Source organism: Acinetobacter sp. YZS-X1-1 (assembly GCF_000804305.1).
GTDB classification, from domain to species: Bacteria; Pseudomonadota; Gammaproteobacteria; order Pseudomonadales; family Moraxellaceae; genus Acinetobacter; species Acinetobacter variabilis.
Window position 1 is genome coordinate 1 of record NZ_JWHB01000013.1, and the last position, 57671, is coordinate 57671.

The 57671-nt window shown below is 36.8% G+C and carries 55 protein-coding genes (1 of these 55 running past the window's edge); 37 read left to right on the forward strand and 18 right to left on the reverse strand.

What is annotated here, in order from left to right; genetic code table 11:
• Window positions 1-339: 339 nt before the first annotated feature.
• Window positions 340-537, forward strand: coding sequence for a hypothetical protein (locus RJ01_RS08540; protein ID WP_034170746.1), 198 nt, complete (start codon window positions 340-342; stop codon window positions 535-537).
• A 3-nt stretch (window positions 538-540) separates the two neighbouring features.
• On the opposite strand, the gene RJ01_RS16120 is transcribed toward RJ01_RS08540, so the two are convergent.
• On the reverse strand, window positions 541-723 hold the full coding sequence (locus RJ01_RS16120) for a hypothetical protein (protein ID WP_152606028.1): 183 nt from the start codon (window positions 721-723) through the stop codon (window positions 541-543).
• A 366-nt stretch (window positions 724-1089) separates the two neighbouring features.
• Here RJ01_RS16120 and dapB point away from each other — a divergent pair, with 366 nt between their 5' ends.
• A complete protein-coding gene (dapB, locus tag RJ01_RS08545; protein ID WP_034170747.1) occupies window positions 1090-1911 on the forward strand; it encodes a 4-hydroxy-tetrahydrodipicolinate reductase in 822 nt (273 codons plus the stop codon).
• A gap of 57 nt (window positions 1912-1968) precedes the next feature.
• Window positions 1969-2613, forward strand: a complete 645-nt coding sequence (locus RJ01_RS08550; RefSeq protein ID WP_034170748.1) for an START domain-containing protein — start codon at window positions 1969-1971, stop codon at window positions 2611-2613.
• Between the two features lie 51 nt (window positions 2614-2664).
• Here the strand turns inward: RJ01_RS08550 and RJ01_RS08555 are convergent, their stop codons facing one another.
• Window positions 2665-3840, reverse strand: a complete 1176-nt coding sequence (locus RJ01_RS08555; RefSeq protein ID WP_034170749.1) for an MFS transporter — start codon at window positions 3838-3840, stop codon at window positions 2665-2667.
• Between the two features lie 9 nt (window positions 3841-3849).
• Window positions 3850-4656: a 2,5-didehydrogluconate reductase DkgB gene (gene dkgB / locus RJ01_RS08560; RefSeq protein WP_004780434.1), complete on the reverse strand. Its 807-nt coding sequence runs from the start codon at window positions 4654-4656 to the stop codon at window positions 3850-3852.
• Between the two features lie 113 nt (window positions 4657-4769).
• Between dkgB and RJ01_RS08565 the strand changes: the two genes are divergently transcribed.
• Window positions 4770-5660, forward strand: a complete 891-nt coding sequence (locus tag RJ01_RS08565; RefSeq protein ID WP_034170750.1) for a LysR family transcriptional regulator — start codon at window positions 4770-4772, stop codon at window positions 5658-5660.
• An 86-nt stretch (window positions 5661-5746) separates the two neighbouring features.
• On the opposite strand, the gene RJ01_RS08570 is transcribed toward RJ01_RS08565, so the two are convergent.
• The 11 genes from RJ01_RS08570 to RJ01_RS08620 all read right to left on the reverse strand — a co-directional run bounded on the left by RJ01_RS08570 (window position 5747) and on the right by RJ01_RS08620 (window position 16061).
• Window positions 5747-6769: an NAD(P)-dependent alcohol dehydrogenase gene (locus RJ01_RS08570; RefSeq protein ID WP_034170751.1), complete on the reverse strand. Its 1023-nt coding sequence runs from the start codon at window positions 6767-6769 to the stop codon at window positions 5747-5749.
• Between the two features lie 4 nt (window positions 6770-6773).
• Entirely contained in the window at window positions 6774-7355 is a 582-nt protein-coding gene (locus RJ01_RS08575; RefSeq protein WP_034170752.1) for a DNA-3-methyladenine glycosylase I, read from the reverse strand.
• A gap of 21 nt (window positions 7356-7376) precedes the next feature.
• A complete protein-coding gene (locus RJ01_RS08580) occupies window positions 7377-7622 on the reverse strand; it encodes a hypothetical protein (protein WP_034170753.1) in 246 nt (81 codons plus the stop codon).
• Between the two features lie 15 nt (window positions 7623-7637).
• Window positions 7638-8141, reverse strand: a complete 504-nt coding sequence (locus RJ01_RS08585) for a M23 family metallopeptidase (protein ID WP_171064776.1) — start codon at window positions 8139-8141, stop codon at window positions 7638-7640.
• 89 nt (window positions 8142-8230) lie between these two features.
• Entirely contained in the window at window positions 8231-9259 is a 1029-nt protein-coding gene (gene mutY, locus RJ01_RS08590) for an A/G-specific adenine glycosylase (protein WP_034170754.1), read from the reverse strand.
• A 165-nt stretch (window positions 9260-9424) separates the two neighbouring features.
• Window positions 9425-9784 carry an HIT family protein gene (locus tag RJ01_RS08595; protein ID WP_004780445.1) on the reverse strand — a complete coding sequence of 120 codons (360 nt, stop codon included), beginning with the start codon at window positions 9782-9784 and terminating at the stop codon, window positions 9425-9427.
• Window positions 9785-9863: 79 nt separating this feature from the next.
• Window positions 9864-10598 carry a dienelactone hydrolase family protein gene (locus RJ01_RS08600; RefSeq protein WP_034170755.1) on the reverse strand — a complete coding sequence of 245 codons (735 nt, stop codon included), beginning with the start codon at window positions 10596-10598 and terminating at the stop codon, window positions 9864-9866.
• Window positions 10599-10761: 163 nt separating this feature from the next.
• Complete coding sequence (locus RJ01_RS08605; protein ID WP_004780449.1) at window positions 10762-11451, reverse strand: FKBP-type peptidyl-prolyl cis-trans isomerase; 690 nt, start codon at window positions 11449-11451, stop codon at window positions 10762-10764.
• A gap of 48 nt (window positions 11452-11499) precedes the next feature.
• Window positions 11500-12204 (reverse strand): FKBP-type peptidyl-prolyl cis-trans isomerase, encoded by a 705-nt coding sequence (locus RJ01_RS08610; RefSeq protein ID WP_034170756.1) that lies wholly within the window; start codon window positions 12202-12204, stop codon window positions 11500-11502.
• A gap of 167 nt (window positions 12205-12371) precedes the next feature.
• Window positions 12372-14555 carry a polysaccharide biosynthesis tyrosine autokinase gene (locus RJ01_RS08615; protein WP_034170757.1) on the reverse strand — a complete coding sequence of 728 codons (2184 nt, stop codon included), beginning with the start codon at window positions 14553-14555 and terminating at the stop codon, window positions 12372-12374.
• Between the two features lie 429 nt (window positions 14556-14984).
• Window positions 14985-16061, reverse strand: a complete 1077-nt coding sequence (locus RJ01_RS08620) for a polysaccharide biosynthesis/export family protein (RefSeq protein ID WP_034170758.1) — start codon at window positions 16059-16061, stop codon at window positions 14985-14987.
• Window positions 16062-16807: 746 nt separating this feature from the next.
• On the opposite strand from RJ01_RS08620, the gene rfbB reads away from it, so the two are divergent.
• From rfbB to RJ01_RS08680, 12 genes are all read left to right on the forward strand, one after another.
• Entirely contained in the window at window positions 16808-17866 is a 1059-nt protein-coding gene (rfbB, locus tag RJ01_RS08625; protein WP_034170804.1) for a dTDP-glucose 4,6-dehydratase, read from the forward strand.
• The gene (gene rfbA, locus RJ01_RS08630; protein WP_004780457.1) at window positions 17866-18741 is read left to right on the forward strand and encodes a glucose-1-phosphate thymidylyltransferase RfbA; all 876 of its coding nucleotides are present in this window, start codon (window positions 17866-17868) and stop codon (window positions 18739-18741) included. The genes rfbB and rfbA overlap by 1 nt, the downstream gene beginning before the upstream one ends.
• Window positions 18742-18746: 5 nt before the next feature.
• On the forward strand, window positions 18747-19172 hold the full coding sequence (locus RJ01_RS08635; protein WP_034170805.1) for an FdtA/QdtA family cupin domain-containing protein: 426 nt from the start codon (window positions 18747-18749) through the stop codon (window positions 19170-19172).
• Between the two features lie 102 nt (window positions 19173-19274).
• Complete coding sequence (locus RJ01_RS08640) at window positions 19275-20363, forward strand: acyltransferase (protein WP_034170806.1); 1089 nt, start codon at window positions 19275-19277, stop codon at window positions 20361-20363.
• 87 nt (window positions 20364-20450) lie between these two features.
• Entirely contained in the window at window positions 20451-21566 is a 1116-nt protein-coding gene (locus RJ01_RS08645) for a DegT/DnrJ/EryC1/StrS aminotransferase family protein (RefSeq protein WP_034170759.1), read from the forward strand.
• Window positions 21567-22811, forward strand: a complete 1245-nt coding sequence (locus tag RJ01_RS08650; protein WP_034170760.1) for an O-antigen translocase — start codon at window positions 21567-21569, stop codon at window positions 22809-22811.
• A gap of 15 nt (window positions 22812-22826) precedes the next feature.
• Window positions 22827-23714 (forward strand): glycosyltransferase, encoded by an 888-nt coding sequence (locus RJ01_RS08655; RefSeq protein ID WP_034170807.1) that lies wholly within the window; start codon window positions 22827-22829, stop codon window positions 23712-23714.
• A 130-nt stretch (window positions 23715-23844) separates the two neighbouring features.
• A complete protein-coding gene (locus RJ01_RS08660; protein WP_034170761.1) occupies window positions 23845-24987 on the forward strand; it encodes an O-antigen ligase in 1143 nt (380 codons plus the stop codon).
• A 2-nt stretch (window positions 24988-24989) separates the two neighbouring features.
• Complete coding sequence (locus RJ01_RS08665) at window positions 24990-25859, forward strand: glycosyltransferase family 2 protein (protein ID WP_034170762.1); 870 nt, start codon at window positions 24990-24992, stop codon at window positions 25857-25859.
• A complete protein-coding gene (locus tag RJ01_RS08670) occupies window positions 25856-27010 on the forward strand; it encodes a glycosyltransferase family 4 protein (protein ID WP_034170763.1) in 1155 nt (384 codons plus the stop codon). Before RJ01_RS08665 ends, RJ01_RS08670 begins: the two co-directional genes overlap by 4 nt.
• Before the next feature lie 72 nt (window positions 27011-27082).
• A complete protein-coding gene (locus RJ01_RS08675) occupies window positions 27083-28048 on the forward strand; it encodes a GNAT family N-acetyltransferase (RefSeq protein ID WP_264673486.1) in 966 nt (321 codons plus the stop codon).
• 982 nt (window positions 28049-29030) lie between these two features.
• Entirely contained in the window at window positions 29031-29669 is a 639-nt protein-coding gene (locus tag RJ01_RS08680; RefSeq protein WP_034170809.1) for a sugar transferase, read from the forward strand.
• 589 nt (window positions 29670-30258) lie between these two features.
• Here RJ01_RS08680 and RJ01_RS08685 read toward each other — a convergent pair.
• From RJ01_RS08685 to RJ01_RS08695, 3 genes are read right to left on the reverse strand one after another with little or no spacing between them, the layout of a single operon-like run.
• A complete protein-coding gene (locus tag RJ01_RS08685; protein ID WP_034170764.1) occupies window positions 30259-32448 on the reverse strand; it encodes a polysaccharide biosynthesis tyrosine autokinase in 2190 nt (729 codons plus the stop codon).
• Between the two features lie 35 nt (window positions 32449-32483).
• Complete coding sequence (locus RJ01_RS08690; protein WP_034170765.1) at window positions 32484-32912, reverse strand: low molecular weight protein-tyrosine-phosphatase; 429 nt, start codon at window positions 32910-32912, stop codon at window positions 32484-32486.
• Window positions 32912-34012 (reverse strand): polysaccharide biosynthesis/export family protein, encoded by a 1101-nt coding sequence (locus tag RJ01_RS08695; protein ID WP_034170766.1) that lies wholly within the window; start codon window positions 34010-34012, stop codon window positions 32912-32914. Before RJ01_RS08695 ends, RJ01_RS08690 begins: the two co-directional genes overlap by 1 nt.
• 298 nt (window positions 34013-34310) lie before the next feature.
• On the opposite strand from RJ01_RS08695, the gene tviB reads away from it, so the two are divergent.
• From tviB to RJ01_RS16550, 20 genes are all read left to right on the forward strand, one after another.
• Window positions 34311-35588: a Vi polysaccharide biosynthesis UDP-N-acetylglucosamine C-6 dehydrogenase TviB gene (gene tviB, locus RJ01_RS08700; RefSeq protein ID WP_034170767.1), complete on the forward strand. Its 1278-nt coding sequence runs from the start codon at window positions 34311-34313 to the stop codon at window positions 35586-35588.
• A gap of 99 nt (window positions 35589-35687) precedes the next feature.
• Complete coding sequence (locus RJ01_RS08705) at window positions 35688-36914, forward strand: oligosaccharide flippase family protein (protein ID WP_034170768.1); 1227 nt, start codon at window positions 35688-35690, stop codon at window positions 36912-36914.
• Window positions 36911-38038: a hypothetical protein gene (locus RJ01_RS08710; RefSeq protein WP_034170769.1), complete on the forward strand. Its 1128-nt coding sequence runs from the start codon at window positions 36911-36913 to the stop codon at window positions 38036-38038. Before RJ01_RS08705 ends, RJ01_RS08710 begins: the two co-directional genes overlap by 4 nt.
• Entirely contained in the window at window positions 38038-38634 is a 597-nt protein-coding gene (locus RJ01_RS15625) for a DapH/DapD/GlmU-related protein (RefSeq protein ID WP_161792063.1), read from the forward strand. The genes RJ01_RS08710 and RJ01_RS15625 overlap by 1 nt, the downstream gene beginning before the upstream one ends.
• Window position 38635: 1 nt before the next feature.
• The gene (locus RJ01_RS08720) at window positions 38636-39919 is read left to right on the forward strand and encodes an O-antigen polymerase (RefSeq protein WP_034170770.1); all 1284 of its coding nucleotides are present in this window, start codon (window positions 38636-38638) and stop codon (window positions 39917-39919) included.
• The gene (locus tag RJ01_RS08725; protein WP_052209082.1) at window positions 39916-41031 is read left to right on the forward strand and encodes a glycosyltransferase; all 1116 of its coding nucleotides are present in this window, start codon (window positions 39916-39918) and stop codon (window positions 41029-41031) included. Before RJ01_RS08720 ends, RJ01_RS08725 begins: the two co-directional genes overlap by 4 nt.
• Window positions 41032-41043: 12 nt before the next feature.
• Complete coding sequence (locus RJ01_RS08730; protein WP_034170771.1) at window positions 41044-42078, forward strand: polysaccharide biosynthesis protein; 1035 nt, start codon at window positions 41044-41046, stop codon at window positions 42076-42078.
• A gap of 2 nt (window positions 42079-42080) precedes the next feature.
• The gene (locus RJ01_RS08735) at window positions 42081-43193 is read left to right on the forward strand and encodes an NAD-dependent epimerase/dehydratase family protein (RefSeq protein ID WP_034170772.1); all 1113 of its coding nucleotides are present in this window, start codon (window positions 42081-42083) and stop codon (window positions 43191-43193) included.
• 12 nt (window positions 43194-43205) lie between these two features.
• The gene (gene wecB, locus RJ01_RS08740; protein WP_034170773.1) at window positions 43206-44336 is read left to right on the forward strand and encodes a non-hydrolyzing UDP-N-acetylglucosamine 2-epimerase; all 1131 of its coding nucleotides are present in this window, start codon (window positions 43206-43208) and stop codon (window positions 44334-44336) included.
• 3 nt (window positions 44337-44339) lie between these two features.
• Window positions 44340-45557, forward strand: a complete 1218-nt coding sequence (locus RJ01_RS08745) for a glycosyltransferase family 4 protein (protein ID WP_034170774.1) — start codon at window positions 44340-44342, stop codon at window positions 45555-45557.
• On the forward strand, window positions 45550-46161 hold the full coding sequence (locus RJ01_RS08750; protein ID WP_034170775.1) for a sugar transferase: 612 nt from the start codon (window positions 45550-45552) through the stop codon (window positions 46159-46161). Before RJ01_RS08745 ends, RJ01_RS08750 begins: the two co-directional genes overlap by 8 nt.
• Window positions 46154-46810, forward strand: coding sequence for a NeuD/PglB/VioB family sugar acetyltransferase (locus tag RJ01_RS08755; protein WP_034170776.1), 657 nt, complete (start codon window positions 46154-46156; stop codon window positions 46808-46810). Before RJ01_RS08750 ends, RJ01_RS08755 begins: the two co-directional genes overlap by 8 nt.
• 31 nt (window positions 46811-46841) lie before the next feature.
• Complete coding sequence (locus RJ01_RS08760) at window positions 46842-48011, forward strand: DegT/DnrJ/EryC1/StrS aminotransferase family protein (RefSeq protein ID WP_034170777.1); 1170 nt, start codon at window positions 46842-46844, stop codon at window positions 48009-48011.
• Between the two features lie 135 nt (window positions 48012-48146).
• Window positions 48147-50021: a nucleoside-diphosphate sugar epimerase/dehydratase gene (locus RJ01_RS08765; RefSeq protein ID WP_034170778.1), complete on the forward strand. Its 1875-nt coding sequence runs from the start codon at window positions 48147-48149 to the stop codon at window positions 50019-50021.
• A gap of 26 nt (window positions 50022-50047) precedes the next feature.
• Window positions 50048-50923 (forward strand): UTP--glucose-1-phosphate uridylyltransferase GalU, encoded by an 876-nt coding sequence (gene galU / locus RJ01_RS08770; protein ID WP_034170779.1) that lies wholly within the window; start codon window positions 50048-50050, stop codon window positions 50921-50923.
• A gap of 15 nt (window positions 50924-50938) precedes the next feature.
• Window positions 50939-52195 carry a nucleotide sugar dehydrogenase gene (locus tag RJ01_RS08775; protein ID WP_034170780.1) on the forward strand — a complete coding sequence of 419 codons (1257 nt, stop codon included), beginning with the start codon at window positions 50939-50941 and terminating at the stop codon, window positions 52193-52195.
• Window positions 52195-53850 (forward strand): glucose-6-phosphate isomerase, encoded by a 1656-nt coding sequence (gene pgi, locus RJ01_RS08780; protein WP_034170781.1) that lies wholly within the window; start codon window positions 52195-52197, stop codon window positions 53848-53850. The genes RJ01_RS08775 and pgi overlap by 1 nt, the downstream gene beginning before the upstream one ends.
• A 22-nt stretch (window positions 53851-53872) precedes the next feature.
• Window positions 53873-54889 (forward strand): UDP-glucose 4-epimerase GalE, encoded by a 1017-nt coding sequence (gene galE, locus RJ01_RS08785; RefSeq protein WP_034170782.1) that lies wholly within the window; start codon window positions 53873-53875, stop codon window positions 54887-54889.
• A 187-nt stretch (window positions 54890-55076) separates the two neighbouring features.
• Complete coding sequence (locus RJ01_RS16545; RefSeq protein ID WP_227504415.1) at window positions 55077-55313, forward strand: beta-1,6-N-acetylglucosaminyltransferase; 237 nt, start codon at window positions 55077-55079, stop codon at window positions 55311-55313.
• On the forward strand, window positions 55252-55770 hold the full coding sequence (locus RJ01_RS16550; RefSeq protein ID WP_227504416.1) for a beta-1,6-N-acetylglucosaminyltransferase: 519 nt from the start codon (window positions 55252-55254) through the stop codon (window positions 55768-55770). Before RJ01_RS16545 ends, RJ01_RS16550 begins: the two co-directional genes overlap by 62 nt.
• Before the next feature lie 77 nt (window positions 55771-55847).
• Here the strand turns inward: RJ01_RS16550 and RJ01_RS08795 are convergent, their stop codons facing one another.
• Window positions 55848-57218 (reverse strand): phosphomannomutase/phosphoglucomutase, encoded by a 1371-nt coding sequence (locus RJ01_RS08795; RefSeq protein ID WP_034170783.1) that lies wholly within the window; start codon window positions 57216-57218, stop codon window positions 55848-55850.
• 143 nt (window positions 57219-57361) lie between these two features.
• Here RJ01_RS08795 and RJ01_RS15630 point away from each other — a divergent pair, with 143 nt between their 5' ends.
• Window positions 57362-57671: the start of an acyltransferase gene (locus RJ01_RS15630; RefSeq protein ID WP_052209083.1), read on the forward strand. 755 nt of this gene lie beyond the right edge of the window; 310 of the gene's 1065 nt are visible here — the first part of the coding sequence; it begins with the start codon at window positions 57362-57364; its stop codon lies beyond the right edge, outside the window.

The window sequence follows — 57671 nt, forward strand, 5'->3', positions numbered from 1 at the left end:
TTATGAACAGTAAATGTCAACAGACCCTAATGATCTCTCCATTCATATAACTAATAAAATATTGTGAATAATCGGGAATATTAAAAGAATAGTTACAAAAACTGATTTCTATTAAATTTTTAGCAATCATGAGATTATTAAGAATTTGATATATAAAATTAATTTTTAGGATGACAATCTTACTAAATAGGAAGGATTTAGAAGGTTATTTAATCTGTCGATTCCTCAAAACTTGCAGAACTTTTTCTAATTTGTAATCCTTGCGACCAAGGGTGTCTAGCTGAGCTAAGGCAGGTATTTGTTGTAGTCGGGCCGCTACAACTGATAACAGGTGCCTGTATGTTTAATTTAAAGATTTTTAATAAGATCTCTACCGAAGTTTTGACCTTAAAAAATGACCTTGAGCTGAATTCCGAGATTCAACTCATCACTAAATATAAAACATCTATTTGTGAAGATTATAAAAAAGCGATTATTTTGATCTTTAAAGAACGTGGATATACCAGCTTGGAAGTCGGTCAACTACTTGATGTTTGATCCTTAAACATTCCTAAATTTAAAAAAGTATGGATTTATACTTTCATTTACCCAAGCAATCCATCGCGCTTCATCGAAAATAATGCCATGCACTAAAGGCATATGCTTCAGTACGCGATAATGGATATTTAATTCAATAATATCAGTAATACTTATATTGCTGAGGCGGTCAAGTTGGAGTTTCAATATATTTCCCTTAAATTCAAATGATCTGAATATGAAAAATCAAGATAATACGTAGTATGGGAAAATATTTTTTATTTTATTAAATTCAATTATTTAAAATTAAAATTAAAATTAAAATTTAATTTTTATTAACTAGAATTCTTCTTTAAATAAGTTTATCTCTGACTAACCATTTAATCATTATTCCTCTAATGGAATTATTTTTCTTTTTACTCGTCCATAAACTATTGTTTATATGGACTGCATATCAAAATCCCTCATGACCTTCTTTAATTCTTTTCATTGATTTTTATGCGATCAATCTTAGTGTTATGAGCGAGTTTTGCTATAGTAAGAGCAATTTCGAATCAACATCAGGACTATATTATGTCAGCGACACCACGCATTGGGATTTTAGGTGCAGGCGGCCGTATGGGACGCATCCTTATTCAGGCGGTGAAAGAAGCCGGTTACCAATTGGCAGCAGCTGTTGAGCGCCCTGAAAGCTCATTGATTGGCGCAGATGCCGGTGAACTGGCTGGTGTAGGGAGCCTGGGTGTAAAGGTTGTCGGCCACCTTGAAGAAGTAGTTAAAGACTGTGACGTAGTGATCGACTTTACTGCGCCTGCTGCGACGGTGAATCATCTTAAAATCTGCCGTAAAAATGGCGTTGCGATCGTGATTGGTACGACTGGTATGAATGACGAACAAAAAGCTTATCTGGATGAATCTGCAAAAGAAACTCCAGTGGTCTATGCAGCGAACTATTCGGTTGGTGTGAACGTTTCGATCAAACTGCTAGAACTTGCCTCTAAAGTCTTTGGTGATACGGTCGATATTGAAGTGATCGAAGCACATCACCGCCATAAAGTGGATGCGCCATCAGGTACAGCTCTCATGATGGGTGAAGCGATTGCTGGAGCACTGGGTCGTGATCTGAAAAAAGATGCGGTATATCACCGTGAAGGACATACGGGTCCACGTGAACGTAAAAGCATTGGTTTTCAGACCATTCGTGGCGGTGATATCGTTGGTGAACATACTGCAATGTTTATTGGCGAAGGCGAGCGTGTTGAAATTACGCATAAAGCCACCAACCGTATGAACTTTGCAGCCGGTGCCGTACGTGCAGCAGCTTGGCTCGTTGGTCGTGATGCACGTAAATATGACATGAAGGACGTACTTGGTTTTAACGATATTCAAGTATAAATTTTCGTCAAAATCCTATATAAAAATAACTTAAAACTAAAATAAGATGACAATGGAATGAAAAAATTAATATTAATGGCGTGTGCTGTAGCCTTTGCCGCTACAGCACAGTCGACCTCTGTGCAGAATGCCAAACTCAGCATTAATAAAAATAATATTAAAGTCTGGACCTATCAGGATGAGCGTAATCCCGTTTTTCTCTATAAAGCCGAAACCACCTACAATGTTCCGATTGAGAATGCCGTTTCTCTGATTCTGGATGTTGATCATGCAGTGAAATGGGTGCCTTATATGGGCAGTATCAAGGTGCTGTCGCGTGATGATAAAAAAGGTGACTTTACCCTGTATATGGTGCTGGATTTTCCATTCCCTTTAAAAGATCGTGATCTGATTGTGCAGGGTAAAATGATCAAGGATGCCAATGGACAGATTACGATAAAAAATAAAGCGATTCAGACTGGGTATGCCCTAAACCCGAATTATGTACGTTTGACTGATTATCAGGGAGACTGGACTTTCCAGAAACTGGCCAATAACAAGGTCAAGGTATCGACTTATGGCTATGCCAATCCTGAAGGTTCGATTCCTTTAACCTTTGTGAATATGTTTGTGCAGCAGCAGCCTTATCAGATGCTGCAAAAGATGAAAACCGAACTGGCTAAACCTGTGGCAACGCCTGTGTTACCCGAAGCTTTACGTTAAATAACCAATAAAAAAAGTCCGCATTAGGCGGACTTTTTTATGAAAGAAGTTTTAAGGGCATTGCTGCGTAGTCATATCTTGCTGTGGAACCAGTTTCATTTGAACTAAAACCAGAAGCAATGCAACAGCACTGAGCCCAGCACCAGCAAATGAAACCGCACTATAGCTAAGTCCCAGATTCAGCACACTGGCACCCGCAATCGCACCCAAAGCATTCCCAAGGTTAAAGGCACCAATATTTACCGAAGAAGCCAGTCCAGGCGCATCATAAGCCACGGACATGACTCGCATCTGTAAAGGTGGAACTACAGCAAAGGCAGCGGCGCCCCAGATGATTAATCCCAGACCTGCGCCAAGAGCTGTGCTTGCCAGAATCGGGAAGAGCAGCATCATCAGCATGAGCAAGATTAAAAAGCCAATCAGGGTTTTATCTAAGGATAGATCTGCAAACTTGCCACCCAAATGATTACCAATCGAGAAACCTACCCCGATCAACACCAGCATTAAAGTAATCAATGTCGGTGAGGCTTTAGTAAAGCTTTGCAGACTTGGCGCAATATAAGTATAAAGAGCAAACATGGCCCCCGCACTCATTACGGTGGTCAATAAAGCTAAAACAACAGGCAGGCGGGTCAGGACTTGCAGCTCCTGCCTTACATCCGGTTTCTGGCCGCTTTGGCCTTCAGGCAAGGCTTTCCATAGGGAGAACATGGTCAACAAACCAAGCAGGGAAATACCCAGAAAAGCCATACGCCAACCGATGTGTTGTCCTATCCATGTTGCCAGTGGCACCCCGCCAATATTGGCAATGGTCAGGCCCATAAACATCATGGCTACGGCGCTGGCCTGTTTATCTTTCGCAACAACACTGGCCGCGACAACCGAACCAATTCCGAAGAAAGCACCATGATTCAGGCTGGTGATGATGCGCGCCCCCATCAGCCCCAGATAATTAGGCGCTAATGTCGCCAGAATATTACCAATCGTAAAAATCGCCATCAGTAAAATGAGTGACTTGCGTTTGGAATAACGGCTTAACCAGAGGGTCATTAGCGGTGCACCCAACATCACCCCTAAGGCATAGGCACTGATCAGCATCCCGGCACGAGGAATCGAAATCTCCAGATCACGGGCGATTTCTGGCAGAAAACCCATTGGAGAAAATTCAGTGGTACCAATTGCAAAAGCGCCAACCGCCAGTGCAAGCAAAGGAAAATTAATTTTCATGGTTTCTGCTTAGTCCCAGATAGGTGCAAGCTGGTCCGGATCGACTTCGCGACCATTACGCTCCAAGGTGCTGATCAAGGCCATTTCTTCCTGGGTCAGCTGTATCTCCTGCGCTGCCAGATTGGCAAGCAGATGTTCACGTTTGGTTGAAGATGGAATCACCGCAAAGCCTTTTTGTAAGGCCCAGGCCAATGCAATTTGTGCTGTCGAAGCCTGATGCTGGGCAGCAATCCCTTGCAGGACAGGATCATTCAGTACTTTGCCATAAGCCAGTGTCATATAAGAGGTGACATCAATATTCTTTGCTTGTAGGAAATTGACCAGACGCTGATTTTGTAAATAAGGACTGAGTTCAATCTGGTTGGTGGCGATATGCTCCAGACCAATACTATCAATGGCTTGTTGGGTTAGCTCAATATTGAAATTAGACACACCGATATGCTCGGTCAGACCTTGCTGTTTGGCTTCTAATAAAGTCTGCATCAGCTCAGGAACTTGAACGCCTAAGCGAGGTGCAGGCCAGTGAATGAGCGTCAGATTGACTGCATCGGTACGCAATTTATGCAGACTCTCTTTGAGGCTTGGAATTAATTTGTCTGGTGCGTAATGATCTGTCCAGATTTTGGTAGTAATAAACAGCTCGTTACGATTAACTTGGCTTTCTGCAATAGCCTGACCCACTTCCGCTTCATTGGCATAAATCTGTGCCGTATCTACGGCGCGATAACCGACTTCCAATGCTGTTTTGACTGAATCAATGACGGTCTGTCCAGACAGGCGAAAGGTACCAATACCAAATTGAGGAACAATATTCATAGCTTTAATCTTTAAGTATTTTCGATGTTGAGTATTTTGTGCTTTTTATTGTTGCGAAAAAATAGCTGAATTTGCAAAATATTATTGACCGAAAATCAATAAAAGAGTGACAAATGAAATCGACGATTGAAGAATTACAGGCTTTTGTCACTATTGTTGATAGTGGTTCTATTGTTATGGCGGCAGAACGTTTGGGGCAAACTACTTCGGGTGTCAGTCGGGCGCTGCAACGTCTGGAAAATAAATTAAATGTCACTCTTTTAGAAAGAACCACACGTAAACTCAAACTGACTCAAGAAGGCCAGCTATTTCTAGAAAAGGCACGCAAAATTCTCAATGATCTGGCAGAAGCTGAAGATGCTTTACTGAAATCAGATAGTGATACGTCAGGATTGATTCGGGTGGATTCAGCGACGCCTTTTGTGCTGCATGTAATCGTACCGCTAATTCAGGAATTTATGCAGCGCTATCCCCAGATTGAAATTGAACTGAATAATCATGATCAGGTGATTGATCTGCTGGAACATAAAACCGATGTCGCGATCCGCTTTGGAGAACTGCATGATTCCAGCCTGCATGCCAGATTATTATGCCGCAGCCGTTTGTATATTGTGGCCAGCCCTGAATATTTACAGCAAAAAGGTAGACCGCAATCAGTGGCGGATTTATTGGAGCATACTTTGCTGGGATTTAGCCAGCCTACGCATTTGAACACCTGGCCGGTACGGCTGAATAGCGAACCTATCACTGTAAAGCCAAAGATTCGAGCACCCAATGGGGAAACTGTCCGTCAATTAGCTTTATACGGGGTGGGTATTACCTGTCTGTCACGCTTTCTGGTCGAGGACGACTTACAGGCGGGTCGTTTAGAGGCGCTATTTGAAGATCAGATTGAGCTGCATTATCAAAAAATTCATGCAGTCTATTACCGTCAGGAGCATTTGCCTAAACGGGTACATCTATTTATTGAATTTCTGGCTCAGAAGCTGGCTAAATATTTATAAACCAATTATTTGCAAATACAGCCATAAAAAAATCTGCCCTAACATGAGGCTAGGGCAGATCTAGATTTACTAATGATTAGGACAAATTAGAAATCGGCTTTCAGTACGATCCGGTAACGGGCTTTGCCTGAGTGCAGACGTTCAATCGCAGTATTAATTTCCGACATTGGGAATAACTCAATTTGTGGCGCAATATTTTTACGTGCCGCAAATTTCAATAACTGACGTAAAGCTGCTGGTGAACCTGTTGGCGAGCCAGTCACTGATTTAGCACCACCAATCAGCGAACCTGCAGAAATTTGCATGGGTTCCAGTGGTAAGCCCAGCATATGTGCCGTGCCATTTGGTGCCAGTGTTGATAAATAAGCCTGCCAGTCCAATGTGACATTCACAGTACTCATTAATAGATCAAATTTACCACGAAGCAGTTTAAGCGCTGCTGGGTCACGACTATTCACTACATGGTCTGCCCCCATGGCTTTCAGCTCATCGGTTTTATCCAGATTTGAAGTAAAGGCGGTAATTTCACAACCCCAAGCTTTCAGCAGCTTGATCGCCATATGTCCCAAACCACCAATACCAATGACACCAACGTGGTGAATAGCCTGAATCTGATGTTTCAGAATCGGATCGAATACGGTAATCCCGCCACAGAGCAGGGGACCGGCACTTTCCGGGTCCAGATCTTCAGGTAAGGGAATTGCCCATTGCCAGCCAGCACGGACTTTATCCGCAAAACCGCCTGCATGACCGACGATGGTTGCAACCTGACCACCGGTACACAGCACTTGCTGACCTGAAATACAGGAATCACAATGTTGGCAGCTTTCCGCAGTCCAGCCAATACCGACACGTTGACCTACTTTTAGACCTTTAGCTTCAGAACCCAGTTGCGTAATGGTACCAATCACTTCATGACCGGCCACCACAGGATATACTGAAGATCCCCAGTCATTATTGAGTACTGAAATATCAGAATGACATAGGCCGCAGTATTCAACTTTCACTTCGACCTGATGCGGCTGAAGTTCACCCGCATCAAATTGATAAGGTTCCAGGGCGGCACCCGCAGACATTGCGGCGTAAGCGTGAATAGTATTATTGGACATAGGTTCAGCTCTTATTTGAATGGGAGGATATTGTTTTAAAGTGACAGTGATTTTCATGGTCATCGACCATGCCGACTGCCTGCATAAAGGCATAACAGATCGTAGGACCGACAAACTTAAAGCCTGCTTTTTTTAAGGCTTTGGACATGTTCTGGCTTTCAATGGTTTGTGCCGGAGCCTGGCGATAATCTGCCACATCATTATTCAATCGGGGCTGCTGGGCAAAGGACCATAACCATGTGACCACATCAATCTCTTGAGATTTAAGCTGTTGCCAGGCCCGGGCATTATCGCGAATTGCAGTCAGTTTACCAATATGCCGGATTAGACTAGCATCTTGCAGTTTTGCGGTGAGTTGCTCATCTGTAAAAGAAGCAATCGTTTCAATAGAATATTGAAAGAAATGTTTGCGATAAGATTCACGCTTTCTGAGTACGGTAATCCAGGCTAAACCGGCCTGCTGACCTTCCAGACACAGCATTTCAAACAGGCGTTTTTCATCATGCAGCGCCTGTCCCCATTCCTGATCATGGTAGGCAGTATAGAGGGGATCATCAGAGCACCAGCCACAGCGTTGGATCGTCAAGGGATGCTCCTTTTGATTATCTTATAATTTAAATGTCATCCACTGATCTTGCTGATTATCCCAGTAGGACAGTTCTGCCTGCTGCAGATCACTGAACTGGATCCACATATCCTTACCACTTTTGTCGGCATAACCGGTACTGATCAGAAGCGCCTCTTCAGTAATTTCCATGATCCAGCCCTGATAGGTCTGGCCATTGAGCACGATTTTCTGTTGATTGCCTGATTCTGCAAATTCGACCAGACGGTTGATCAACGCTTCTGACATGTAAACTTCCTAAAATTAACGTAAATATGGATAAGGGTTAACGACACCACGGCCCTTACCATTTAAATAGAGACCATAATGCAGATGTGGCGCGGTATGGCGGGCATTGCCAGTATTACCGACATAACCAATGACATCGCCCTTTTTGACATAGTTACCGACTTTCAGGCCACGCTTATGACCATCCAGATGTGCATAATAATGCCAAGTGCCGCCTGGACCCAGAATCCAGACTACTTTACCACCCAAATTGTTATTCCGTAAATCTGCGATCAGACCAGGCGTCGCACTACGAACCTTGGTTCCACGTGGAGCCAGAATATCAATGCCCTCATGCAAACGGCCGCTACTACGCGAAGCTCCCCAAGTATCTTTCAATTCACGAGCCTGGACCCGATCTACCGGAATCGGCAGAGAAGAGGGCATACGCATATGATTCAGTTTTTTGACCAATGCCGGATTAAGCTGAACCGCAGAAGGATGTTTCGGTGCGCTACTACACGCCACCAGAAATAACATCACCAAAGAAAGCCCGACAAACGCAAGAGAATGGCGCAAAATATTTATCCTTAAATGAGGCCAGTTGATTCTTCTTGTTCCAGACTATGTCATAAATTTACGGTAGAAATCAATTTTTTCATGGCGGTTGGAATACCTGCATTGACTGCAGTTTCCGGGTTCATCCAGAAGCCCTGTAACTCAATCGCCAGATGTTCCTGCTGATCTTCATCGACTGCAAAAATCATCGCTTCAAGCTGCCAGGTAAAATGGGTAAAACTGTGGCTGATCTGGGTCTTTTGTACGAGATTCTTCAGACCCAGTTGCTGGCACAGTTGTTCAAATGCATGAGTGTCTTCAATAATTGGCAGACACCAAAGCCCACCCCAAAGACCACTATTAGGACGTTGCTGCCATAGCCATTCATCACCTGATTGGATCAACAGCACTTGAGCTGCTTTGACCGGTACCGGCTTTTTGGCTTTTTTAAAGGGCAATTCATTTTCCAGACCCTGCTGATGTGCCTTGCAATGTTGCTGCATTGGGCAATACAGGCATAAAGGCTTTTTTGGAGTACAGACAGTCGCACCGAGATCCATAATCGCCTGGGTATAATCATGATTCCGATCAACCGGGCAGAGTTGTTCAGCAAGCTCCCACAAGGCACGTTCATGTACTGGTTTAGACAGATCATCTTCGATCCCAAAAAACCGTGCCAGCACCCGTTTGACGTTGCCATCCATGATTACGCCGTACTGACGTAAACCCAAAGACATTAAGGCTCCCGCGGTTGAGCGGCCAATGCCGGGCAGGGCGATCCATTCTTCCAGGCTCCTCGGGAAATGGCCCTGACTTGCCACAATACCGGCTGCCTTATGTAAATTACGGGCACGCGCATAATAGCCCAGCCCCGCCCAATAGGGCGCAACCTCATCCCAGGAAGCTGTACCGAGATCCTGTACCGTCGGAAAACGCTGAATAAACCGCTCAAAATATTGCAGCACGGTTTTGACCTGAGTCTGCTGTAGCATAATTTCAGAGACCCAGACCTTATAGGGATCATCGGCCACTTGCCACGGTAAATCATGGCGGCCATGCACATCAAACCATTCTAAAAGGGCATCTGAAAATACAAACATGAAGATAGAACAAACTGGAAAGCGAGGCTTAGTATAACTGAAGAGACTCAGCTAAAAGATGAAAAGTCTGCTAAAACAGCAAGACTTAAAAAGAGTAAAAATGAATAAATGGAAGGAACAAGTGAACACTTCGAAAAGCATTCACTCAGTAAAAAAATTAAATTCTTATTCTTCAATGCCCCAGCGTGCATCCAGCTTTAATACCTTGCCTTCATAACGCGGGATAATATGAATGTGTAAATGTTCTGATTTTTCCTGAAATACTTCGCCATCATTAAATCCAATATGAAAACCGGAAGGCTGATAGCGTAATTGTAATTCATTACGTGCTTGTTCAAGTAAGGACATCATGCTTTTACGTTCTTTATCTGTGATTTCAAAAAATGACGCCACATGACGTAATGGAGTAACTACATAATGTCCTTTGGACAGCGAGTTCGGTTCAGGTAACACGACAGCAAAATCATTTTTAGCCAGAATATCGTATTCGTCAAAATTACAGTACGGGCAGTTATTTTCAGTCATGATATTGGCTCCTTTCATTGAATTTATTTTTTTCACGTATGACCCAGCTCGATCATGAGCCGGATCAATTTATCTGTTATTAGGCGAGTTGTCGTGCTAGTAATTCATACATGGCAGCCAAGCTTTGTTTTTCTGCTTCAGCATTGTAGCCTAGATCTACACCATTGGCCTTGGCGCGCTCATCTGCAAGCGGGTTACTAAATCCATGCTTGGCATTTTCAAATACAATCACATTATGCTCGACCTTAGCCGCCTGCATCTCTTCTTTAAAGCTGGCAACATCATCCAGGCTCACCATACTGTCCTTTTCACCATGTAGGACCAGAATTTCTGCCTGTACCTGGCCTTCCTGTGCAGGTGCTTTAGGAGATAGGTTAGCATGGAAAGTAGCTACAGCTTTTAACGGTGCATTTGAACGAGCCAGATCCAGAGCAACTTTACCACCGTAGCAGAAACCAATCGCAGCCAGTTTTTCCGGATTGACTTCATCCTGTGCCGCCAAAGTATCTAAAGCAGCTTTTGCCCGATTCACAATGGTATCCGGATCTTCGAAAGTCTGCATCATCCATTGATAGGCCTGATCAGAGTTGGTGGTCACTTTCTTGTCACCATACATATCAATTGCCAGCGCGGCATAACCATGTTCCGCCAGTTCACGGGCACGCTGTTCAGTATAGTCATTGCGGCCCCACCATTCTGGTGCCACGGTAACACCTGCTACAGGTGCATCAGTTTCCGGTGCGGCAAAATAACCAATCAAAGTGCTGCCATCCTGAGCAGTATATTGAATTTCGCGGGTCTTGATTGCTGCCATGCTGAAGTCCTCTATTGTTGTTGAATATTTTGATTAAACTATAAAATAGCAAAACTGCTATGAATATGCATGAAAAGCTCCAACTAATTCGTTTCTCATCAGTACAAAAAAAGAGAGGCAAATAATTTGTCTCTCTTTTTAATTTTTACAATTAAAGGAATTTTTATTTAATAATTTCCAGTAATTCGATATCAAAGATCAGGGTACTATTTGGTTCAATAATATCTCCAGAACCAATCTGTCCATAGGCCAGATCAGCAGGGATAAAGAAGCGGTATTTAGCACCGACTTTCATCAGCTGTAAGCCTTCTGTCCAGCCAGTAATCACTTGGGTGGTGCGGAAATCGACTGGCTGCTGGCGGGCAATCGAACTGTCAAAAACGGTACCATCGATCAAACGGCCTTCATAATGTACGCGGACATTACTATTTGCGCTCGGCGATTTCCCTTTTCCTTCTTGAAGAATCTGATATTGTAAACCTGATTTTGTGGTTTTTATCCCCGGTTTTTTTGCATTTTCAGCTAGAAAAGCCTGACCAATTTTGGCATTTTCATCCGCCTGTTTTTTCAGGGTAATCAGCTCTTTGGCTTCAGCCTGACGCTTAAACTGGGTCAAGACCCGCGCCATGTCTTCTTCACTTAAAGTCGCCTGTTTCCCCGCGGCTGCAGCTTTTAAACCGGCGCTGAAGGCATCCAGATCAATGCCTTGTAAGGAATCTGCATTACTTTTTCCCATCAGATAACCAAAGCTGTAGCCGACCTGTTCAGCCTCAGGGCTTTTATTGGTGACTTCTTTAGCAAACAAACTGCCAGAACTCAGCAGTAAAACCATCAAACTTATTTGTATTTTCATGATTCATTCTCAAAATAAAGGAGAGCGCGTTGCTCTCCTTTTCGTGGATTATTTTACTTCGATGAGTTCCACATCAAAAATCAAAGTACTGTGTGGAGGAATCGTACCTGGCACGCCCTGTTCACCATAACCGAGTTTAGATGGGATATACAGGGTCGCTTTACCGCCTTCTTTCATCAGTTGCAGACCTTCAGTCCAGCCTGGAATGACCTGATTGAGTGGAAACTCAATCGGCTCGCCACGTTCAACCGAACTGTCAAAAACGGTACCATCAACTAATTTCCCTGTGTAATGTACTTTCACAATTGAAGTTGCTGCGGGCTGTTTGCCCGTACCTTCTTTGGTCACTAAATATTGCAAACCAGATGCTGTAGTTTTTACCCCAGCCTTTTTGGCATTTTCGGTCAGGAAAGTATCACTAGATGCCTGAGCCTGTTTGGCACTATCGACTTGCTTCTGCTGCATTTCTTTTTGGAACTGCTCATAAGCTGCTTGTAATTCTTCTTCAGTATAAGCTGGAGCGGTACGGGCATGACCTTCGCGAACGCCTGTCACAAAGCTGTTAATATCCAGCTCAGGTGGGGTTTGATGAGCGACTTCATAACCGAGTGCATAGCTAATTTTAGAAACAGCAGAGGCATCTTTAGATGCTTTTGTGGTTTGAGCAGCTGGGTTTTGAGTTGCATAGTAAACAGGTACTAGCGCGGCACCGCCTAAAAGAACAGCGACGGCAATCGGTAAGGCCTTACTCATGTATTTGTCCAATCTAATGTTATCGTTGAGGTTCAGTCCATCTTAGCAGAAAATTTTAAGAAATCTTGTAGAACGGGTGGTTTTTTAGCAAGTGAATACCTGTGTTTGATATAGCTTAAAAAAAGAAAAAACCAGCAATGATTGCTGGTTTTTTAGGAGCCATCAGATTAGCTGGTTTTGGCTTTCGGCTTATAACTATACGTATAATCATAGCTATAGCTGCCACCTGCTGAACGCTGGATATCATTCAGGATCAGACCATTGACAGTACTGCCAGCCTGTTTAAAGCGGTTTACTGTAAGTGCCAGTTCCTTCATCTGGGTTTTTGCATAGCGTGCTACAACCAGATTGAGTCCGACGTATCGGGATACAATGATCGCATCCGTAACAGCCAGTACCGGTGGAGTATCAATGATAATGTGATCATAGTGCGGGATTAGTTTTTGTAACAACTCCTGGAAGCGCTCTGAATTCAGAAGCTCGGCTGGATTAGTTGCATTTTCACCACAGCTGATGACATTTAAGTTTGGTACATTGGTGGTTTGTACCACTTTATCCAAAGACACGTGTTCATTCAGATATTCAGTTAATCCATACTGGTTATCCAGATTAAAATATTTGTGTATATGACCACGGCGCAAATCTGCATCAATGATCAGTACACGCTTATTTTTCTCTGCCATGATGACTGCCAGATTGCTGGCAACAAAAGACTTTCCAACTTTTGGTGCTGGCCCTGAAATCATCATGATATTGTTTTTAGCCTGAGTCAGGGCAAAGTGACTTGCTGTACGAATGCTTCTTAAACTTTCAACTGCCATATCATCACTGTGTTTCAGTGCCAATAAGAAAGGCATTTTTTTCTTTTTCAGTAATTTCAGACCAGGTTTCTGAACAGTCGAATGAGCGATATTGGCATAAACTGGAAGATCCAGCTGGTATTCGATCTGACTACTATCTTTCACCCCAGAACGTAGCATGTTACGGAACAAGGCCACCAAGATACCCAGGAAAATACCGAAGCAGAAGGTTAAAAATAAAATCAGAGGCTGTTTTTGTTGAATCTGGTCAACTGGCTCAAGTGCGGTATCAATAATATGAACATTACCGCTTTCACCCGCTTTAGCAACACGCAGTTGCTGATAAGAATTTACCAGATTGGTATACAGTTGCTGTTTCACTTCAACGTCACGAGACAGCTGTAAATACTGGCGTTGAATCTCTGGAATATTTTTAAGTGTTGAATTTAATTCACGAATCTTACCATTCACTACGCGAAGTTGGGCCGTAATTTCACGCATGGCTGGATGAGCAGCTGCATACTTGGCACCTATTTCCGCCTGTCGCTGTTCAAGTAGGGCTCTTTGTGATTCTAAATTGACGCTTTGATTTAAATATAATTCTGATTCTCTCGTGATATCAACAGTATTATATTTTTGGCGGAAGCGATTGAAGGCAAACTCTGCATCATCAAGCTGTTTCCTTAAATCCGGTAATTGTTCATCCAGGAAAGCCAGTGTTCGTGCAGTGTCTGTTGAACGGCGTGTAATATTATGCTGGCTGTAAACTGCTAAAATCGTATTCAGTACCTTAGTGATGTGCTGTTTATCTTGACCCTGATAGCGAAGTTGTAGAACGCCGCTCAGATCCCCTTTTTCTGTAATCGTATAATTGGCAAGAATAGAATCGATCGCTACAGGCAAGGAGAGCTTTTTCACCTGATAGCTGTTATCGAGATTATCTTGAGTAAAGATGGCAATTTTCCAGTCGCCCTGGGCAGCTTTAGCCTCAACCAGCTGGTTCAATGCGCCTTGAAAAACAATTTCTTCAGTCAGTGGATTGATCAGGCTAAAGCTCTGTTGTTGAAATTTCAGCAGCAGATTTTTATCCAGATAGTCTACAGGGACTTCAAACTGACGGATATCAAAGCTTTTTTGGCCATCTTTAAAGCGTACAGTTTCGGTTTGATATTCGGTTTGAGAAGTTCTGCCTTGAATCAAACGATTGATAAAAGAGTCTTCAGTGCTGGCAATATGTAGATCCAGATTTAAACGGTCAATTACGGATTCGAGAATCGTGCGTGATTTTAAAACCTCAATCTCGGCATTGGATGAAGACATCTGACTCACAATGCTGGACAGACTGCCAAGTAAAGCAGCTGATGAGCCTCTACTTTCTTCGACCTGGACGATTGCATCAACCTTATAGTTAATCGCTGCGGTACGTATGTAAAGCAGCACTACAATCAGGCTGAGCAAACCACATAGCAGGATGAGCTTCCATTGCGCGAGCAGGGAAAAGAACACCCCTTTTAGGTCAATCATATTATCGGTATTGTTATTTTTGTTCATAATTTTACTATCTAAAAGTTTAAAAGTGATTTTTCCAGTCGCTGATGCTGTTTCGAATTAATTCAAAAAACTGCATCAATGACTTGCTGCCCCTGCGAGAAAGGATCCTCAATATTCTGTTTTTTATCCTCTCTGAGTATGTCGAGTCCGCTAAAGACCAGACATTCTGATTATGATCAGAATAATGTTGTCTTTAATTTAATCTGTTTCATATTCGGTTTTTGAGCACCATGGAGTTGCAGGTGAAGTCCATGGAGGAATTAAAAATAGTGTTTTTATTGCTAGTCCCGGTCATTATTTCAATGACCCAACCTTATAGATTTAATCTGAAAGTACGGGTAGATCTTATAAATAAATGTTTAGCTATTGATTGATGATCAACATGTCCAAAACAGATTGCTAAAAGATTTTTAATTTTCATACTTTCACCTATCGTATAGCTGAACCAGCGACATATGAAAATGGAAGAATCTGGCTCACTACACGCTCCCAACGGGTCAGACCGGTAGCATCAACATAGACAATATCGTTACTATTCATCTTGAACTGTTTAGCCAGACCAAAATCTCCCAGATTTTTTAGACTTAAGTGATAGATTTCAGTCATCTTGTTGTCAGAATTGCCACGCAAGACATAAATCCGACTCGGATTGGCAGAATATGGATTAATCCCTTCGCTTTCGCCCAGTACATCAGCAAGTGTCATGCCTTGGTCACGGATAGGTAATGGTTTATTGGTGCCGGCTTCACCCATGACATAGATTTTCTGGTTTTCCCGAGGACTGATATACAGGGTGTCATTGGGTTGAATCAATAGCTTATGTAAGGAATAACCCGCTTTTTCCAAAGCAATCGTGTTCAAATCATAGGTCACACCTTGGCGTACGAGCTGGATTGAAGTGGAATCACCTTGCTCATTAATCCCGCCAGCTAGGCCCAGCGCCGTATACACACTTACCGGCTGATCAGTCAGATAAAATTGTCCAGCTGATTTCACGTTACCTACTACTGAATACCGCTGTCCCTGATAGGAAATTACTCTCACGACCACATCCGGATTATTCAAATAAGGAATTAACAGACGGCGTACTTCCTGATTAACTTGTGGAAGGGTCTTTCCGGCTGCTTTATAACGATTGATGAATGGAAACTGGATATAACCATTCCGGTCAATCTGATAACCATTGTTATTGTCGCTGGCTGTAGGAACGGCACTAATTTCGGGATAAGCCCATAGCTGGAAAGATAAAATATCTCCCGGATTCAAGCGGTAATCCTGCACCTCAGTCTGAAATAGAGGAGCATAATGACTGAGATTATGCGTTTGCGCAGACTGTACTACAGGTAATGTATCCTGAGTCAGTTTCACCAGATTGACTGGAGTTCCCAGTTCAGTTTGATAGATTCCTTCTGTCGGTAAATCATACGTTTGAAAGCCGGATGTTGCTGCACATCCAACCAGAGATAGGCTTAAGGTAAAAGTACCTAAAAGGTGTCTATAGTTCACTTGAAACCCCTTTATTTTTATATGTTCAGAATTGGTATTTATTAATAATTATTAATTTTTTTGAATTCGGTTTATGTGATTAACGTCTAAAAAATATAATAGATCACATACCTTGTCTATAGCTATTCTTAAGTCAATTTAATAAGTCTAAGCTGAAATTTAACTGTAAGATTGACGAAAATAGACGTGAAACCGTGATTAAATAAGCTGTAGAGATATAGTGAATTGCTTAAGATGACATAAGAATATTAATTGTTTCCAATTGTTATTTTTAAATAAGTACTGTTCTTTACGGATAGAAGGAATTAAGCCCTAAAATTAAAATAGAAAAGTATTTTCATATAATTTTTATCTAATCTAAAGGTTTTTTAGATCATTGATTTTTATTAATATTCAATTATATTTTAATGGATTTTAAAATAATTTATTTTTATAGTAATCAAAATAATCTGTTGTTAATTAAAATAATATTTAATTAGTTTAGGTGATTGTTAAATTAATATTAGTGGAAAATTATCTGAAAACTAAAAGCCTATATCAGATGGATTATGTTTAAAAAAAATTATCCGGATTTTTAAAATGTAACGACATTTGATGATTAGCTGTTCTATGGGTGGTTTGTGTAATAAAATTAATATATCTTATAGACAAATCAATAAAAACAGACGTGCCTAGACAGCATCGATATATTAAAAATAATTTGTGAAAAGTAAAATAAAAAATATTAAAGGATAATCAAAATGGTGATGAATATATTGGTAACCGGTGGGGCCGGTTTTATTGGATCTGCCGTCATTCGGCATCTCATTAACGAGACTGAACATCATGTATTAAATGTTGATAAGTTAACTTATGCAGGTAATCTGGAGTCACTTATTTTTGTATCGGATCATCCCCGTTATCAATTCGCACAAACTGACATTTGCGACCATGTATCTTTAACCCGATTATTCTCAAAGTTTCAGCCAGATATCGTCATGCATCTGGCTGCAGAGTCTCATGTGGACCGTTCGATTGATGGTCCGGCAGAGTTTATTAATACAAACATTGTGGGAACTTACACCTTATTAGAAGTAGCTCGAAAGTATTGGCAGAATCTATCTACGATTAAAAAGTCTAGATTCAAATTCCATCATATTTCAACAGATGAAGTATATGGAGACTTGGAAGGTACAACAGACTTATTTACTGAAACTACGCCTTATTTACCAAGCTCACCTTATTCAGCGAGTAAAGCCAGTTCGGATCATTTGGTTCGGGCCTGGCATAGAACCTACGGTTTGCCAGTCGTAGTCACGAACTGTTCGAATAATTATGGCCCTTATCACTTCCCTGAAAAGTTAATTCCTTTGATGATCTTAAATGCCTTGGATAGTAAGTCATTGCCGGTTTATGGCAATGGTCAACAGATCCGGGACTGGCTTTTCGTAGAAGATCATGCGCGTGCTTTATATCAGGTTGCCACTAAAGGCATCGTGGGGGAAACCTACAATATCGGGGGGCATAATGAAAAACAGAATATTGAGGTAGTTAAAACCATTTGTAAAATTCTGGATGAGCTCAAGCCTCGTCCAGAGGGAAAAACTTATGCAAGCCTCATTACTTTTGTTAACGATCGGCCAGGTCATGATTTGCGTTATGCGATTGATGCTTCAAAAATCGAGCGCGAACTGGGCTGGAAGCCACAAGAGTCCTTTGATACAGGTATCCGGAAAACGGTGCAATGGTATCTGAATAATCTGGAATGGTGTCAACATGTTCAGGATGGTTCTTATCAGCGTGAACGTTTAGGGGAGGCAGTATAATGTTAAGAACGACAAAAGGGATTATCTTGGCGGGCGGCTCAGGTACACGTTTGCATCCTATTACTAAAGGAATTTCAAAACAGTTACTTCCAATTTATGACAAACCAATGGTTTATTACCCATTGTCTGTATTGATGTTGGCGGGTATCCGTGAAGTCCTAGTGATCAGTACACCAGAAGATATTGAAGGATTTAAGCGCTTATTAGGGGATGGTTCACAATTTGGCATGGAGCTGAGCTATGCGATTCAACCTCGTCCTGATGGCCTAGCACAAGCCTTTATCCTGGGTGAAAAATTTATCGGTCAAAGCAATGTATGTCTGGTACTAGGCGATAATATTTTTTATGGCCAAGGTTTTACACCGATGTTGCGTCAGGCGGCTGCACGACAAAAAGGTGCAACAGTATTTGGCTATCAAGTGAAAGATCCTGAACGCTTTGGTGTCGTAGAGTTCGATGAACAGCAACGGGTAATCTCAATCGAAGAAAAACCCAAAAATCCAAAATCTAACTTTGCGGTGACAGGTTTATATTTTTATGACAATGATGTCATCCAGATTGCCAAACAGGTCAAACCCTCTGAACGGGGTGAGCTGGAAATTACCTCAATTAACCAAGCTTATCTGGAACGTGGTGACCTAAATGTTGAATTACTGGGACGTGGATTTGCCTGGTTAGATACAGGTACCCAGGGAAGTTTGCTTGAAGCGGCTCAATTTGTTGAAACGCTTGAAAGGCGTCAAGGTTATAAAGTTGCTTGCCTGGAAGAAATTGCCTTAAATAATGGATGGTTGAGCAAAGAACAGGTTTTAGCGATTGGCCACACCATGCATAAAAATGGCTACGGTCAATATCTGATTTCTTTGGTGGGGTAATGAGCATGAATTTAATTGAGTGGATTGAATTACCTAACCTGGGAGATCATCGCGGCAGTCTGATCGTCGCAGAAGCCAATCGGAATATACCCTTCAGTATACAGCGACTTTATTATATTGCCGGTGTTCAACCTGATGTTCCACGCGGATTCCATGCACACAAGCAACTTCAACAGATTGCTTTTGGAATTCAAGGGAGCTGCAAAATGCTGATGGATAATGGCAAAGAAAAACAGGAAGTGTTAATCGCTCAATCTAATAAGGGATTATTGATCCCACCTATGGTTTGGCATGAGATGCATGATTTTTCACAAGATTGCATCCTATTGGTGCTGGCAAGCGATCATTATGATGAAAGTGATTACATTCGTAATTACGACCAGTTTCTAAAAGAAGTAGATCAGACTTTGGTTGAGCAGATCATTAAATAATAAAATTAAAGTTAATTCATTAGAATGAAGGCCTTGCAAAAGAATAAGCTTCAGAAGATAGAATTAAAAAAAATAATAATAAATATTAAGGAGATATATGACGTGATTAAGCCGCTTACATCATTGCGTATGTTTTTCGCACTTTTTGTTTTTCTGAGTCATTTGGCTTTTCTAAAAGAAACAGATTATGCCAATATTTTTAATAGTATCTTTGACGAAGGCTTTTTAGGGGTCAGCTTTTTTTTCATTTTGAGTGGATTTATTTTAGCCTACAATTATAAAGAAAAGTTTTTAATCGGAAATATTTCAAAAAGAGAATTTTATATTTCTCGTTTAGCCAGAATATATCCCGTACATATTGCCACAACAGCACTGGTATTTTTATTAACTTTTGCTCAGTCTGGAAAGGGCTGGGAATATTTAATACAGCATGTTTTTCTGATACAAAGTTTTTTTACCTCAGAAGAGATTCATTTCTCATTGAATTCTCCTTCCTGGAGTATCTCGGATGAAATGTTCTTCTACCTGCTGTTTCCATTTGCATTTTTGATTTCTGAAAAAATCAGAAGTTATATTTTTATATTATATCTTATAGGTATTTTGATTCTAAATATTCAGCTCGATAAAAATCAGGATCACTATTGGTTATATATTTCACCATATGTACGTTTTTCTGACTTCTTACTCGGTATTATCCTGTTTGATATTTTTGAAAAAGTAAAAGTGGGCTATTCCAAAATTAAGCAACCTATAGTTATATTTGAATTAGGAGCTATTTTACTTTTCGTTTTATTCTTTGTATTCCATAATAAAATAGATATAAGTTACAGGTATTCAATTTACTATTGGGTGCCTATGGCAGCAATTATTTTAATTTTTGCCCTGTCTCATGTTGCCCAGAAAAAAAGTATAATTACCCAGTTTTTATCAAATAAATACATGGTATTAGCAGGGGAAATCAGTTTTTCTTTTTACTTGCTACATGTTTTGGAAATACAAATTTTAAATTATATAAGAAAAATATTTTCATTGAATATGGACTTAATGCTGTTTTCCTTTTTTATATTTATTGTCACTCTAATCGCTAGCTTTTTAATGTATAGGTTTATTGAAAAACCATTAAATAAGAAAGTAAAACAATTTTTATTGGAGCCAAGCTTTAAATCTAAAGGTTATGAACTAAATAAATAGGATTGTATTTAAGTACTATAGGTATATTAATTTTAATTAATATGAGATTAAAAAATAAATATAAATTTTTATATGAGATTGATAAGAATGATTCCTTTTCTTGATCTGAAAGCAATAAATACTCAATACCGTGATCAACTGATTGCAGCTTGCACTCAGGTAATCGACTCTGGTTGGTATATCTGTGGCAAAGAATTAGAAAAATTTGAGCATAATTTTGCAAATTATTGTGGAACACGATATGCCATAGGTGTTGCTAATGGCTTGGATGCTCTTATTTTAACGCTACGCGCATGGAAAGAATTAGGAAAACTCAAGGAAGGAGATGAGGTTATTGTCCCTTCAAATACCTATATTGCAAGTATCTTAGCAATTTCACAAAATAATCTGAAACCGGTACTAGTTGAACCGGATATAAAGACTTTTAATATTGATACCAAGAAAATTGAAGCAGCCATAACTCCAAAAACAAAGGTAATTTTGCCTGTGCATTTATATGGACAGCTCGCTGCAATGCCAGAAATTATGGCCATTGCCAAAAAATATAACTTGCTGGTTTTAGAAGATTCGGCCCAAGGTCATGGTGCTGAAATAAATGGTCAAAAAGCAGGAAATTGGGGAGATGCTGCAGGTTTCAGTTTTTATCCAGGTAAAAACTTAGGCGCACTCGGTGATGGGGGAGCAATTACCACCAACGATGCTGAGTTAGCGCAGATGCTTAAAGCTATACGTAATTATGGTTCACATGAAAAATATAAAAACCTGGTACCAGGTGTAAATAGTCGTCTTGATGAAATTCAGGCTGCCATCCTGAATGTGAAACTTAAATTTTTAGATCAGGAGAATCAGCATCGTCGGCATATTGCAGATCTGTATTTAAAAGAAATTCATAATCCCGCAATTGAGCTCCCGTGCAAAAATATAGATACCGAGACTTATGCTCAACATGTCTGGCATTTATTTGTGATCAGAACAAAATATCGGGAAAAATTACAACAATATTTAGCAGAAAACGGAGTACAGACACTCATTCATTATCCAATTCCGCCTCATCAGCAGCAGGCTTATCAGGAATGGAATGGCTTAAGTTTTCCAGTTTCAGAACAGATTCATGCGGAGGTTCTAAGCTTACCGATTGGACCAACTTTATCTATGGATGAAGCAAAGCAGGTTGTTCGGTTATGTAATGGTTTTCAGGCATAGATGAATCTATTTAGGACCAGTGTACTGAATGGTGTAGCCGTTTTGATTAAGACCATCACCATGTTTGTACTGAATAAAATTCTGGCTGTATATCTAGGACCTACCGGATATGCAGCGATCGGCCAATTCCAGAATTTTATTCAAATGGTGACGACTTTCGCTGGCAGTGCCATTAATACCGCTGTAGTTAAATATACGGCTGAATATCATGAAGATGAGACTAAACAACGTGCAGTCTGGAAAACAGCAGGGAGTATTGTTTTTCTATTTAGTCTCGTTTTTGCGATTCTCATACTTATTTTTCAAAAGCAGCTGGCATTATATATATTTCAATCACTTAAGTACCAAACGATTTTTATATGGTTTGCTATTTTTTTAATATTTTTCAATTTTAATACGCTATTTTTAGCCATATTGAATGGGAAAAAAGAAATTTTAAAGCTGGTGCTTGCAAATATTGCCGGTAGTTTATTTGCACTTGTGATCACTGGGGTTTTGGCAATCAAGCTGCAGTTATATGGGGCTTTAATTGCATTATCCATTTATCAGTCGATTGCATTTATAGTGACATTAATACTCTGTCATAGAGCAGACTGGTTTGAGTTTTCTTCACTATTAGGAAAAATAGACCTAGGAATTACCAAAAAATTTGCCTCATTTATTCTCATGGCATTAGTCAGTGCGATCTGTGTGCCGCTATCGCAAATGTTAATTCGGGCTTACTTAACCCAAGAATTTAGTCTGGCTTATGCGGGCTATTGGGAGGCGATGATCCGTCTAAGCACAGTATATCTTTTGCTTGTAACCACTACATTAGGCGTGTATTACTTGCCGCGCTTATCAGAACTCAATGCAATTGATGAAATTAAGAAAGAGGTCTATTTAGGCTATAAGTTTATTTTTCCACTTGCTGTTGTAGGCGGAATTTGCGTTTTCATATTACGTGATTGGATTATCAACTTATTATTTAGTCCATCTTTTGCCCCTATGCAGGATTTATTTCTTTGGCAAATGATGGGAGATGCCTTGAAGATAGGAAGCTGGATACTGGCTTATTTAATGCTCAGCAAAGCAATGACTAAACTCTATATTTGTACAGAGATTATATTTACACTGTCTCTCATTGCTTTAACTTATATATGTACTCAAGTGTTTGGTTTTGAAGGTGTTTCTATTGCTCATCTCATAAATTATGGGCTGTATTGGATCGTAATCAGTTTATTTATATTTAAACAATTAAAATAAAGAGGGAATAATATGATAATAAGTGAACAACCCTTAGTCTCTATAGTTATACCAAGTTATAATCATGAAAGGTTTATACGTGATAGCATCAAGAGTGTCATTGACCAGTCTTATCAGAATATTGAGTTAATTATTATTGATGATGGATCTACAGATGCTTCAGTAGAAAAAATACAAGAATTAATTCCATTATGTGAAAAACGGTTTACCCGATTTGAGTTTAGACATCGTCCAAATAAGGGCTTGAGCGCGACTCTAAATGAAGCATTAGAGTGGGCACAGGGAGAATATTTTTCTTCTCTAGCCTCCGATGATATAATTTTAAAAGATAAAATAAAAATACAAACTAAATTTTTAAATGAGAATAAAAATTGTGTAGCAGTATTTGGAGGTGTATCAGTCATTGATGATAATTCTAATTTTGTAAAAAATAGACTTAAAAAAGAAAATAGCTATAGTTTTAATCAAATTTTATTGTTAGAACATGATTTGCCAGCAATGACTCAACTCATTCGTACTAAATCTTTAAAAAAAATAGGGGGCTATAACGCTGAAGTTAAAATTGAAGACTGGTATATGTGGTTGCATTTAGCACAAGAAGGAGACTTATGTTATCTTCCTGTATTTTTTGCAAAATATAGATTGCATGACAATAATATGCATAAAAAAACTACTCTTATGCATGATTCAAGAATGATAATTCTCAATGAGTATCAGAATCACATTCTATATAACAAAGCAAAAAAAAGAGCTTTATGGATATATGTATTTGAATTAGCACTTGTGTCTAAAAAGAAATCATTAGAGAAGATGATAAAAATTTTAAAAGAATATCCTTCAGAAATTTTAACATATGATTTTTTTAGATTTTTTTATTGGCTATTAATTAAAAAAGATTTTTAATAATTAAAAAAATTATATAAGTAATTGTATTTTAACTATGTTTAATAAAATAATTTAGTTAGTAATATAAAAATATTAATCATTTCTTTTGCTGATTCTAGGCATTAGATAATAATAAAAGGAATGGATAATGATTATTTTAAATGAAAGTAATTCAAAAAATAACATTATTTTTTTAGATGATATTAATTTAAAAGATAAAGTAGTTATATACTTTATCTTGCTGTCATTTTTCTTATCTCAGTTTTATTTTTGGTCCAGTGGGGTTCCACAATTTAGTCACCTTTTTATTATGGCGGCTATATTTTTATTATTCAGCCGTAGCTCAAAAATAACAACCGAATACTCAAGTGTAGCTTTAATCTTTGTCGCATATACAGTTTGTGTAAATTTTGCTTGGTATTTGATCGTGCTAGATCCCAGTTATATGGTTTCTACCATCTACTGGATCTTTAACTTGTTATTTTTTTTACTATTAATGAATTTGAGTTCCTCTCAAGTTAACTTTTTTTATGAAAAAATATTATTTCTTATTCCATTTTCCTATGTAATAGAAATTGCGATCTGGGCAAGTGGATTAGGTCGTTACAATTTTGAACCACGATACAATGGTCTTTTTAATGATCCAAATCAGATGGCATTTTGGGTTTTAACTACCTGTGCTATTTTTTTATATATTTCTGAAAGTAATTTAAAAAAGATAATCGTTTATTTTTTAGCTTTATTCTTAATTCTATTGACCATGTCAAGGTCTGCTTCAATTGGCTTCTTAATGCTGACTTTAGGATTTATATTTAGTCAAAAAGGGGATCTGAATAAAAGAATATTTGTATTTTTTGGCATATTAGTCATTTTTAGTACCCTCAGTTACTTTTTATATCATTTAGGGGCTTTTGATAGTGTTGTTCTGCGTTTTGTCGAAGGCCTGGATCAAAAAGACAGCCAGGCAGAAGGACGAGGTCTTTTTAACTTTCTTGAATATCCTCAATATCTAATCTTTGGTGCTGGCCAAGGTGCACACTGGTTATATAACCCGAAAGGAAACGAAATTCATTCAACCTGGTTAGGTATTCTTTTTTATTATGGGATCGTCGGTATCTCTTTATTTCTAATCTTTTTATATCAAATATTTAAAAAATTATCATTTTCAAACAAGCTGATATTCTTGGGACCGATGCTATATGGGTTTACAACTTATAGTGCAAGGACACTCATTTTTTGGTTTTTATTGGCCGCTTTTTTACTATTCTCAAATAATAATAAGGAAGAATAAATATGTATATTTCTATAGGAATTCCATTTTTTAATGCTGAAAGATATTTAGAAGATGCGATTAAATCAGTATTAGTGCAAACTTTTCAAAATTGGGAATTAATTCTGGTAGATGATGGGTCAACAGATCGATCTTTAGAAATTGCCCGCTCATTTAATGATCCGAGAATCCGTATCATAGCTGATGGGCATAATAGAAGATTACCTTACCGCTTAAATCAGATTATCAATGAAGCAAAGTATGATTTTATTGCACGTATGGATGCCGATGATTTAATGGCAGTTGACCGTCTTGAAAAACAGATTAAAGTACTAAATGAAAATCCAAATATTGATGTCGTAGTGACCAGCTTATATTCGATTGGAGATAAGAATGAAATTTTAGGAAAGAGAATCTATTCTAATCATCAAATGCAACCCAAAGAAATTTTACAAGGTGTTACTAATATACTGCATCCTTCATTACTTGCCCGAAAGGAGTGGTGTAAAAGGAACCCGTATCAAGTCGATAATTGTCTAGCAGAAGATTATGAACTATGGCTTTCAGCTGCGATAAAAAATGATTTTAATTACGTGGTTTTGCAGGAACCCTTGTATTTTTATAGAGAAGTTGAAAATGTAAAAAAAGAAAAAATGATCCGTGGTTACAATACCCAGATCGGAGTAATCAAAAAATATTATAATAGTACTATTTCCGATCTTGAAAAAAATAAGATTGTTTTAAAGTTTGAAATTAAAAAAATTATTGTAAAAGTACTAAATTTTTTGAACTTAATGCAGATCCTACATAAGCGTAGAGTTACATCAGTCTCTGACTCCGATAAAAATTTTTATGCTGCACAATTAGAACTCATAGAGCGTATAAAGCCATGATCTCTAAAAAAATTATCATCATTGGAACGACTGCCTCTAATCTTTACGGTTTTCGCAAAGATTTTATTTTGTCTTGTCTGGCACAAAATTATCATGTTTATGCCTTTGTATCCGAATATACAAATGAGTGGTTGGGCAAAATTCAAGATTTAGGAGTCACCTTAGTGACATATCAGCTTAGTCGAGGAGGATTGAATCCCTTGGCTGATCTACGTTCAACTTATCAGCTGGCTAAAAAAATAAAAGAAATTCAACCTGATATCGTATTCTCTTATTCAACTAAGCCTGTTATCTATGCAACGCTAGCGGCCTATAAGACTAAAGTGCCTTATATTTATGGCATGATCGAAGGACTAGGATCACCTTTTACTATTCATAAATATGGCCAAAGCTTAAAGGCTAAATTCATACGTTTTGTGCAGGTGTCACTATATCGGCTTGCTTTTCCATATTTAGATAAAATTATTTTTTTAAATCATGATGATCCTAAGGATTTAGTCCATCATTATAATTTGCCACATAAAAAAAATGCGATTGAAGTTTTGGGGCCGATTGGCCTTAATTTACAAGATTATGCTTATACAAAATGGAATAATCAGGACAATATATCATTTATATTTATAGCTAGATTGATCGCTGAAAAGGGAATATTTGAATATATAGAAGCAGCACGAATAGTAAAAAGAAAATATCCTGAAGTTATATTTAAAATTATTGGTGGATTAGATCCTGAAAATCCAACTGGCTTAAAGCAAGCTGAATTAGATCAGCTAATACAAACAGGTATTATCGAATATAATGGTTTTGTGACTGATGTAGATCAAAGGCTACGTAATAGCGCGGTTTTTGTATTGCCGTCTTATTATCGAGAGGGGGTGCCCCGTAGTACGCAAGAAGCAATGGCTGTAGGACGCCCAGTAATCACCACTGATGTTCCAGGCTGCAATGAGACTGTAGTTGATGGGGTAACAGGTTTCCTAATTCCTAAATGGGATGTAGATGCATTAGTAGAGAAACTGACTTATTTTATAGAACATCCTGAAAAAATAAATAAAATGGGCTATCAAGGATTTCTCTATGCTAGAAAGAATTTTAATGCGGATCATATAAACCATAGACTATTACAAATGATGGGCATTAATAGTCTTTAAAAAAATAAATAGTATTTTTATTAATAAATAGAAAATTATATTTTATTCAAAAATAATAAATAGGATATAGATATGGGTATTATAATGAAAGAAGACTTAGGTTTTCAAATACATAAATATGAAGCTTCTGACAAAAATATATGGAATGAGTTTTTATTAAAATGTAAAAATTATCATTTTATGTTTAATCGTGATTTTATGGAATATCATGCTGATCGATTTGAGGATTTCTCATTAATATTTAAAAATGAAAAAGGGAAAATTGTAGCCTTATTGCCTGGAAATATCAAAGATAATATTTTTTATAGTCATCAAGGCTTAACTTTTGGTGGTTTTTTAATTAATAGAGATGTTCATGCATCTGACATACTAGAATTATTTACTTTATTAAAAGTTTATTTAAAACAAAAAAATATTGATAAGATTATATATAAATGTATTCCTGTTATTTATCATAATTATCCTGCTCAAGAAGACTTGTACGCTTTATTTCGTAATGATGCCAAGCTTTATCGACGAGATATTAGTGTTTCTATTGATCTAAATGAAGAATATTCATACTCAGAAAGTAAAAGAAGATCGGTCAATAAGCTCAAAAAGAATGGGATTAGCTGTGAGGAAGTAAATCAACCTAGTATGGTTTGGGGAGTAATCCGGGAAGTACTCCGTCAGCATCATAACCAACAACCTGTACATAATGAAGATGAAATAGATTTATTAAAAAGCCATTTCCCTAATAATATAAGAGCATATAAATGTTGTCTTGATGGCAATATTGTGGCAGCAGCTGTGACTTTTGAAACTGAAAGAGTAGTTCATACTCAATATTTGGCTAGCAATGATAAAGGTAGGGAACACAAGGTATTAGATTATGTCATTGATTATTTAATAGATAAAAGTAAGAAAAATGCCAAAATATTTGATTTCGGTACTTCCAATGAGAATGAAGGGCAATACTTAAATATAGGATTGATTGATCAAAAAGAAAGATTTGGTGCACGTAGTATTGTGCATGATTATTATAGTATAGATTTATAATCACCTAATTTGAACTAGAATTACTCCACCTCATTATTAGCCAAAGGTGGATTTCTAATTTTCTTAAATTTTAATAATTAAAAATAATTATTAGACTTCTTGCGTTAGTCAAAATTTAAACAGCCCAAAGCTACATTTTATAAGGTTTTAGCCAATTCAAAAATTAGGTAAAACGATACTTTCGCAAGAGATCTATTGATTAGATATTATGTTTTTATAAATTTTATATTCTTGAGGTTTTTTGCAATAGAATAAAAATAACGTTATCTGGGTTGTATAATTAATTAGAAATATATTAAATTATAAGTTTAAAATAGAATTTCATTGTGATGTAAGGCTCATTATTTATAAATAAATTACATTTTGTCACATTTTATTTAGTGTGAGATTTGCTATTTTTTACAAAAATTATTTATCTTAATAATGAAATATATTTCATTATTAACTGATCTATTGTAATTATAAATTATTTACTTTAGTTTGAGATAAGTTTCTAATATTTATATAAAAAAATATAAATATAATTTTCTTGTTAGGTGAAATTTAATTAATTTTAGTTAAATATATATTTTAATAAAAATAATAATAATATTTTTAAAAAACTAAAATATAAAATTGGCTAACAATAGTCTCTCTACTTTAATAAAAATACAATTGATATGATGCGTAGATAGACATAGTGAGGTGTTTATTAATGGATCTACAACAAGAAAAAAATAAGATCGAAAACTTTGTAAAAAGCTCTATTACAACACGTAAATCTTTATTTATTGAAAAAGATAATATTTTCTTAAAAAAAAACCTTATAGAAAAAGAAGGGTATAAGAACCAGATCATTCAATTTTCTCCACGGATAAATAAAGTGGCTAAGCTAGAGAAAAAAAAATCCTGGTATTACCGAGGTAAGAAAGATCTAATTTTAAAAAATTCTTTGATATCTTACCCTCATCTATATTCTAGTGCTGACCTTTTTAGGTGCAATATAAAAGTCGCTAAGCGATTAATTGATATTGTTATTTCTCTTACTGCTATATTTATATTATTGCCAGTTTTTATTATCATTGCTTATAAAGTACGTAGAAATCTAGGCTCACCAATATTCTTTTATCAAGAACGACCTGGTAAAAATGGAAAGCTCTTTAAAATGATTAAGTTCCGGTCAATGAGAAGTGCATTCGATCAGGACGGTAATCCTTTACCAGATAAATTTAGAATTACACCATTTGGTCAAAAGTTACGTTCTACAAGCTTGGATGAAATGCCTCAGCTTATAAATGTCTTAAAAGGTGATATGAGTATTGTTGGGCCTAGACCTCAAATGAAAGAATTTCTAGAACATTATACGGCTAAGCAAATGCGAAGGCATGAAGTAAAACCCGGTATGACAGGGCTTGCCCAAGTCAGTGGACGTAATAATTTATCTTGGGAAGATAAATTCGATTTAGATGTTCAATATGTTGATCAAAATAACATTTGGTTAGATTTTAAAATTATGTTTAAAACCGCTAAGGTGATGTTTAACCAAGAAGGAATTAACGCGCCAGATCAAGAAGTTGGTGCTGCACGATTTTGTAGAAAGGAGGTCACCGAGAACCAGTTACGTGCAAAAGAAGTAAAATAATTAAATAAAGTTCATTATTACTAAAAAAATATTTTTAGCTTCTTCCAATTAAGTTTTTTAGAAGATATCTTTTATTCCTATTAATTTTATCTTATTAGTTTAATAGAGGTTTTTAATTATTTTTAAATAACATATATTAATCTTATTATTGGTTTTTTATATTATTTATATCGAAGGTCTAGTAAAATTTTATAATAATTATTTATTTAAGGTTTTTCATATTAAAAATAAGCAAGGAAACTGATAAAGACTTATCTAATAAAAGTTATTCCTTTAAAATAAAATTTATTAATAATTTAATATATAAAAAGATGCTAATAATATTAATAATAAAAAATAGATGGTTAAATTTTTGATAGTTTATAATTAAAGTTAGTATTTAAATTTATTGAGTTAGTTAAAAATATTATATTAAATATTATTTTTAATTTTATCAGTCATTATAAGGCTATAGTTAATTTCATAGTAGGATAAATATAAAAAGCTTCAAACTAATTTGATTGCTCGACCTTAGTTTGAAGCTTTATGATAACAATGAAGTTATCTTTATTTTTTAGGATAAATTTGATTGCTATGAATTAAATTTACCTTAGTCTCCATCTTTTGAAGCCTTATAAGCATAAGCATAGTTATATCCGTACCCATAGCCATTACCAGGTCCTTTTTGTACATCATTCAGAATAACACCATTAACTTTTACATTAGCCTGTTCAAAACGAGTAACAGTAATCTCAAGCTCTTTAATTTGTGTTTTACCATGACGTGCAATTAATAGATTTACACCAGCATATTGCGCAATGATGATACCATCGGTTACGGCTAATATCGGCGGAGTATCAATTAATACGTAATCAAAACTAGCAGAAGCTTGGTCAAGAAAAACTTTGAACTTATCTGTACTGAGTAATTCAGATGGATTTACTGGACTTTTACCTCGAGTAACAAAGAATAAGTTATCAACCTGTGAGTTTTGAACTACATCTTCATAACTATTTTGATGATTTAATAATTCAGATAAGCCTGGTTGCACTTCTTTATTAAAATATTTATTTAAATAACCACGACGTAAATCACCATCAATCACTAATACCCGGCTTCCGCCTTGAGCTAAAATAGTGGCTAAGTTAGTAGTAATGAATGATTTACCAATTTCAGGAGCTGGACCTGAAAGTGCAATAATATTATTTTTGGCATTGCTCAAAGCAAAATGGATTGCAGTACGCATACTGCGTAAGCTTTCAATTGCAATATCACTACTATCTTTAACCGCAAGAATAGGAATGCTCTTTTTCTTTTTCAGCAAATTGACGCGACTTTCTTGGAGAGGAGATCGAGGAACTGTTGCATATACAGGCAGATCTAACTCTCTTTCAATTTGTGCTGAATCTTTGATTCCTGAACGCATCATATTGCGTAATAAAGCGAGTAATGTTCCTAAAAAACCGCCTAAGAAGATAGATAGAATTATAATTTGTAATTTCTTTGGTTTAATCGGTTCAATTGGTTCTACGGCAGTATCAACAATACGCACATTACCAATTTCACCTGCTTTAGCAATGCGAAGCTGTTGGTATGTATTAAGCAATCCTGTATATAGCTGTTGTTTAACTTCAACCTCGCGATAGAGTTGTAAGTAACGACGCTGTAAATCAGGAAGCTGCTTTAAAGTATTACTCAATGCTGCAATTTTACTGTTAATTGCACCGAGTTGAGCATTCATTTGTTCCATTACTGGATGTTCTTCAGTATAACGTGCAGAAGCTTCAGCAACTTTAAGTTCAAGTTCGGCTTTTTGTGTTTCTAGAGCAATACTTTGAGTCAAATACAGTTCTGATTCTTTAGTTAAGTCCACAGTATTATATTGCTGACGGAACTGGTTAAATTCACGTTCTACTTGATCTAGCTGTTGGCTCAACTCAGGAAGTTGTTCATCTAGAAACTTCAATGTTTGGGCAGATTCAGCTGAACGACGTTCAATATTTTGCTGACTATAGGCTGTTAAGATGGCATTTAATACTTGAGTAATATGCTGTTTATCTTGGCCCTGATAATTTAATCCAAGTACACCCGTCATTTTACCTTTTTCAGCAACGGAATAATTATTAAGTACACGTTGCACTGCCGCAGGCAAAGTCAGCTTTTGAATATTATAAGTAGAATTTAAGAGATCTTTACTATAAATGGCGACTTTCCAAAGACCATATCTTGATTGAATTTGACTAGTTTGGTTTAAAGGAGCAGTAAATATAATGTCATTTGTTGCAGGATCAGTCAGATTATATTTATTATGATCGAAACTTAATAACAGATTTTTATTTTTATAATAGTTTGGAATATCAAACTGCCTTACGTCAAAACTAAGTTCATTATCCTTAAAGAGCACTGATTTTGTCGTATATTGGATATCATAATTATGATTTTTTAATAAGCGATTCCAGATCGAATCTTCAGTACCAGAAATTACAAGGTCCAAGTTTAACTGGTTAATCACTGAGCCAAGCACAAGACGCGATTTTAAAATCTCGATTTCAGCTTGAGCAGGAGATTTCTGCTCAATCATATTAGAAAGATCACCTAATAAAGCTGCTGATGCTCCCTTACTATCTTCTACTTGTACCAAGGCATCTACATTGTAGGTATCTGGAGTAATCCGTAAATATAATAAAGCCGCAATTAAACTTAATAATATGCAGATCGTGATCAGTTTCCATTGAGCAATTAAGGAAAAAAATAATTCCTTCAGATCAATAGTATCTTCGGTATTGGCAGTTTGGCTCATAATTTAAATATCAAAAAGTGAAAATATTAAAAAACTTAAATATATTTTTTCCAGTCAGTAATGCAGTCTTGAATCAATCTACAAGTTTCATCAAAGACTGTTTGATCATGCTGATAAGGATCGGCAATATTTTTACTTTGCCAATGTCCAAGTCTAAAGGTTTTACCTTTAGCAAAAGGCCAAGTTTGTTCTATATGTTTTTGCTGATTCTGGCTCATAACTAATATTAGGTCGGCTTTTTTAATGAGTTCTGCATTCAGTTTTTTTGCAACATGATGACTCATATCAATTCCAAAGCGTTGCATACATAGACTTGCTTTTTCATCAGCTGCATGATCAATTAAACCAGAAATACCTGCAGATTCAATATTTAAATGAGGATATTCCTGTTTTAAAAAATATTCTGCCATTGGGCTACGACAAATATTACCAATACAGACCACTAAAATATTATTAATTTTCATTATTTACCTACATTATCTAGTTGATAAAGAACACTAGAGAATGGAATAATTTGATTCACTATACGTTGCCAGCGTGCTAAACCTGAAGCATCAATATATACAATATCATTACTATGCATTTTAAACTGATTAGCTAGACCAAAATCAGCAATACTAGTTAAGTCCATCTGATAAACTTCTGTCAGTGAACCATTTGGTTGACTCCGTACTATATATACTTTACTACGACTAGCAGAAAGGGGATTTAAACCTAAACTTTCGCCTAATACGTCACTAAGGCTCATACCTTGGTCGCGCATAGGTAAAGACTGGTTTTTGCCGGATTCCCCCATGATATAAACTTTTTGGTTTTCACGATTGTTGACATATATAGTGTCATTAGGCTGTATTAATAAATTATGTAGAGAGAATCCTGCTTTTTCTAATTCTACTGTGTTTAAACTATATGAACGCCCCTGACGGACTAATGTAATAGAAGTATTATCGCCTTGTTCAGGATTAATGCCACCTGCCATTCCTAATGCTGTATAAACACTAACAGGTTGATCATTGAGATAAAACTGGCCTCCTTTTACAACATTGCCTTGAACCGAATATCTTTTACCTTGATATGATAATACCCGAACGATGACATCCGGAGTCTTTAAGTAACGTGACAACTGACTACGTAATTCACGATTGACCTGAGCTACTGATTTTCCTGAAGCTTGATAGCGTCCAATAATTGGAAAATGAATATAACCATCTGAATCGATTTGGAAGCCATTCGCTTGTGCAGACTGGTCACTCGTAATATCACTTGCAGAGGTAAGTTCTGGATAAGCCCATAAATAAATAGATAAAATATCACCCGGACTCAACTGATAGCTGCGGTGTGATGTACTAAAAAGATGAGCATATTCTTGTTGAATATTATGTACAGCGGGCTGAGCAGCCATAATTGATTCTTGATCTAGTTTAATGACATTTACTGTAGTACCGAGATCAGTTTGATAAATGCCCTCACTTGGTAAGTCATTTGTTTGTAGACCAGAGGTGATTGCACACCCTGTAGTGGTGATACCACCTGCCAATAAAACAGCTAATTGAAAGTGTCGCACAGGCCTTCCTAAATATTAATTTTTAGATTCATTCAAATTGAAGCTATTCTACCCAAGTTACCAGTTATATACATAACAATTTGTAACTTGTTACCAGTTTTTTTAAAGGGAAAAAATCAAGTTTGTAAGAGGCGGTACTTATAATAAGTAAAATACCAAACTTTCACAAAAGATATACATTGCTTTATATTTTAAGTTATTTGAACATAAATCATAATAGAATTTTTATTATTTTCTGATACTATTCGTGCCGAAAGATTTAAGCTTATTAAGCACATTATACAAATAAGGCGTGGAAATGCTCTCTATTGCAGATTTAAAAATTGCGGTGATTGGTCTAGGTTATGTAGGCTTGCCACTTGCAGTTGAATTTGGGAAAAAAGTACCTGTTGTTGGTTTTGATATCTACCAAAAACGAATTGATGAACTTAAAAGTGGCCAAGACCATACCCTCGAAGTTTCCCCAGAAGAACTCAAACAGGCAAGTCAGCTCAGTTATTCAGCAAATTTAGAAGATTTAAAAAGCTGTAACTTTTTTATTGTAACTGTGCCTACCCCTATTGATGAATTTAAACAGCCAGATTTAACGCCACTTGCTAAGGCTTCGACCAGCATTGGTCAGGTGCTTAAAAAAGGCGATGTGGTGGTCTATGAGTCCACAGTATATCCGGGTGCAACTGAAGAGACCTGTATTCCGGTTCTGGAACAGGTATCAGGCCTGAAGTTCAATCAGGACTTTTTTGCCGGTTATAGTCCGGAGCGAATTAATCCGGGTGATAAATTGCACCGAGTGACCAATATTCTGAAAATCACCTCAGGTTCTACCCCTGAAGTCGCTGAATTTGTTGATCAGGTGTATAACCTGGTGATTGAGGCAGGTACGCATAAAGCGACTAGCATTAAAGTGGCTGAAGCAGCCAAAGTGATTGAAAATACTCAACGTGATGTCAATATTGCGTTGATTAATGAACTGGCCGTGATCTTTAATAAAATGGGAATTGATACTGAAGCTGTATTACAGGCTGCGGGTACAAAGTGGAACTTTTTGCCATTCCGTCCAGGTTTAGTTGGTGGGCACTGTATTGGTGTGGATCCATACTATTTAACCCATAAAGCACAGTCTATTGGTTTACACCCAGAGATTATTTTGGCGGCACGACGTTTAAATGACCGTATGGGGGAATATGTGGCTACGCAATTAATTAAAGAAATGGTGAAAAAACGTATTCAAGTTATAGGCTCAAAAATCTTAGTTATGGGGTTAAGTTTTAAAGAAAATTGCCCAGATATAAGAAATACAAAAATTATAGATATGGTAAATGCACTAAAAGAATATGACCTAGATATTGATATATATGATCCTTGGGTAGATGAAGTAGAGGTTAAAATGGAATATGGTTTAGCACCAATCTCGAATTTAGAAAAAGGATATTATGACGCTGTTATAGTAGCTGTTGCGCATAAACAATTTAAAGAAATGTCTGAACAAGATTTTAAAGATTTATGTAAAGAAAAAAATGTGATTTATGACCTAAAGTATATTTTACCAAAAAAATTGGTTGGTTTACGCCTTTGATAATTAATTAAGCCTCTTATATAAGTAACTATTTGGTTACTTATATAAGGTTTTAAGTAAGATTTCTAATTTTAATTTTTAAAAGTTCTAGTTTGATTTATGGGTAAATTGCAACAAAAATACTTTCGCTACTTCTTTGTGATTTTTTCTGGAGGGGTATTGGCGCAAGTTATTTATTTTACAACAATTCCTATTATCGCAAGGATTTATTCTGTAGAGCAATTTTCTCATTTATCTGTTTTTACATCATTATTAATTTTATTAAGTACAATTGCATGTTTTAGATATGAAGTCGCTATATCTTTAGCTGAAAAAGAATCAGATATATTAAGATTATTCTTGTTAAGTATAATATTGTCTACGGCCTTTTCTATACTATTACTACTTATTATATTGATTTTGTATTTTTTTGGTATTATCGATTTTTACTTAGTTCTTTTGCCTATAGCAGTATGGCTGTGTAGTATTTCAAATTCAGTTACTAATTTTTATTTAAAATATAAGGATTATAAAAAAGTTTCCTCCTTGAAAGTATGGCAAATATCATCAATGTCTTTGTCACAAATTGCGTTAGGTTCTTTTTTCCCAGCTCTAGGTTCAATAAGTCTAGTCTTGGGGCAAGTGTTAAATTATGCTGTAGGAAGTTTATTTCAAGTAAGAAATATTATTTCAATAAAAAAAATATCCTTTGATGGTTTAAAAGAGGTTGCTCTTAAATATTCTTATTATCTAAAGTATTCTACTCTTGATTCGATATTTAATTTATTGGGATTGCATCTTCCAATAATTTTATTGACTACACTATATGATAGTTATGAAATGGGTATATTTTATATGGCAATGCGTCTAATACAAACACCTGTAGGCATTCTTATATCTTCGGTCAGTCAAATTTACTATAGTAATATCCAGGAAAATATAAATGAAGCTGTTTTTAATTTTACAATAAAAGTAGTTTTTTATTTATTAATTTCAGGTATTTTAGGGTTTTCAATATTTTATATTATTCAAGAATCATTAGTTACTCTTATTTTAGGAAGTAAATGGTTAGGTTTGATAGATTTATCTGTATGGTTGTTACCTTGGTTTTTATTACAACTAATATCATCTCCTATATCTACAGTTATGTATGCTTTAAACAAACATAAGCAAATGATGTTTCTTACTTTGTTTGGATTGTTAATTAGAGTGTTGCCTATAATTATACTAATAAACAGTCAAAATAATTTTATTATTGAAGCGTTTGGTATTGCTAATGCTGTTTATTATTTTGTTTGCTTATTTTTCTTTTTATATTTTGCAAAAATAAATAGTGGTAAATTATGAATATATTGATTTTCTCTTATGATTATTCTGAAAAATCTTTAGCTTCTTCTTTTAGAGCACGGAATTTAGGCGATTTTTGTAAAAGAAATAACTATAATGTAAGAGTCATATCATCTAAACATGATAATCAAGAAGAAGTGATCTCAATAGATAGTAGTTTTATAGAAAATAGGAGATTTTTTTCTAAAATATATTTGAGATTATTTTATTATCCAGATCCTATCGCATATTGGGTAAAAAAAGTAATTGTTTTTTTGAAAACACATAGTGAATTAGTAGAAAATGCTGATAAAATAATAGTCACTACCCCTCCTCATTCATTGCAATTGATTGCACTATGGATTAAATCTAACTATCCAAATAAATATGTAATATCTGATTTTAGAGATGCTTTTGTAACAAATCACAGAGTAAAATGGTATACCCCCTTGCATTTAATGTATGCTAAAAATATGGAAACTAAAATATTTGAAAATATTGATTGTATTATTACAAATACATTGAGTATGAAGCTGAATTTTTTAAATGGGTATAATAATTTTAAAAATAAGATTATTTATGTGCCGAATGGATATATAGATTGCATTGATAGTATTCAAGATAAAAAATCGGAGTCTATAACTATTGGTTACTTTGGTGATTCTTATGGGGGGGAAATTTCAAATATAATTAATACTTGTCTTCAAAAGAAGTCAAAGTCTGATAAAATAAAATTTTTAACTGCAGGCAAAGGAGATTGGAATATCCATAAACAATATAAAAAAAATCAATGGTGTCATTTAGGGCTTGTTTCACAAACTCAAGTGAAAAATGCTATACAGAAAAGTGATATTTTAATAATAGTAATGCCGAAAGGTGAGAAAGAACCATCTCCTACAGTACCGTTGAAAGTATATGAATACTTAGCTTCAGATAAACCTGTAATATATTTTGGTCCTAAAGGTGATTGTTGGAATTTAATATTAAATTATTCAAATACTTATTGCTATAATAGTGAACATTTAAATAATCTTATAGAAATATTAAACAATGTTAATCTTGTAACTAAATCTAGGATAGAGTTTAGAATGAAATTTCATTTTGATCGAATAGCAAGATGTATTATTGGTTTAGAGAGCTTCTAATGACTAATTTTTTTAGATATTTAAAAAATATTATTTTTAGTAAGTATATGTATATACCTATAATTTATATTTATATTTATTGTATTAAAGAGCCTTTACGTCAAGCATGGACATGGTACTTTTCTAAAAAAATAAAAAATATGCATAATACAGCTAGAATTTTAGGTTTTATACATATTACTGATTACTCCAAATTATACTTAGATAAGTATACACGAATTGGTAAAGACTGTTATTTTTTTTCGAATGGTGAAATTTATATTGGCGAAGGAAGCATTCTTTCTAGAAATATAACTATTTATACGGGTAACCATGATATTTTAGGAGGGGCTATTCCTTATGATAATAATTATATTTTTAAAAAAGTAATTATAGGTAAGGGTGTTTGGATAGGTATGAATGTAAATATTACACCAGGTGTCAAAATAGGTGACGGAGCAATTATTGGAATGGGTACTACTATTTCTAAAGATGTTGAACCTTATAGTATTGTAGTTGGTGCTCAACAGCGGGTAGTTAGCTATAGAAGTAAAGAAGATTTTATAAGAAAATTAGATGGAAACTTATTTTTCTCTAAGAAATGGCCGGATTTATAATATGTTAAATTTATCATATAGACGCATATTTAATATATTTTTAATATTTTCATATACGGTTATATTGTTTATATATAATATATTTGATTCTGATCTTAAGGGGTATATTTCAACTGTTGTTTTTAATTTATTTTTTTTATTTTTTTTATTTATGTGTAAAGATAAAATTATATTTTATTTCCTAATGTTACTTTACTTTTTAATGTTTAATCTATGTGTTTTTGTTGGCTATAATGATTTATATTTAAATATTGTTTCAAATAGTATTTTTTCATATTTTATTTTGCCAATTATGTGTTTATCATTATTATTACCACTAATTTTAATAAATAGACCAAATTTACAGAAAATAATTGATAGTCATTTAACTTTTTATATTTGTTTATTTTTAGGTATATTTGGATTAATATCTTTAATTTATCTCTTGCCATATTCTACTACCGCACTATTACAAGGTGCAAAAGATGTTAGAACTTCCTTACAGGAAACAAATGTTTTACCAACAGGGGCTTTAACAACGTTTTCTGTAGGTATTTCTATGTTTTACCCGTTGTTTATTTTTTTGATATTTTATGGTTTTGTTAAGAAAATTAATAAATTTATTATATTTTTATTATTTATAGGGCTTCTAAGTGGTTTGGTTGGTGGAATTGTTTTTGCCGCTCGTGATCGATTTCTTTGGATTCCATTCTTTTTATTAGTTAATTTTTGGATTTGGTATCCGTATTTAACTCAAGAATTGAAACTCAAATTTAAATATAGTTTTATTGGCTTTGGTATTCTTTCTTTATTTTTTCTTATATTGTTTACTTTAAATAGATTCTCAGGTAGTCATACAGGTATCTGGGGCTCAATTTTAGCCTATTTTGGAGCACAGCCATATATTTTTGCTGAAACAGTTGAGCAGCATAATGATGCTTTATTTTATGGGTTGGATTTGAGATTCCCTTTTTTTCTTGAGCTTCTTGGTTTGGATGTTAATTTAGTAACTCGTGATACCCCTTATCAATGGATGTTTGGAACATTATTTAGTGATTTCTATATGATGGGTGGTTGGAAATATTGTTTATTATTCATTTTTTTATTAAATATATTTTATGTAGGGATATATAAGTATACTAAAAATCAGCCCTGGATTTTTGTTTTATTCTTTTTATTGCATATGCAAATTTTGACGCAAGGTATATTTTATTTTTCTTTAGGATTTCCAGGTGGAAATTTATATATATTGCTAACTATAATTTTGGCAATATTGTTTAATTTTATTAATAAGGTTAAATTGTGAATATATTAGTTTTTATCTCTCATTATCTTCCTGGAATTAAATCAGGTGGGCCAGTAAAGACATTAAAAAATATGGTTGATAATCTGGAGTATAATTTTCATATAGTTACATTAAATTGTGATATTGATGGTGAAATTTATAATATCCAGAATAATGTTTGGATAGATTGTTATGGTGGTAAAGTTTATTATGTTGATCGCTGTAATATAGATAAGGGATTCTTTGAAAAGATGATTAATGAAGTTAATCCTGACTTTATTTACTTAAATAGTTTTTTTGATTCTATATTTTCTTCTAGATTTATTTGGATGAATCATTTTTATAATTTTTTTAACAAGAATAAAATTGTAGTGGCGCCTAGGGGGGAATTAGGAGTTAATGCATTAAAAATAAAAAAAAATAAAAAAAATATATATATTCATATAGTAAATTTGATGCAATTGTATTCTCAAATTAGAATTCAAGCTTCTAATGAAATGGAGGCTAATGATATAAATAAAAACTTAAATTGTAAAGAAATTGTTATTGCATCAGATATTCCTGATAAAATTATTTTTGAAGATAATAAATTTAATATAAATTGTTTTAAGATAATACACTTGGCCAGAATTTCAAAAATCAAAAATTTATTATTTTGTCTGAGAGTTTTAAAAAAATGTAAAAGGGAAGTAATATTTGATATATTCGGTCCTATCGAAGATAAAGACTATTGGAATTTGTGTCTTATTGAGATAAAAACTATGCCTAATAATATTAAAGTTAACTATTTAGGAAAATTAGATCCAGGATGTATAAAGAAAACATTTTCACAATATAATTTATTATTTTTACCAAGCTTAGGTGAAAATTTTTGCCATGTTATTGCTGAATCTTTTTCTTATGGGGTTCCTGTACTTATTAGTGATAAGACTCCTTGGAGAAATTTGCAGGATGCTAAATTGGGATGGGATTTTTCTCTAGATAATCCTGATGTGTTCGTTAATTTAATTGATAATTTTAATGATACAGAAATTTCAAGCCTTTCTAGATTAGAAATTTATCAAAATTATCTTAAGTATTTTCAGTTTGATAAAATACTTACAAGTAATTATCAAATCTTTTCTCAAAACTAGGGAGTGCAAATAATGTTTGTATCCAAGACTTTGTTAATCACAGGTGGCACAGGTTCATTTGGTAATGCTGTTCTAAAACGTTTTTTGGAAACAGATATTAAAGAAATCCGAATTTTTAGCCGTGATGAAAAAAAGCAAGATGATATGCGAAAAAAATACCATTCATCTAAACTGAAATTTTATATCGGTGATGTACGTGATTATAATAGTGTGCTTAATGCAACGCGTGGTGTAGATTATATTTACCATGCTGCTGCACTTAAGCAAGTTCCATCTTGTGAATTTCATCCAATGGAAGCAGTTAAAACCAATGTGCTCGGTACAGAAAATGTTCTGGAAGCGGCTATTCAGAACCGTGTAAAACGTGTGGTGTGTTTAAGTACTGACAAAGCAGTTTATCCAATTAATGCTATGGGTATTTCTAAAGCCATGATGGAAAAAGTTATGGTAGCTAAATCACGTAACTTAGAAGAACTAGAAACTGTGATTTGTGGTACACGCTACGGTAACGTTATGGCTTCGCGTGGCTCAGTTATTCCATTATTTGTAGATCAAATTCGTCAAGGCAAACCTCTGACAATAACAGATCCAAATATGACCCGTTTTATGATGACTTTGGATGATGCTGTCGACCTGGTTTTATATGCCTTTGAGCATGGTCAAAATGGCGATATTTTTGTACAAAAAGCACCCGCAGCAACCATCCATGTTCTAGCGCAGGCTTTGACTCAGTTAGTAAATGTACCGGATCATCCTATATCAATTATGGGTACGCGTCATGGTGAAAAGGCGTTTGAAGCCTTATTGAGCCGTGAAGAAATGGCAGTTGCCTTGGATCAAGGTTATTATTATCGTGTGCCTGCTGATCAGCGTGACCTAAACTATTCAAAATATGTTGAAGATGGCGATTTAAAAATTACTCAATATGAAGATTATAACTCCCACAATACCGAACGTTTAGATGTTGAAGGCATGAAAAAGCTTTTACTCAAGCTGGAATTTATACGTGCCTTAACTCAAGGCCAATATATAGATCCAGAGGCTTAAACATGAAAATTTTAGTCACAGGCTCTAACGGCTTTATTGCAAAAAACTTGATTCAATTTCTCTCAGAAAAATCTGATGTTGAAGTATTAAAGTTTCATCGAAATTCCGCTGAGTCAGAACTGGAACAGTCTGTACTTGCTGCAGACTGGATTGTGCATTTAGCAGGGATTAATCGCCCTTTGAATGAACAAGAATTTATAGACGGAAATATTACGCTGACGCAAAAAATTGCAGATATTCTTAAACAGGTAAAAAAGCAGACTCCTGTTATTCTTTCTTCATCAATTCAGGCTGAACGTGACAATGCCTACGGGCAGAGTAAACTTGGTGGTGAGCAGGTATTATTAGAGCTGAATCAGCAACAGGGTAATGCAGTTTATATTTGCCGTTTAGCCAATGTATTTGGTAAATGGTCACGCCCAAATTATAACTCAGCTGTGGCAACCTTCTGTTACAACACCGCACATGATTTACCTATTCAAATTCATGATGAAAATGCCATGATCCGTCTGGTCTATGTAGATGATGTGGTGGAATCATTCTGGAATATTATTCAAGGTACAGCGCAGGTAGAACAAGTTTTTGCCATCAAGCCTGAATATCAAATTAGTGTAGGTGATTTGGCAAAAACCTTAGCGGGTTTTAAACAATCACGTGAAAGTTTAATTACAGATCGTGTCGGAACAGGCTTAACCCGTGCGTTATATTCGACTTATTTAAGTTTCTTGAAGCCTGAACAATTTGACTATAGCGTACCTAAATATGGTGACCAACGCGGTGTATTTGTAGAAATGCTGAAAACACCAGATGCAGGACAATTTTCTTACTTTACTGCACACCCTGGCATTACTCGTGGCGGGCATTATCATCACACCAAAACAGAAAAATTTTTGGTTATTAAAGGTAAGGCATTATTTAAGTTTAAGCATGTGGTGACAGGTGAGTTCTATGAGCTTGAAACTTGTGGAAATGAACCACGAATTGTCGAAACTGTGCCAGGCTGGACGCATGACATTACCAATATTGGTGAAGATGAAATGGTTGTGATGTTATGGGCAAATGAAATATTTGATCGTGAAAAACCTGATACTTATGCAATGCCATTAACCCATTAAAGAGTAAAAATTGTGAAAAAATTAAAATTAATGACGGTGGTGGGCACACGCCCTGAAATTATTCGTTTATCGCGCGTGATGGCAGTATGTGATCAATATTTTGATCATATTTTGGTACATACAGGCCAAAATTATGATTATGAACTCAATGAAATTTTCTTTACCGATTTAGGTATCCGTAAACCTGATCATTTTTTAAATGCTGCAGGTGCAACGGGTGCAGAAACCATTGGTAATGTGATCATTGCTGTAGATAAAGTATTAGGGCAAGTTCAGCCTGAAGCACTATTGGTGTTAGGCGATACCAATAGCTGTATGGCAGTATTACCTGCAAAACGTCGTAAAATTCCAACATTCCATATGGAAGCAGGAAACCGCTGTTTTGATATGCGCGTACCTGAAGAAATTAACCGTCGTATTGTCGATCATACAGCGGATATTAACTTGACCTATAGTACGATTGCACGAGATTACTTGTTGGCAGAAGGTTTGCCAGCCGATCAGGTGATTAAAACAGGTAGCCCAATGTTTGAGGTGCTCCATCATTACAAGGCTAAAATTGAAGCATCGGATGTATTGGCACGTTTAGGGTTAAAAGAGCATCAATATTTTATTGTAAGTGCACACCGTGAAGAAAACATTAACTCAGACCAGAACTTTTTAGATTTGGTTGAGATGTTGAATGCGGTAGCTGAAAAATATCAATATCCAGTCATTGTATCTACCCATCCGCGTACCCGTAAGCGCATTCAAGAACTAAATATTGAGTTTCATCCATTGATTCAATTGTTAAAGCCACTTGGATTTAGTGATTACAATAAGTTGCAGCTTTCTGCTAAAGCAACATTATCTGACAGTGGTACGATTAATGAAGAATCTTCAATTTTGAATTTTCCAGCTTTGAATTTGCGTCAGGCACATGAGCGACCAGAGGGTATGGAAGAGGCTGCTGTGATGATGGTGGGCTTAACCGCAGAGCGTGTTTTGCAAGGCTTGGAAATTTTAGATCATCAACCGCGTGGTGAGGAGAGATTATTACGTTTAGTTGCAGATTATAGTATGCCAAATGTAGGTGAAAAGGTAGCGCGTATTATTTTAAGCTATACCGATTATGTGAACCGTGTGGTGTGGAAGAAGTACTAAAATATGAAAATTCTTCTTTTAACGCAGTGGTTTGATCCTGAACCTACTTTTAAAGGACTGGCTTTTGCCAAAGAGTTAAAACGACAAGGTCATGATGTTCAGGTGCTCACGGGATTTCCAAATTACCCGGGTGGGAAAATTTATGAGGGTTATAAGTTAAAGCTTTATCAACGTGAAGAAATAGATGGTATTTCTATTTTACGCGTGGCTTTATATCCTAATCATGATAGCTCTGCGTTAAAAAGAATTTTTAATTATATTAGCTTTGCTTTCATGGCAATGATTTTTGGTATTTTTGCAACTAAAAAAGCTGATGTAATTTATGCTTATCACCCCCCATTAACCGTGGGGATCGCTGCTGTTTTTATTAAGTTTTTCCGTCGTACACCGATTGTCTATGACATTCAGGATATGTGGCCTGATACTTTAAAAGCAACAGGCATGCTGAATAACAATAAAATTTTAAATCTTATTGGTTCAGTCTGTAAGCTGGTTTATAGATTTGTTGATCATATAGTCGTGTTATGTCCGGGCTTTAAAAAGCTGTTGATAGAGCGTGATGTACCAGAAGAAAAAATTAGTATTATTTATAATTGGTGTGATGAGCAGGGGTTAACTCAGGCTCGGCCTGCAAAGGTTGAATATCAACAACTCATGCAGAATAAATTTAATATTGTTTTTGCAGGAAATATGGGGAAAGCTCAGGCTTTAGATACTATTTTAGAAGTTGCCAAAAACGTTCAGAAAATGGAAGATATCCAGTTTGTATTCGTTGGGGGCGGCACAGAAACTGAGCGGTTAAAACAACTTTTAATTACTGAAAATATATCTAATGTGATCTTTATCCCTCGTATGCCTATGGCTGAAGTTGGAGGTGTATTAGAGCTGTCAAATTTATTACTAGTACACTTAAAAAAAGATCCATTATTTGAGATCACCGTACCTTCTAAAACTCAGGCTTATATGGCGATGGGTAAACCAGTATTAATGGCTGTGGCGGGGGATGCTGCTAATCTTGTACAAAGAGCTGAATGTGGTTGTGTTGCCATATCTGAAAATGTAGAAAGTATTCAGCAAGCTATTTTGAAAATTTATCATTTACCTGCTAGCGAGCAGCTGAAAATGTGCCTGAATGCGCGTAAGTTTTATCTACAAGAATTATCTTTAGAAAGTGGCGTTAAACAGTTCGTTGAAGTTTTTGAAAAGGTACAACATGATTAAGCGCCTCCTCGATATTATTATTGCTTCTATTGCCCTGATTTTACTGTCACCGTTGTATTTTTATGTGGCACATAAAGTGAAAAAAAATCTAGGTTCGCCTGTTTTATTTCGTCAGGTACGCCCGGGTTTACACGGCAAACCTTTTGAAATGATTAAATTCCGCAGTATGAAAGACGCGGTAGATGCACAAGGCAACCTCTTACCAGACAGTGAACGATTAACTCCGTTTGGTAAAATGCTGCGTTCTAGTAGTTTGGATGAAATGCCAGAATTATGGAATGTCATTAAGGGCGATATGAGCATAGTCGGACCACGCCCATTACTCATGGAATACTTGCCGTTATATAACCAAGAACAAGCCAAACGCCATTTAGTCCGCCCAGGCATGACAGGGCATGCACAGGTCAATGGACGTAATGCTATTAGTTGGGAAGAAAAATTTAAACTCGATACGTGGTATGTAGAAAATCAGTCGGTTTGGCTCGACTTCAAAATCATGTTTAAAACGGTACATAAAGTTTTAGCAAAAGATGATATCAGTGCCGAGGGCGAAGCGACCATGACCAAATTTACCGGTACAAAAACGGGCAATCTCCATGACTGAAATCTATGCCGTCTATGGCGCTTCAGGTTGTGGCCGAAGCTTGATGCCTGTAGCTCGCCAGCAATTACAGCGTCAGAATATAAATGCCGAAATCTATTTTATAGATGACAGTCTGATCGAAGAAATGACGGTTAATGAGCATAGAGCATTAAATTATGCAGCATTTAAAAATCTAAAGGCTGATAGAAAGTCAGTTCTCATTGCGATTGCCAATAGCCAGATCCGTGAAAAAATAGCTAAAAAACTTGAACAAGATGCAATTGAGCTATGGACGGTTCAGGCAGATAATGTGGTACTCATGGATCAGGTAGAAATTGCAGAAGGGGCAGCACTCAGCCCTTTTGTGAGCATTACCTCAAATATAAAAATTGGTAAATGCTTTCATGCCAACTTATATAGCTATGTCGAACATGACTGTGTGATTGGTGACTTTGTTACTTTTGCCCCAGGTGTTCAGTGTAATGGCAATATTCATATTCATGACCATGCCTACATTGGTGCGGGTGCGGTGATAAAACAAGGTACACCTGACAAGCCTTTAGTGATTGGCAAAGGCGCTGTAGTGGGTATGGGAGCTGTGGTTACCAAAAGCGTTCCACCGGGTGTGACAGTAGTTGGCAATCCGGCACGAATCTTAGAGAAAAAATAAGTTTTTAAATTTTAAAAATTCAGGAAACATCATGTTAAACACTGCATTTGAACCATGGCCAAGTTTTACTCAGGAAGAAGCGGATGCGGTTTCCCAGGTTTTATTGTCGAATAAAGTCAATTATTGGACTGGACAGGAATGCCGAGAGTTTGAAAAAGAATTTGCTCAATTTGCTGGCACACAATATGCAGTAGCATTGGCGAATGGTACCGTGGCTTTGGATGTAGCCTTGAAAGCCTTTGGAGTTGGTGCAGGTGATGATGTGATTGTAACTTCACGTACTTTCCTTGCATCTGCTAGCTCCATTGTGACTGCTGGGGCAAATCCGATTTTTGCAGATGTTGAACTGGATTCTCAGAATATCTCACGTTGTACCATTGAAGCAGTTTTAACACCGAATACTAAAGCGATTATTTGTGTGCATCTGGCAGGATGGATGTGTGACATGGATCCGATCATGCAATTGGCTGAAGAAAAAGGCCTGTATGTGATTGAGGATTGTGCCCAAGCCCATGGTGCCATGTATAAAGGAAAATCTGCAGGTTCAATCGGTCATATTGGTGCCTGGTCATTCTGTCAGGATAAAATTATGACCACGGGTGGTGAAGGAGGGATGGTCACTACCAATGATGAAAATTTATGGAAAAAAATGTGGTCTTATAAAGATCATGGTAAAAACTTTGACAGTATATATAACAAACAGCATCCACCGGGATTCCGCTGGTTACATGACTCTTTTGGTACCAACTGGCGCATGATGGAAATGCAGGCTGTGATTGGACGAATTCAATTGAAAAAGATGTCCGAATGGACAGCACAGCGTAATGCAAATATGGAAAAAATTTATGCTGCATTTGCAGATAGTCCATATTTTACAGTTCATCGTCCATCAGATGATTATGTACATGCTGCTTATAAATGCTATGTACAAGTTAATACTGATACTTTACCAGAAGGCTGGTCACGTGACCGAATCATGACTGAAATTAATGCCGAAGGTGTACCATGTTTTAGTGGATCTTGTTCAGAAGTCTACTTGGAGCATGCTTTTGATGACACGCCATGGCGCCCAAAAGAGCGTTTAAATAATGCTCAAAAACTGGGTGAAACCAGCCTAATGTTTCTAGTGCATCCAACGTTAACAGAAAATAATATTCAAACAACTAAAGATGTTATTCAGCAGGTGATTAGTCGCATATAATTCTCTAGGATTCAATCATGTAAAGTGTATCTTTATAGGTACACTTTAAACATTTATCCAAGTTTTTACCTCAATTCTCTCTAATATTTAATATGGGGTAAAAATTTATAAATAATTATTGAGAAGACACAGCAAGTGAAATCTATCATTCTACCCTTAGTTGAATCTCCACGTGCGGCTAAACAGACATTTCTCGTTATTTTGGACTTCTGCATATTTCCCGTCCTGATCTGGCTTTGCTATGCCATTCGTCAATTCGATCTGGGTGCAGAAGTCGTTCCAAATATTCCTTTTGGTACAGTTTGGGTCAGTGCCATTGCCGTATTGGCTTTATTTGTTTGTGGTGTTTATCGGTTTATTGTTCGTACTTTTAATGAATTTTTTATTGTTAAATTAGGGCTAGCCACTGTTCTGGCAGTCATTGGTTTGTATTTGCTTGCGTATGCAACACATGCGTTCATTCCTACTTCTATTCCTTTGATGTTTGGCTTCATGATGTTTGCCTGGGTCTGGTTTAGTCGGGGATTGATCCGCTTTATTGTTCGTTCTTACTTATATGCAGGAGTATCGAAAAAACGGATTGCGATTTACGGTGCAGGTTATGCGGGACAGCAGGTTGCAGCAACTTTAAATCGTTCAAATGAACATTTACCAGTCATGTTTATTGATGATAATCCTTCATTGAATGGTCAAAATATTGGTGGGATCCAAGTTTATGCACCAGAAACTGCATTAAGATGTTTTGCTAAACTACGTATTGATGAAATTCTGATTGCACTTCCTTCAGTAGGTCGTATCCGAAAAAGCGAAATTGTAAAATTCTTGGAACCTGCACATTTAAAAATTACTGAAATTCCAGGGCTGACAAAACTGGTTAATGGCGATATACGTGTTTCTGATATTCAGGAAGTCGATATTATTGATCTATTAGGGCGTGATCCAGTTCCTCCTGTAGCAGAATTATTAGAAAAAAATATCAAAGATAAAGTCGTGATGGTTACAGGGGCAGGAGGCTCTATTGGCTCAGAGTTATGTCGTCAAATTATTAAAAATCAACCGGTAAAACTTATTATCTATGAGCTAACAGAGTTTGCTCTTTATAGTATCGATAAAGAGTTACGTCTTAGTGCCAACTGTGAAATTATTCCAATTCTAGGTTCGGTAGTGGATGAAAGTAAACTGGAACGGGTCATTGAGCAATATGGGGTTCAAACCGTTTATCATGCTGCTGCTTATAAACATGTTCCTTTAGTAGAATGTAATCCATTGGCCGGCTTAAAAAATAATGCGGTAGGGACTGCCTTTAGTGTCAATGCCGCAGTTAAAAAAGGTGTAGAAACCTTTGTGCTGATTTCGACTGACAAAGCAGTACGTCCGACCAATGTCATGGGTGCAACCAAACGTATGGCAGAGCTTTATTGTCAGGCTATGGCGGAAGCACAGAATCAAACCCAGATAAGTATTGTACGTTTCGGAAATGTCTTAGGTTCATCAGGTTCGGTTGTGCCATTATTTAAGCAGCAGATTGCTAAAGGTGGACCTATCACTGTTACTGATCCTGAAGTCACACGTTTCTTTATGACGATTCCTGAAGCTTCGCAGTTGGTAATTCAGGCAGGTGCTTTAGGCACAGGTGGCGATGTATTCCTACTCGATATGGGGGAGCCAGTGCGAATCCAGGATCTGGCTCGTCAGATGATTTCACTGAGTGGCTTAAAGGTGAAAGACAGTCAAAACCCCGATGGTGACATTGAAATTCAATATACAGGACTGCGTCCAGGTGAAAAACTGTATGAAGAGCTGTTAATTGACCAGGAAAATACAGAGATTACTTCACATAAGCGAATTTTAAGATCAGTAGAAAAGCATTATCCTTTAGCTGAAATTCTGGAAGTATTTAATCGTATGCATGTGCTTACAGCGACTCAAAGTGATGTAGATTGGGCTTTAATGCAGCTTGAACATTATGTCGATGGTTATCAGCGTGGTCGGGAAATTAAAGTAAATTAAATTTGGAAATAATTAGGTTGAATACAATGATTAAAAAAGCAATTCTCCCTGTCGCAGGACTTGGCACACGTTTTTTACCAGCCAGCAAATCCATTCCCAAAGAAATGGTGACGGTGGTTGACCGTCCGGCCATTGAATATGTGGTAAAAGAAGCAATTGCAGCTGGAATTGAACAAATTATTTTGGTGACGCATTCTTCCAAAGCATCAATTGAAAATTACTTTGACCGTAACTTTGAACTTGAAACTACACTTGAGCAAAAAAATAAAACCGATTTGCTTAAAGAAGTTACTGAAATTTTACTCCCTCATGTTAGTGTGATTAGCGTACGTCAGCCACAGCCTTTAGGCCTTGGTCATGCCGTGCTTTGTGCTAAAGCTGTGATTGGTGATGATGACTTTGCTGTCTTATTACCGGATGTTCTGGTTAAAGATCAAGATACTCAAAATGACCTGTCTCGTATGATTCAACGTTATGAACAGTCTCGTGCATCACAAATCATGGTTGAAGCAGTCCCTAATCATCTGGTTGATCAATATGGGATCGTGGATGTGCCTGCTTCGCCTGCGGAAGGTGAAAGTACGGTGATGCAAGGTATTGTGGAAAAGCCGGCGATTGGTACCGCGCCGTCGAATTTATCTGTGGTAGGTCGTTATATCCTTCCGGCAAAGATTATGCATTTACTGGAGCAGACACCGAAAGGGGCAGGTAATGAAATCCAGCTAACCGATGCTATTGCGCTGTTACAACAGACAGACACTGTTGAAGCTTATCGGATGAAAGGTCAAACCTTTGATTGTGGCAGTAAGCTCGGCTATCTTAAAGCTGTATTGCATTATGGTGTAGATCATCCCAAACTCGGTGCAGAGTTTAAAGCATTGATTCAGGAACTCGCCTTATAATAAAAAAGGGATATTATGAAAGTCGCAGTATTAGGAAAAACCTTATTTTCAGGGGTTATTTCAGCTCTATTGGCTGAATGTGGACATCAGGTCATATGGTGTAATAGCTTTAATACTGATGAGCCTGTTCGGACTTATTTCCAAGATGAATCCTTACAATTATTGCTGCAAAAACAGCAGGAGTTGGGGTTCTTAAACTGTTGTGATTTTCAGCATCTGACCTTTAATCAGGATGTCTTTTTCTTTAGTTTTAATGCAACCGAAGAGCAGTTGGCATTTCAAATGTTAAATACCATTCATCATGCCTGCTTCGCGCACCCTAAACTGATGATTAATGCATCTACCTTTGGTTTGCATGGTACAGCGCGATTTCAGCAGCTTTTGCCGAATGATGACTGGGTCTATCTTCCAGATATTATTCAGGAAGGGAATGCTATTCGCAGTTTCGTTCAAGCGACTCAACTGATTGTGGGTTGCGATCAGCCAGATGTACAGCTCAAAGTTAGAGAGCTGTTACGTCCCTTATTTCCTCGAGCCCAGCAATATCTGTTTATGCCTATTCTGGATGCAGAATTTACCAAGCTGAGTATTTCCGGCATGCTGGCTACCCGGATCAGTTATATGAATGATCTGGCAAGCGTCGCTGAAAAACTGGGGATTGATATTGAACAAGTCCGTCAGGGTATGGCAGCTGACAATCGTATTGGTTCCGCTTATCTATTTCCTGGCGTGGGCTTTGGTGGGGAAAACTTTTCTCATGATATCCGGACACTGACCCACGCCGTGGCGGATTCAGGGGTGAAAAACCAGTTACTGGAACAGGTTTGGGATATTAATGAGCAACAGAAAGAACTATTATTCCGGAAGTTGTGGAATTATTTCCGTGGAGACCTACAAGGGAAAACAGTCGCCATCTGGGGAGCTGCATTTAAAGAAAATACGCCAAGTATCCAGCAATCTCCGGTACATGCCATGTTGGCAGCATTATGGGCGCAAGGTGCAACAGTGAAACTGCATGATCCACAGGCTTTGACCAATATTGAACAGATTTATGGTCAACGTACCGATTTAATTTTGTGCGAAGACCAGTATCAGGCGGTAGAAGATGCAGATGCATTGTGTTTAATCACGGCCTGGAAACAGTATGGTAGCCCGGATTATGCTTATCTCAGCAAGTTGATGCAGCATCCTTTGATTCTGGATGGACGTAATCTCTATGACCCTGCTTATATCAAGTCACGCGGTTTTAACTATATTGGGGTGGGACGTTGATGTTAGACCAGCTTAAATCAGACCAGAATAGCAATAATGCTTATAAAAAGCTGAACTCTGTAAAAGAACAATTGAAATCGATCCATTTACGCCAACTCTTTGCAGTAGATCCTGAACGGTTTAACCAATACTCGGTGCAATTTGAACAGGTAGTTTTTGACTATAGCAAACATAGAGTCAATCATGATGCTGTGCAGCATCTGATTGAATGGGCAGAGACACAAAATCTAAGATCCTGGATCGGGTCTTTATTTTCTACTCAGACGATTAACTATACTGAGCAACGTGCAGCCATGCACTGGGCCTTACGTTTGCCGAAAGAGGACCAGCAGCATGAAGATTTGGCAGCTGAAGTTCATGCTCAGCTAGACCGTATGTATGCTTTGGTCGAGCAGATTCATGCCGGACAACGCCGTGGAGCTACGGGTGAAGTTATTCAGGATGTAGTGAATATTGGGGTAGGGGGATCTGACTTAGGACCGCTAATGGTTAGTCATGCGCTCTCGGATTTCAAATATCAATCTGCCAAACCCTTGAATGTGCATTTTGTTTCGACGATGGATGGTAGTCAGCTATCAGAATTGCTGCATCAGTTACGTCCAGAAACCACGCTTTTTATTATTTCTTCCAAGTCATTTGGAACGATTGATACCTTATCTAATGCTCAAACAGTGCGTTTATGGCTGGAAAAATCTTTAGGCCAGCATCCTTCTATTGTGAAGCATCATTTTATTGGGGTATCCACTAAACCTGAAAAAATGACAGCTTGGGGAATTGCACCCGAAAATCAGCTGTTGTTATGGGATTGGGTCGGTGGGCGTTATTCTCTCTGGTCGTGTATTGGTTTGCCGATTGCACTCAGTGTTGGAGTGGACGGTTTTAAACAACTGCTTGCCGGTGCTTATGCTGTAGATCAGCATTTCCAGTACAAGCCTCTGGAACAGAATATCCCAGTATTAATGGGCTTACTGGGTGCCTGGAATACAAATTTTCTGGATATTCAGACCCATGCTATCCTGCCTTATGATGGACGTCTGAAATATTTCGCGTCTTATTTGCAGCAACTGGAAATGGAATCCAATGGTAAATCCATCCAGCGCAACGGTGAAAAAGTACAGCTCGACACTTGTCCGATTATTTGGGGAGAAGTTGGACCAAACGCCCAACATGCTTTTTACCAGCTGTTACACCAAGGCACCCAAGCGGTCAGCTGTGATTTTATTGCTCCTATAAAACGTTATAACAGTCAACAATATACCTACGTTGATAATGCTGATGCTTTGATTGAACAGCATCATCTGGCTTTATCTAACTGTCTGGCTCAATCACGTTTACTGGCATTTGGTAATGATGCTTTGGATCAGACTGAGTTACAGGGCTTACCAGCTTATAAACAATATGAGGGTAACCAGCCAAGCAGCACTATTTTATTACAGGAATTAAATCCTTATAGTCTGGGAATGCTGATTGCGTTATATGAGCATAAAGTTTTTGTGCAGTCGGTACTGTGGAATATTAATCCATTTGACCAATGGGGCGTAGAAAAAGGCAAAGAAATTGCCAACCAGCTGTTGCCTATACTGAATGGCGAACAAACCGATATTAGTAGTCTGGATGGTTCAACCCAAGGTTTAATTAAAATCCTGACAGCTTGATTAAAATTATAATAGGAAAGACATGGCTAAAATTTTGGTGACGGGTGGAGCAGGGTATATTGGTTCACATACCTGCGTAGAACTATTAAATACGGGGCATGACGTCATAGTATTGGATAATTTATCCAACAGTTCGGTTGAGTCTTTAAATCGTGTCCAGCAGTTGGCTCAAAAAAGCCTGAAATTTGTAGAAGGTGATATACGGAATAGTCAGATCTTAGACCGAATATTCCAGGACAATACCATTGATGCGGTGATTCACTTTGCTGGCTTAAAAGCAGTGGGTGAGAGCCAGCAAATCCCCCTTAAATATTTTGAAAATAATATTTCTGGTTCAATTAGTCTGGTACAGGCCATGGAGCGTGCTGGAGTCTTCTGTCTGGTCTTCAGTTCTTCAGCCACAGTCTATGGGGAGTTTAACCCTTCACCGTATCAGGAAGATATGCCTCTAGGCATGCCAACCAATAACTATGGCTACACCAAAATGGTGGTTGAACAGTTATTGGAGAAGACCGCTCAAGCCAATCCACAGTGGTCGATTGCCTTGCTGCGCTATTTTAATCCGGTAGGTGCACATAAAAGTGGCCAGATCGGAGAAGATCCACAAGGTATCCCGAATAACCTGATGCCATTTGTTACACAGGTGGCGGTAGGGCGACGTGAAAAGTTGTCGATTTTTGGTCAGGATTATCCGACTGAAGATGGGACATGTGAGCGGGATTTCATTCATGTCGTTGATCTGGCCAAAGCACATGTTTTGGCAATTCAAAACCGTTTGCAACAAACGGGTTGTCGTGCCTGGAATATCGGTACAGGAAAACCTATTTCAGTACTGGCAATCAAGAATACCTTTGAGCAAGTAAATGGAATAAATATTGCATTTGAATATGCACCAAGGCGAGCTGGTGATCTGGCCAGCTTCTATGCAGATAGCCGCCGTGCGACAGAGGAACTCGGATGGACGGCTGTTTATACTCTCGAGGATATGCTAGCTGATAGCTGGAACTGGCAAAAGCAGAATCCCCATGGATATGGATAATAAAATATGAATTTTATTTATGGGATTATGTGTCATCAATTAACTAATCCACTTGTTTATCTTGTAAATGAGCTGATTAAAAGTCCTAATAGTAAAATTTTAATTCATGTAGATAAAAAAATCAGGTCTTGATCATATAAAAAAATCGTTACCAAGCAGCTCACAAATAGAATTTTTGACAGAAAGAGTGGATGTGCATTGGGGTGGTTATACTCAAATTGAGGCCACTCTAAAAATTTTAAATTATGCCACACAATTTGAATATAAGTATTTTTCTTTATTGTCTGGTGATGATATTCCCTTAATGCCTATTGAAAGTATAGAAAAATATCTTTTAAGCAGTGATCAGGAATATATCGGTTATGAACTTCAAGCAGATCCAAGAAGCCGGATTAAATATTTATATCCAGATTTTTTTCATTAAAGAAAAATCAATTTCAGAAAAAATAAAATGCAAGCTAATTATTTTTTTACATAAACTTGGTTTCTATACTCAAAATATAGAAAGATTGCCGAAACTATATAAAGGATCTTTATGGTTTATATTAAGCTATCAGGCGGTTCATTATATTTTGGATTTTATAAAAACTAATAAAAACTATGATTTGGCCTTTAGAAAATCACTGTGTGCCGATGAAGTTTATTTCCATACCATTATTCAGAATTCATATTTACAAGAAAGAATTTACCATCCAGAAGATGAGGAACAAGTATCTGAAGGGGGATTAAGATATATCGATTGGATGTCAGGACCAGATTATCCCAAAATTTTAGATGAGTCTGATTTTGATAAGATGAAGCAATCAGGCATGTTATTTGCCAGAAAAGTGAAGGCAAATATCGATATAGATCTGCTCAAACAATATTTTCAATATTCATAATAAAAAGTCCCCCTTCAAAATGGACAGTTCGTCTAATTTGAAGGGGGCTTTTCTAAAGTTTTTTCTAATAGATAGAATTATCCCTGAATTAACTGGGTGAGCTCATCTACATAAGCCTGCATTGGACGAGGGTTCTGGTCACGACGGCTTTCAATATTTAGACGTAGCAAAGGTTCAGTATTGGAAGCACGAACGTTAAAGCGCCATGCCCCAAAGTTCAGGCTAACACCATCTGTCTGATCGATTTCTGGTTGCTGGTCGGCATAATGATCAAAGATTTTTTGGATCGTCGCCTGAGTATCTGCGACTTTAAAGTTGATTTCACCCGAACAAGGAAATTTGGCAATCATCTCTTCAACTAGGGAAGATAGTGATTTTCCAGTTTCAGATAAAACTGCGATGGCAAGCAACCATGGAATCATGCCACTATCACAATAAGCAAAGTCACGGAAATAGTGATGAGCACTCATTTCACCGCCATAGGCTGCATTGTGTTCACGCATGACATCCTTAATAAAAGCATGTCCTGATTTCGACTGAATAGCTGTTCCTTGATATTGTTCGACAACATCAAAAGTATTCCAGACCAGACGTGGATCATGCACGATTTTTTCGCCAGCTTGTTTTAGCAAGAAAGCCTGTGCCAGTAGACCGACAATATAATAGCCTTCAATAAACTGACCTTTTTCATCAAACAGGAAGCAACGGTCAAAATCGCCGTCCCAAGCAATGCCCATGTCAGCTGAATGTTGAATCACAGCATCACGTGTACTGGCACGATTTTCAATCAGAATCGGGTTAGGAATACCATTCGGGAAATTACCATCCGCTTCATGATGAATCTTGATAAATTCAACCGGAATATTGAGTTCTTTAAATTTTACTTCGATTGCATCAATGACGTGACCCGCTGCACCATTACCTGCATTCACTACCAGCCTCATTGGTCGGATCTTTGCTGGATCAATATAATTCATCAGGTGATCGACAAATTCAGGCAAGATATTATATTTTTTTGTCGTGCCCTTGCTTGTAACTTCAGCGAATTCATTATTTTCAGCCAATACCTGAATATTTTTAAGGCCAGTATCTGCGCTAATCGGACGAGCATTTTCACGGACCAGTTTCATTCCGTTATAATCCATCGGGTTATGACTGGCAGTAATTTCAATGCCACCTTTAACATCCAGATGAAATGCACCAAAGTAAACTTCTTCAGTGCCGGTCATGCCCAGATCGAGGACGTCGACACCTGCATCATTTAAACCACGAATGGTCGCCTGTTTTAAATCTTCACTAGTCAGTCGTACATCACAGCCAACTACAACGGTCTTTGGTTGATAAATCTGTCCATAGGCACGACCAATGCGGTAGGCGATATCTTCATTTAATTCGGTACCTAACTTGCCGCGAATATCATAAGCTTTGAAACAAGAAAGTTTTTTCATAATTTATTATTTAAGAGTACAATTGAAAAATATATTCTAACCCAAATAAAGATTTTTACCATTCAGCTGGTTACATAATATTAAAATAATGTTTCATTTGAAAAATAAAGTATTGTATTAGAAAAATTATAAGGACGAAAAATATGTCTAATAATAAATTATATTCAATTAATATATTGAGATTTATTGCTGCAAGTTTTGTCTTGCTCAGTCATATAGAAAATAAAGTTCATCAGTATAATATCCTGTCTTTAGAATGGTATCGATTTAGAGGGCCAGGTGTTGATATTTTCTTTGTAATGTCCGGGTTTATTATCTGTTTAACGACAGCTAAAAAAAATATAACCCCTATAAAATTTTTAAAAGGCCGTATGCAAAGAATATTGCCTCTTTATTGGTTTTTTACTACTGTGGCTCTTTGTATTTTTTTATATAATCCTGACCTTATTAATA

Bases quoted from the DNA above. Each gene is read 5' to 3' on its own strand.
- RJ01_RS08540 (WP_034170746.1), top strand. From the start codon at position 340: ATGTTTAATTTAAAGATTTTTAATAAGATCTCTACCGAAGTTTTGACC.
- dapB (WP_034170747.1), top strand. From the start codon at position 1,090: ATGTCAGCGACACCACGCATTGGGATTTTAGGTGCAGGCGGCCGTATG.
- RJ01_RS08550 (WP_034170748.1), top strand. From the start codon at position 1,969: ATGAAAAAATTAATATTAATGGCGTGTGCTGTAGCCTTTGCCGCTACA.
- RJ01_RS08555 (WP_034170749.1), bottom strand. From the start codon at position 3,840: ATGAAAATTAATTTTCCTTTGCTTGCACTGGCGGTTGGCGCTTTTGCA.
- dkgB (WP_004780434.1), bottom strand. From the start codon at position 4,656: ATGAATATTGTTCCTCAATTTGGTATTGGTACCTTTCGCCTGTCTGGA.
- RJ01_RS08565 (WP_034170750.1), top strand. From the start codon at position 4,770: ATGAAATCGACGATTGAAGAATTACAGGCTTTTGTCACTATTGTTGAT.
- RJ01_RS08570 (WP_034170751.1), bottom strand. From the start codon at position 6,769: ATGTCCAATAATACTATTCACGCTTACGCCGCAATGTCTGCGGGTGCC.
- RJ01_RS08580 (WP_034170753.1), bottom strand. From the start codon at position 7,622: ATGTCAGAAGCGTTGATCAACCGTCTGGTCGAATTTGCAGAATCAGGC.
- RJ01_RS08585 (WP_171064776.1), bottom strand. From the start codon at position 8,141: ATGTTATTTCTGGTGGCGTGTAGTAGCGCACCGAAACATCCTTCTGCG.
- mutY (WP_034170754.1), bottom strand. From the start codon at position 9,259: ATGTTTGTATTTTCAGATGCCCTTTTAGAATGGTTTGATGTGCATGGC.
- RJ01_RS08595 (WP_004780445.1), bottom strand. From the start codon at position 9,784: ATGACTGAAAATAACTGCCCGTACTGTAATTTTGACGAATACGATATT.
- RJ01_RS08600 (WP_034170755.1), bottom strand. From the start codon at position 10,598: ATGGCAGCAATCAAGACCCGCGAAATTCAATATACTGCTCAGGATGGC.
- RJ01_RS08605 (WP_004780449.1), bottom strand. From the start codon at position 11,451: ATGAAAATACAAATAAGTTTGATGGTTTTACTGCTGAGTTCTGGCAGT.
- RJ01_RS08610 (WP_034170756.1), bottom strand. From the start codon at position 12,204: ATGAGTAAGGCCTTACCGATTGCCGTCGCTGTTCTTTTAGGCGGTGCC.
- RJ01_RS08615 (WP_034170757.1), bottom strand. From the start codon at position 14,555: ATGAACAAAAATAACAATACCGATAATATGATTGACCTAAAAGGGGTG.
- rfbB (WP_034170804.1), top strand. From the start codon at position 16,808: ATGAATATATTGGTAACCGGTGGGGCCGGTTTTATTGGATCTGCCGTC.
- rfbA (WP_004780457.1), top strand. From the start codon at position 17,866: ATGTTAAGAACGACAAAAGGGATTATCTTGGCGGGCGGCTCAGGTACA.
- RJ01_RS08635 (WP_034170805.1), top strand. From the start codon at position 18,747: ATGAATTTAATTGAGTGGATTGAATTACCTAACCTGGGAGATCATCGC.
- RJ01_RS08645 (WP_034170759.1), top strand. From the start codon at position 20,451: ATGATTCCTTTTCTTGATCTGAAAGCAATAAATACTCAATACCGTGAT.
- RJ01_RS08650 (WP_034170760.1), top strand. From the start codon at position 21,567: ATGAATCTATTTAGGACCAGTGTACTGAATGGTGTAGCCGTTTTGATT.
- RJ01_RS08660 (WP_034170761.1), top strand. From the start codon at position 23,845: ATGATTATTTTAAATGAAAGTAATTCAAAAAATAACATTATTTTTTTA.
- RJ01_RS08665 (WP_034170762.1), top strand. From the start codon at position 24,990: ATGTATATTTCTATAGGAATTCCATTTTTTAATGCTGAAAGATATTTA.
- RJ01_RS08670 (WP_034170763.1), top strand. From the start codon at position 25,856: ATGATCTCTAAAAAAATTATCATCATTGGAACGACTGCCTCTAATCTT.
- RJ01_RS08675 (WP_264673486.1), top strand. From the start codon at position 27,083: ATGGGTATTATAATGAAAGAAGACTTAGGTTTTCAAATACATAAATAT.
- RJ01_RS08685 (WP_034170764.1), bottom strand. From the start codon at position 32,448: ATGAGCCAAACTGCCAATACCGAAGATACTATTGATCTGAAGGAATTA.
- RJ01_RS08690 (WP_034170765.1), bottom strand. From the start codon at position 32,912: ATGAAAATTAATAATATTTTAGTGGTCTGTATTGGTAATATTTGTCGT.
- tviB (WP_034170767.1), top strand. From the start codon at position 34,311: ATGCTCTCTATTGCAGATTTAAAAATTGCGGTGATTGGTCTAGGTTAT.
- RJ01_RS08705 (WP_034170768.1), top strand. From the start codon at position 35,688: ATGGGTAAATTGCAACAAAAATACTTTCGCTACTTCTTTGTGATTTTT.
- RJ01_RS08710 (WP_034170769.1), top strand. From the start codon at position 36,911: ATGAATATATTGATTTTCTCTTATGATTATTCTGAAAAATCTTTAGCT.
- RJ01_RS15625 (WP_161792063.1), top strand. From the start codon at position 38,038: ATGACTAATTTTTTTAGATATTTAAAAAATATTATTTTTAGTAAGTAT.
- RJ01_RS08720 (WP_034170770.1), top strand. From the start codon at position 38,636: ATGTTAAATTTATCATATAGACGCATATTTAATATATTTTTAATATTT.
- RJ01_RS08730 (WP_034170771.1), top strand. From the start codon at position 41,044: ATGTTTGTATCCAAGACTTTGTTAATCACAGGTGGCACAGGTTCATTT.
- RJ01_RS08735 (WP_034170772.1), top strand. From the start codon at position 42,081: ATGAAAATTTTAGTCACAGGCTCTAACGGCTTTATTGCAAAAAACTTG.
- RJ01_RS08745 (WP_034170774.1), top strand. From the start codon at position 44,340: ATGAAAATTCTTCTTTTAACGCAGTGGTTTGATCCTGAACCTACTTTT.
- RJ01_RS08750 (WP_034170775.1), top strand. From the start codon at position 45,550: ATGATTAAGCGCCTCCTCGATATTATTATTGCTTCTATTGCCCTGATT.
- RJ01_RS08755 (WP_034170776.1), top strand. From the start codon at position 46,154: ATGACTGAAATCTATGCCGTCTATGGCGCTTCAGGTTGTGGCCGAAGC.
- RJ01_RS08760 (WP_034170777.1), top strand. From the start codon at position 46,842: ATGTTAAACACTGCATTTGAACCATGGCCAAGTTTTACTCAGGAAGAA.
- galU (WP_034170779.1), top strand. From the start codon at position 50,048: ATGATTAAAAAAGCAATTCTCCCTGTCGCAGGACTTGGCACACGTTTT.
- RJ01_RS08775 (WP_034170780.1), top strand. From the start codon at position 50,939: ATGAAAGTCGCAGTATTAGGAAAAACCTTATTTTCAGGGGTTATTTCA.
- pgi (WP_034170781.1), top strand. From the start codon at position 52,195: ATGTTAGACCAGCTTAAATCAGACCAGAATAGCAATAATGCTTATAAA.
- galE (WP_034170782.1), top strand. From the start codon at position 53,873: ATGGCTAAAATTTTGGTGACGGGTGGAGCAGGGTATATTGGTTCACAT.
- RJ01_RS16550 (WP_227504416.1), top strand. From the start codon at position 55,252: ATGAACTTCAAGCAGATCCAAGAAGCCGGATTAAATATTTATATCCAG.
- RJ01_RS08795 (WP_034170783.1), bottom strand. From the start codon at position 57,218: ATGAAAAAACTTTCTTGTTTCAAAGCTTATGATATTCGCGGCAAGTTA.